The 57,671-nt window shown below is 32.0% G+C and carries 58 protein-coding genes, 7 tRNA genes, 1 riboswitch and 1 other annotated feature (2 of these 67 cut by a window edge); of the genes, 22 read left to right on the top strand and 43 right to left on the bottom strand.

The window, feature by feature from the left end:
* From ACY3JM_RS06765 to ACY3JM_RS06780, 4 genes are all read right to left on the bottom strand, one after another.
* Window positions 1-1,003: the 5' portion of a glycoside hydrolase family 127 protein gene (locus ACY3JM_RS06765; protein ID WP_463081979.1), read on the bottom strand. 854 nt of this gene lie to the left of the window's left edge; 1,003 of the gene's 1,857 nt are visible here — the first part of the coding sequence; it begins with the start codon at window positions 1,001-1,003; its stop codon lies off the left edge, out of view.
* 615 nt (window positions 1,004-1,618) lie between these two features.
* A tRNA-Val gene (locus tag ACY3JM_RS06770) sits at window positions 1,619-1,694 on the bottom strand.
* Window positions 1,695-2,323: 629 nt separating this feature from the next.
* Window positions 2,324-2,398, bottom strand: a tRNA-Ile gene (locus ACY3JM_RS06775).
* Window positions 2,399-2,504: 106 nt separating this feature from the next.
* Window positions 2,505-3,857 (bottom strand): TrpB-like pyridoxal phosphate-dependent enzyme, encoded by a 1,353-nt coding sequence (locus tag ACY3JM_RS06780; RefSeq protein ID WP_463081955.1) that lies wholly within the window; start codon window positions 3,855-3,857, stop codon window positions 2,505-2,507.
* A 43-nt stretch (window positions 3,858-3,900) separates the two neighbouring features.
* Window positions 3,901-4,137, bottom strand: a binding site (T-box leader).
* A gap of 99 nt (window positions 4,138-4,236) precedes the next feature.
* On the opposite strand from ACY3JM_RS06780, the gene cysE reads away from it, so the two are divergent.
* The 6 genes from cysE (at window position 4,237) to ACY3JM_RS06810 (ending at window position 10,522) form a co-directional block, all read left to right on the top strand.
* On the top strand, window positions 4,237-4,935 hold the full coding sequence (gene cysE, locus ACY3JM_RS06785) for a serine O-acetyltransferase (RefSeq protein ID WP_463111806.1): 699 nt from the start codon (window positions 4,237-4,239) through the stop codon (window positions 4,933-4,935).
* Between the two features lie 22 nt (window positions 4,936-4,957).
* A riboswitch (TPP riboswitch) is annotated at window positions 4,958-5,068 on the top strand.
* 90 nt (window positions 5,069-5,158) lie between these two features.
* Window positions 5,159-5,959, top strand: a complete 801-nt coding sequence (locus ACY3JM_RS06790; protein WP_463081954.1) for an energy-coupled thiamine transporter ThiT — start codon at window positions 5,159-5,161, stop codon at window positions 5,957-5,959.
* 11 nt (window positions 5,960-5,970) lie between these two features.
* Window positions 5,971-6,615, top strand: a complete 645-nt coding sequence (locus tag ACY3JM_RS06795; RefSeq protein WP_463081953.1) for a thiamine diphosphokinase — start codon at window positions 5,971-5,973, stop codon at window positions 6,613-6,615.
* A gap of 69 nt (window positions 6,616-6,684) precedes the next feature.
* Entirely contained in the window at window positions 6,685-9,108 is a 2,424-nt protein-coding gene (gene gyrA / locus ACY3JM_RS06800) for a DNA gyrase subunit A (RefSeq protein ID WP_463081952.1), read from the top strand.
* Window positions 9,105-9,521 (top strand): archease, encoded by a 417-nt coding sequence (locus ACY3JM_RS06805; protein WP_463081951.1) that lies wholly within the window; start codon window positions 9,105-9,107, stop codon window positions 9,519-9,521. The genes gyrA and ACY3JM_RS06805 overlap by 4 nt, the downstream gene beginning before the upstream one ends.
* Window positions 9,521-10,522: a DUF933 domain-containing protein gene (locus ACY3JM_RS06810; RefSeq protein ID WP_463081950.1), complete on the top strand. Its 1,002-nt coding sequence runs from the start codon at window positions 9,521-9,523 to the stop codon at window positions 10,520-10,522. Before ACY3JM_RS06805 ends, ACY3JM_RS06810 begins: the two co-directional genes overlap by 1 nt.
* A 6-nt stretch (window positions 10,523-10,528) precedes the next feature.
* On the opposite strand, the gene ACY3JM_RS06815 is transcribed toward ACY3JM_RS06810, so the two are convergent.
* Complete coding sequence (locus tag ACY3JM_RS06815) at window positions 10,529-10,942, bottom strand: RrF2 family transcriptional regulator (protein ID WP_463081949.1); 414 nt, start codon at window positions 10,940-10,942, stop codon at window positions 10,529-10,531.
* A 72-nt stretch (window positions 10,943-11,014) separates the two neighbouring features.
* Complete coding sequence (locus ACY3JM_RS06820) at window positions 11,015-12,013, bottom strand: alpha/beta hydrolase family protein (RefSeq protein ID WP_463111183.1); 999 nt, start codon at window positions 12,011-12,013, stop codon at window positions 11,015-11,017.
* Between the two features lie 94 nt (window positions 12,014-12,107).
* On the opposite strand from ACY3JM_RS06820, the gene ACY3JM_RS06825 reads away from it, so the two are divergent.
* The gene (locus ACY3JM_RS06825) at window positions 12,108-13,358 is read left to right on the top strand and encodes an endonuclease Q family protein (protein WP_463081947.1); all 1,251 of its coding nucleotides are present in this window, start codon (window positions 12,108-12,110) and stop codon (window positions 13,356-13,358) included.
* Here ACY3JM_RS06825 and ACY3JM_RS06830 read toward each other — a convergent pair.
* The 3 genes from ACY3JM_RS06830 to ACY3JM_RS06840 are packed head-to-tail and all read right to left on the bottom strand — an operon-like array spanning window position 13,355 to window position 15,800.
* A complete protein-coding gene (locus ACY3JM_RS06830) occupies window positions 13,355-14,146 on the bottom strand; it encodes a DUF4032 domain-containing protein (RefSeq protein ID WP_463081946.1) in 792 nt (263 codons plus the stop codon). The genes ACY3JM_RS06825 and ACY3JM_RS06830 overlap by 4 nt on opposite strands.
* Window positions 14,147-14,148: 2 nt before the next feature.
* Entirely contained in the window at window positions 14,149-14,733 is a 585-nt protein-coding gene (locus tag ACY3JM_RS06835; protein WP_463081945.1) for a metallophosphoesterase family protein, read from the bottom strand.
* Window positions 14,730-15,800 (bottom strand): bifunctional phosphoglucose/phosphomannose isomerase, encoded by a 1,071-nt coding sequence (locus tag ACY3JM_RS06840; RefSeq protein WP_463081944.1) that lies wholly within the window; start codon window positions 15,798-15,800, stop codon window positions 14,730-14,732. The genes ACY3JM_RS06835 and ACY3JM_RS06840 overlap by 4 nt, the downstream gene beginning before the upstream one ends.
* Before the next feature lie 128 nt (window positions 15,801-15,928).
* On the opposite strand from ACY3JM_RS06840, the gene ACY3JM_RS06845 reads away from it, so the two are divergent.
* From ACY3JM_RS06845 to ACY3JM_RS06855, 3 genes are read left to right on the top strand one after another with little or no spacing between them, the layout of a single operon-like run.
* Entirely contained in the window at window positions 15,929-16,339 is a 411-nt protein-coding gene (locus ACY3JM_RS06845) for an OsmC family protein (protein ID WP_463081943.1), read from the top strand.
* Window positions 16,340-16,363: 24 nt separating this feature from the next.
* Window positions 16,364-17,803 (top strand): glutamate--tRNA ligase, encoded by a 1,440-nt coding sequence (gene gltX, locus ACY3JM_RS06850; RefSeq protein WP_463111184.1) that lies wholly within the window; start codon window positions 16,364-16,366, stop codon window positions 17,801-17,803.
* Window positions 17,804-17,817: 14 nt separating this feature from the next.
* Window positions 17,818-18,432 (top strand): YaaC family protein, encoded by a 615-nt coding sequence (locus tag ACY3JM_RS06855; protein ID WP_463111185.1) that lies wholly within the window; start codon window positions 17,818-17,820, stop codon window positions 18,430-18,432.
* Here ACY3JM_RS06855 and ACY3JM_RS06860 read toward each other — a convergent pair.
* From ACY3JM_RS06860 to rplU, 7 genes are read right to left on the bottom strand one after another with little or no spacing between them, the layout of a single operon-like run.
* Entirely contained in the window at window positions 18,399-19,421 is a 1,023-nt protein-coding gene (locus ACY3JM_RS06860; RefSeq protein WP_463111186.1) for a polyprenyl synthetase family protein, read from the bottom strand. The two genes, ACY3JM_RS06855 and ACY3JM_RS06860, sit on opposite strands and share 34 nt — an antisense overlap.
* Window positions 19,418-20,029 (bottom strand): ThuA domain-containing protein, encoded by a 612-nt coding sequence (locus ACY3JM_RS06865; protein WP_463081939.1) that lies wholly within the window; start codon window positions 20,027-20,029, stop codon window positions 19,418-19,420. Before ACY3JM_RS06865 ends, ACY3JM_RS06860 begins: the two co-directional genes overlap by 4 nt.
* A 3-nt stretch (window positions 20,030-20,032) precedes the next feature.
* Complete coding sequence (locus tag ACY3JM_RS06870; RefSeq protein WP_463081938.1) at window positions 20,033-20,488, bottom strand: VOC family protein; 456 nt, start codon at window positions 20,486-20,488, stop codon at window positions 20,033-20,035.
* Window positions 20,478-21,092: a nicotinate-nucleotide adenylyltransferase gene (gene nadD, locus ACY3JM_RS06875; protein ID WP_463111187.1), complete on the bottom strand. Its 615-nt coding sequence runs from the start codon at window positions 21,090-21,092 to the stop codon at window positions 20,478-20,480. Before nadD ends, ACY3JM_RS06870 begins: the two co-directional genes overlap by 11 nt.
* A gap of 2 nt (window positions 21,093-21,094) precedes the next feature.
* Complete coding sequence (obgE, locus tag ACY3JM_RS06880) at window positions 21,095-22,399, bottom strand: GTPase ObgE (protein WP_463081936.1); 1,305 nt, start codon at window positions 22,397-22,399, stop codon at window positions 21,095-21,097.
* An 8-nt stretch (window positions 22,400-22,407) separates the two neighbouring features.
* Window positions 22,408-22,668: a 50S ribosomal protein L27 gene (gene rpmA / locus ACY3JM_RS06885; RefSeq protein ID WP_148807410.1), complete on the bottom strand. Its 261-nt coding sequence runs from the start codon at window positions 22,666-22,668 to the stop codon at window positions 22,408-22,410.
* Between the two features lie 19 nt (window positions 22,669-22,687).
* Window positions 22,688-23,002: a 50S ribosomal protein L21 gene (rplU, locus tag ACY3JM_RS06890; protein WP_463091346.1), complete on the bottom strand. Its 315-nt coding sequence runs from the start codon at window positions 23,000-23,002 to the stop codon at window positions 22,688-22,690.
* A 194-nt stretch (window positions 23,003-23,196) separates the two neighbouring features.
* Between rplU and ACY3JM_RS06895 the strand changes: the two genes are divergently transcribed.
* Window positions 23,197-24,336: a DUF362 domain-containing protein gene (locus ACY3JM_RS06895; RefSeq protein WP_463081934.1), complete on the top strand. Its 1,140-nt coding sequence runs from the start codon at window positions 23,197-23,199 to the stop codon at window positions 24,334-24,336.
* Here ACY3JM_RS06895 and ACY3JM_RS06900 read toward each other — a convergent pair.
* Complete coding sequence (locus tag ACY3JM_RS06900; protein WP_463111188.1) at window positions 24,328-25,314, bottom strand: Gfo/Idh/MocA family protein; 987 nt, start codon at window positions 25,312-25,314, stop codon at window positions 24,328-24,330. The genes ACY3JM_RS06895 and ACY3JM_RS06900 overlap by 9 nt on opposite strands.
* A 170-nt stretch (window positions 25,315-25,484) precedes the next feature.
* Between ACY3JM_RS06900 and ACY3JM_RS06905 the strand changes: the two genes are divergently transcribed.
* The 11 genes from ACY3JM_RS06905 to ACY3JM_RS06955 all read left to right on the top strand — a co-directional run bounded on the left by ACY3JM_RS06905 (window position 25,485) and on the right by ACY3JM_RS06955 (window position 30,380).
* A tRNA-Lys gene (locus tag ACY3JM_RS06905) sits at window positions 25,485-25,560 on the top strand.
* Between the two features lie 8 nt (window positions 25,561-25,568).
* Window positions 25,569-25,646 (top strand) — tRNA-Glu (locus ACY3JM_RS06910).
* 4 nt (window positions 25,647-25,650) lie between these two features.
* Window positions 25,651-25,726 (top strand) — tRNA-Val (locus ACY3JM_RS06915).
* A gap of 27 nt (window positions 25,727-25,753) precedes the next feature.
* Window positions 25,754-25,832: transfer RNA gene (locus ACY3JM_RS06920), tRNA-Asp, on the top strand.
* Window positions 25,833-25,860: 28 nt separating this feature from the next.
* Window positions 25,861-25,935, top strand: a tRNA-Thr gene (locus tag ACY3JM_RS06925).
* Between the two features lie 18 nt (window positions 25,936-25,953).
* Entirely contained in the window at window positions 25,954-26,367 is a 414-nt protein-coding gene (locus ACY3JM_RS06930; RefSeq protein ID WP_463111189.1) for a SoxR reducing system RseC family protein, read from the top strand.
* Window positions 26,360-26,608: a putative signal transducing protein gene (locus tag ACY3JM_RS06935; RefSeq protein WP_463081931.1), complete on the top strand. Its 249-nt coding sequence runs from the start codon at window positions 26,360-26,362 to the stop codon at window positions 26,606-26,608. Before ACY3JM_RS06930 ends, ACY3JM_RS06935 begins: the two co-directional genes overlap by 8 nt.
* A 57-nt stretch (window positions 26,609-26,665) precedes the next feature.
* Entirely contained in the window at window positions 26,666-27,913 is a 1,248-nt protein-coding gene (locus tag ACY3JM_RS06940) for a glutamate-5-semialdehyde dehydrogenase (RefSeq protein WP_463081930.1), read from the top strand.
* 18 nt (window positions 27,914-27,931) lie between these two features.
* The gene (proC, locus tag ACY3JM_RS06945) at window positions 27,932-28,750 is read left to right on the top strand and encodes a pyrroline-5-carboxylate reductase (RefSeq protein WP_463081929.1); all 819 of its coding nucleotides are present in this window, start codon (window positions 27,932-27,934) and stop codon (window positions 28,748-28,750) included.
* A complete protein-coding gene (locus tag ACY3JM_RS06950) occupies window positions 28,747-29,916 on the top strand; it encodes a S1C family serine protease (RefSeq protein ID WP_463081928.1) in 1,170 nt (389 codons plus the stop codon). Before proC ends, ACY3JM_RS06950 begins: the two co-directional genes overlap by 4 nt.
* Entirely contained in the window at window positions 29,916-30,380 is a 465-nt protein-coding gene (locus ACY3JM_RS06955; RefSeq protein ID WP_463081927.1) for a 23S rRNA (pseudouridine(1915)-N(3))-methyltransferase RlmH, read from the top strand. The genes ACY3JM_RS06950 and ACY3JM_RS06955 overlap by 1 nt, the downstream gene beginning before the upstream one ends.
* Before the next feature lie 2 nt (window positions 30,381-30,382).
* Here ACY3JM_RS06955 and ACY3JM_RS06960 read toward each other — a convergent pair whose 3' ends face one another.
* The 26 genes from ACY3JM_RS06960 to ACY3JM_RS07085 form a co-directional block, all read right to left on the bottom strand.
* Entirely contained in the window at window positions 30,383-31,453 is a 1,071-nt protein-coding gene (locus ACY3JM_RS06960; protein WP_463081926.1) for an LptF/LptG family permease, read from the bottom strand.
* Window positions 31,454-31,456: 3 nt separating this feature from the next.
* Window positions 31,457-33,787 carry an endonuclease MutS2 gene (locus ACY3JM_RS06965; RefSeq protein WP_463081925.1) on the bottom strand — a complete coding sequence of 777 codons (2,331 nt, stop codon included), beginning with the start codon at window positions 33,785-33,787 and terminating at the stop codon, window positions 31,457-31,459.
* Entirely contained in the window at window positions 33,788-36,184 is a 2,397-nt protein-coding gene (gene pheT, locus ACY3JM_RS06970; RefSeq protein ID WP_463081924.1) for a phenylalanine--tRNA ligase subunit beta, read from the bottom strand. It abuts the gene before it with no gap.
* 12 nt (window positions 36,185-36,196) lie between these two features.
* Complete coding sequence (gene pheS, locus ACY3JM_RS06975; protein ID WP_463081923.1) at window positions 36,197-37,216, bottom strand: phenylalanine--tRNA ligase subunit alpha; 1,020 nt, start codon at window positions 37,214-37,216, stop codon at window positions 36,197-36,199.
* Window positions 37,209-38,015, bottom strand: coding sequence for a TrmH family RNA methyltransferase (locus ACY3JM_RS06980; protein WP_463081922.1), 807 nt, complete (start codon window positions 38,013-38,015; stop codon window positions 37,209-37,211). Before ACY3JM_RS06980 ends, pheS begins: the two co-directional genes overlap by 8 nt.
* An 11-nt stretch (window positions 38,016-38,026) precedes the next feature.
* Window positions 38,027-38,368, bottom strand: coding sequence for a 50S ribosomal protein L20 (rplT, locus tag ACY3JM_RS06985; RefSeq protein WP_463111190.1), 342 nt, complete (start codon window positions 38,366-38,368; stop codon window positions 38,027-38,029).
* Window positions 38,369-38,386: 18 nt separating this feature from the next.
* Window positions 38,387-38,587, bottom strand: coding sequence for a 50S ribosomal protein L35 (gene rpmI, locus ACY3JM_RS06990; protein WP_463081920.1), 201 nt, complete (start codon window positions 38,585-38,587; stop codon window positions 38,387-38,389).
* Complete coding sequence (gene infC / locus ACY3JM_RS06995) at window positions 38,580-39,161, bottom strand: translation initiation factor IF-3 (RefSeq protein WP_463111807.1); 582 nt, start codon at window positions 39,159-39,161, stop codon at window positions 38,580-38,582. The genes rpmI and infC overlap by 8 nt, the downstream gene beginning before the upstream one ends.
* Window positions 39,158-40,183: an RNA polymerase sigma factor RpoD gene (rpoD, locus tag ACY3JM_RS07000; RefSeq protein WP_463081919.1), complete on the bottom strand. Its 1,026-nt coding sequence runs from the start codon at window positions 40,181-40,183 to the stop codon at window positions 39,158-39,160. Before rpoD ends, infC begins: the two co-directional genes overlap by 4 nt.
* Before the next feature lie 26 nt (window positions 40,184-40,209).
* Complete coding sequence (gene dnaG / locus ACY3JM_RS07005) at window positions 40,210-41,952, bottom strand: DNA primase (RefSeq protein WP_463111191.1); 1,743 nt, start codon at window positions 41,950-41,952, stop codon at window positions 40,210-40,212.
* Complete coding sequence (locus ACY3JM_RS07010) at window positions 41,953-42,987, bottom strand: deoxyguanosinetriphosphate triphosphohydrolase (RefSeq protein WP_463111192.1); 1,035 nt, start codon at window positions 42,985-42,987, stop codon at window positions 41,953-41,955.
* Window positions 42,988-43,038: 51 nt separating this feature from the next.
* Window positions 43,039-45,708, bottom strand: coding sequence for a pyruvate, phosphate dikinase (gene ppdK, locus ACY3JM_RS07015; RefSeq protein WP_463081916.1), 2,670 nt, complete (start codon window positions 45,706-45,708; stop codon window positions 43,039-43,041).
* 92 nt (window positions 45,709-45,800) lie between these two features.
* Complete coding sequence (glyS, locus tag ACY3JM_RS07020; protein WP_463111193.1) at window positions 45,801-47,864, bottom strand: glycine--tRNA ligase subunit beta; 2,064 nt, start codon at window positions 47,862-47,864, stop codon at window positions 45,801-45,803.
* Between the two features lie 4 nt (window positions 47,865-47,868).
* Complete coding sequence (gene glyQ, locus ACY3JM_RS07025) at window positions 47,869-48,756, bottom strand: glycine--tRNA ligase subunit alpha (protein ID WP_463081914.1); 888 nt, start codon at window positions 48,754-48,756, stop codon at window positions 47,869-47,871.
* Between the two features lie 5 nt (window positions 48,757-48,761).
* Entirely contained in the window at window positions 48,762-49,475 is a 714-nt protein-coding gene (gene recO, locus ACY3JM_RS07030; protein ID WP_463081913.1) for a DNA repair protein RecO, read from the bottom strand.
* Complete coding sequence (gene deoC, locus ACY3JM_RS07035) at window positions 49,459-50,118, bottom strand: deoxyribose-phosphate aldolase (RefSeq protein WP_463111194.1); 660 nt, start codon at window positions 50,116-50,118, stop codon at window positions 49,459-49,461. The genes recO and deoC overlap by 17 nt, the downstream gene beginning before the upstream one ends.
* Window positions 50,119-50,135: 17 nt before the next feature.
* Complete coding sequence (gene era / locus ACY3JM_RS07040; protein ID WP_463111195.1) at window positions 50,136-51,029, bottom strand: GTPase Era; 894 nt, start codon at window positions 51,027-51,029, stop codon at window positions 50,136-50,138.
* A complete protein-coding gene (cdd, locus tag ACY3JM_RS07045) occupies window positions 51,029-51,421 on the bottom strand; it encodes a cytidine deaminase (RefSeq protein WP_463111196.1) in 393 nt (130 codons plus the stop codon). The genes era and cdd overlap by 1 nt, the downstream gene beginning before the upstream one ends.
* Window positions 51,421-53,022 carry a CTP synthase gene (locus ACY3JM_RS07050; RefSeq protein ID WP_463081909.1) on the bottom strand — a complete coding sequence of 534 codons (1,602 nt, stop codon included), beginning with the start codon at window positions 53,020-53,022 and terminating at the stop codon, window positions 51,421-51,423. Before ACY3JM_RS07050 ends, cdd begins: the two co-directional genes overlap by 1 nt.
* Window positions 53,019-54,269, bottom strand: coding sequence for a hemolysin family protein (locus ACY3JM_RS07055; protein ID WP_463111197.1), 1,251 nt, complete (start codon window positions 54,267-54,269; stop codon window positions 53,019-53,021). The genes ACY3JM_RS07050 and ACY3JM_RS07055 overlap by 4 nt, the downstream gene beginning before the upstream one ends.
* Window positions 54,270-54,311: 42 nt before the next feature.
* Window positions 54,312-54,689 carry a diacylglycerol kinase gene (locus ACY3JM_RS07060; RefSeq protein ID WP_463081907.1) on the bottom strand — a complete coding sequence of 126 codons (378 nt, stop codon included), beginning with the start codon at window positions 54,687-54,689 and terminating at the stop codon, window positions 54,312-54,314.
* Window positions 54,677-55,108, bottom strand: a complete 432-nt coding sequence (gene ybeY, locus ACY3JM_RS07065; RefSeq protein WP_463081906.1) for an rRNA maturation RNase YbeY — start codon at window positions 55,106-55,108, stop codon at window positions 54,677-54,679. Before ybeY ends, ACY3JM_RS07060 begins: the two co-directional genes overlap by 13 nt.
* The gene (locus ACY3JM_RS07070; protein WP_463081905.1) at window positions 55,105-56,001 is read right to left on the bottom strand and encodes a PhoH family protein; all 897 of its coding nucleotides are present in this window, start codon (window positions 55,999-56,001) and stop codon (window positions 55,105-55,107) included. Before ACY3JM_RS07070 ends, ybeY begins: the two co-directional genes overlap by 4 nt.
* Before the next feature lie 7 nt (window positions 56,002-56,008).
* Window positions 56,009-56,179, bottom strand: a complete 171-nt coding sequence (rpsU, locus tag ACY3JM_RS07075) for a 30S ribosomal protein S21 (protein WP_148807442.1) — start codon at window positions 56,177-56,179, stop codon at window positions 56,009-56,011.
* Window positions 56,180-56,195: 16 nt separating this feature from the next.
* Window positions 56,196-57,449, bottom strand: a complete 1,254-nt coding sequence (locus ACY3JM_RS07080; protein ID WP_463081904.1) for a MiaB/RimO family radical SAM methylthiotransferase — start codon at window positions 57,447-57,449, stop codon at window positions 56,196-56,198.
* 4 nt (window positions 57,450-57,453) lie between these two features.
* A protein-coding gene (locus tag ACY3JM_RS07085; protein WP_463081903.1) for an RsmE family RNA methyltransferase crosses the window boundary here: on the bottom strand, window positions 57,454-57,671 show its final stretch. The gene runs 523 nt beyond the window's last position; the window shows 218 of its 741 coding nt (coding positions 524-741); its start codon lies off the right edge, out of view; it ends in the stop codon at window positions 57,454-57,456.

Here is a 57,671-nt window from a genome sequence, read left to right on the forward strand (position 1 = left end):
CTCCTTTTGCAAGTAGCATCCTAAAATTCCACATGAAACTTCCTATTGCTGCACATGTCTCTGCATATGCTGTATCATTTGGTAGTTCGTACTCTTCTCCAAAGGCTTCTCCTTCATGTCTTGCTCCTGCACCTCCTGTTATATACATCTTCTTTTCTACAAAATTTTTCCATAATCTTTCTAACGCTTCCATTAGCTCTTTTTCTCCTGTCTCTAAATAGAGATCTGTAGCCCCACAGTTTAGATATAAGGCTCTTACTGCATGCCCCACAATTTCAGTGAGTTCTCTGAATGATTTGTGGTCTATGTGATATGTTTCTCCGCCTATTAGTCCTTTTCCTCTTTCATCTATAAAGAATTTTGCAAGATTTAAGTATCTTTTATCTCCTGTCTCTCTGTATAGTTCTACAAGTGCCATCTCTATCTCGGGATGTCCACATGTGCCTTCTTTTTTGCCTGGCCCAAATACATGGTCTATATGGTCTGCAAATCTTTTTGCAATGTTTAACAAAGTATCTTTTCCCGATGTTCTGTGATGCGCTATTCCTGCTTGTATTAAATGTCCTGCACAATATAGTTCATGCATGTCTTTTAGGTTTGTCCATCTGTCCTTTTTTCTTTCAAAGGTAAAGTAGGTATCTAAATATCCATCTTCATCTTGGGTTTCTGCTACTTCCTCTATGGTTTGATCTAATATCTTTTCTAAATTTTCATCTCTTCCATAAGATGCAAAGGAAAATGATACTGCTTCTTGCCATTTATATACATCTGTATCATTAAAGAAAAAGCCAAAATAGTCCCTTTCTACTTTTCCCACTGCTCTTCTAAAGTTGTACAATCTTTGTGTCTCTTCTAATAGTCTATATTGCTCTGGTAAGGTAACATCGTGTAGTATTATTATTCTTTTCCCCCAAAAACCAGATACCTTTACAGAGGATATAGGTATTGTCTTTAATTTCGCATATGGACTCTTTGTAGTATCAATTACAAAACTTCTATTCATCTTTTCGCCCACCTTATATTATTAATATATTTGGAAAATTTTATTAGTTTTCTCTTTAATTATTTTACGTTTTTCCAAAGTCTTGTCAAAAAGAGGATTAAAAAACTTCAGGTAACCTTTCTATGATCTCACTAAAAGAACTCTTTTTTTCTAAGAAAAGCTTAGCTATTCCATATATATGATTTAAAATCACATGTCCTCATCTATATCTGATATTTTAGTATGAGTTAACTTTGAAACTTTTATTTTTAGATATTTTTTCTATGTTCACAATCGTTACTGCTCTTATAAAAGAAATAATGGGTCTTCTTAATTAAGAACAGCTTTGATTTTATCTAATAAGTCTTTCAATTCAAATTGTTTTACCTATAGAAAAATATGTTTTCGCTTTAATAGTCATTATCTGTATCACTATTTTCTTTATTTATTTCAGGCACATTTTTATCAAATCTTTAAGTTTATTTTTAACTCTTTGTAGAAATTATAATTCCTACACTTCCATTACCCATGAAACCAACAAATACGGTATTTTTTAACTTCTTTCTACTCATTCTAATATATAAAAAATTAAGAATAGAAAATATGGATCAGATTTGGGTCAATATTAATTAAAAATGGTGGGCGGAGCAGGATTTGAACCTACGACCTCCTGCGTGTGAAGCAGGCGCTCTAACCACTGAGCTATCCGCCCAAGCTTGCTAATGATAAAGTAATACAAAAAGAAATTTTTGTCAATAACTATGAAGAGACCTTCGGTAAATTCTAAAATATAGTATTAAAATCCCCAAATGTCCTATCATTTTTCTCATTCTCCCATATATCCCAAATAATATAAGATTATTTATAACATGTAATGAAAGTTTTTTTTAAGATGTCCCACAAAGTCACTCAAATACATACTTTTCTACAACCAAATCCAGTCCCATCAAATATTAACCCTTTCTATCTTACTTCTTTTCTTTGAAAAAATATTTTCCCAACTTTCTTAATTAACTCATGTAAAATCTCCTTTACAACTTTTTGAAACTTATAATGATATATTCATAGATCTCTCTTATGGAAAAATTTATGTAAAGTTTAAAATAGCCAAAGATTAAAAGATAAACATATCGCCATGGGATTAAGGTTTGCCTCCCTTTTTAGAGGTTAAAATTGGGTTTTCCTTTAAAACTCTTTTACTAATTAAAGTATTTTACAAAAAGAATATTTTGATCTTCTTCTTTCCTTTCATCCATTAACTAAAGTCAAATAGGTTAAATTAAAAAATTCATATAGACTTTAAGGAGTTATAAGGATTTATGATGAAAGTTATATAAAAAATGGTGGGCCCGCCAGGATTCGAACCTAGAACCAACCGGTTATGAGCCGGCTGCTCTGCCGTTGAGCTACGGGCCCAACTTTCAACGTAAATTATATTATATTCTTTTACAAATTTCAAGAGCTTAAGTGTGATTTAAAAAGTAGAGGGGAGAAATCTTAAATTCTCCCCTCTTCAAATAGCTTAAATCTTAGGTAGATCCTTAAGTGCTTCTTCAACCTTTTCCTTAGGATAAGAATAATCTTCCAGTCTACCTGTTAAATATTGATCATAGGCAGAAAGATCAAAGAAACCGTGACCACTAAGGTTAAATAATATTACTCTTCTTTCTCCTTTTTCTTTGGCATCCAAAGCCTCATCAATAGCTGCTCTTATAGCATGGCAAGATTCTGGTGCTGGTACAATACCCTCCGTCCTTGCAAAAAGAATTCCTGCTTCAAATACTTTTGTTTGAGGATACGCTACAGCCTCAATATATCCATTATGATAAAGAGCACTTACCAAAGGTGCCATTCCATGATAACGTAAACCTCCTGCATGAATAGAAGGAGGGATAAAATTATGGCCAAGTGTATACATCTTTAAAAGGGGGGTCATTTTAGCCACATCACCAAAATCATATGTATATATACCTTTTGTAAGACTTGGGCAAGATTCGGGTTCTACAGCAATAATTCTAATCTTTTTACCCTTAAATTTTTCTCTTACAAAAGGAAAAGAAAGACCTGCAAAATTACTTCCCCCACCCACACATCCTATAACCACATCAGGAAATTCTTCTGCCATTTCCATCTGCATCAAAGCTTCTTCTCCAATTATGGTCTGATGTAAAAGTACATGGTTAAGTACGCTACCAAGGGAGTATTTTGTATCATCTCTCTTAACTGCATCTTCTACTGCTTCACTAATAGCGATACCTAATGAACCAGGAGAATCTGGATCTTTCTCCAAAATCCTTCTTCCAGCTTCTGTATCTTGACTTGGGCTTGGTACAACCTTTGCACCCCATATTTCCATTAAGGATCTTCTATAAGGTTTCTGATAATAACTTACTTTAACCATATATACCTTACATTCTAACTTAAAGAAATTGCATGCCATAGATAAAGCAGAGCCCCATTGGCCTGCTCCAGTCTCTGTAGATAATCTTTTTACACCTTCCAGTTTATTGTAGAAAGCTTGAGCTACTGCAGTATTTGGTTTATGGCTTCCTGGAGGACTAACCCCTTCATATTTATAATATATATGTGCTGGTGTATCTAAATATTTTTCCAAATTTACAGCTCTATACAAAGGTGTGGGTCTCCAAAGCTTATAAATATTTAACACTTCTTCAGGAATAGGAATATACCTTTCTTGACTCACTTCTTGTTTAATTAACTCCAAGGGGAAAATAGGTGCAAGATCTTCAGGCTTAACAGGCTGTAATGTTGCAGGATGAATTACAGGAGGTAGCGGAAAAGGAAGATCAGGTATAATGTTGTACCAATCCTTAGGAAGCTTTGACTCTTCTAAAATATACTTATACTGACTCATACATTAAAAACCTCCCCTAATAAAAATTAAAGCCTTCTCATCCACAAAGGACGAGAAGGCTTGGTCTCGTGGTACCACCTTAATTGAGGTAGATATCCCCCAACTCTTTGCCCATTTAACGGAGGCTAACCCGTTGGAGACTACTCGAAGATATATTATCTCTTTCGTTCCAAGGCTCCAGGCCCCATTCACTACCTGCAAGATGGCTGGTTTACAGCTAATACCAACCTCTCTGTTATCTTGCTATTTGGTAGTTACTATTTCCCTTCACAGCCTTTCCTATTTTTAGATGATATTATACTATAAATTTTTAATAACAAAAACTCTCAGTGGAAAATTTTTTATTTTTATGTTATTTTATATCAAATTGGTATAATTTATAAAGGATGGGGTGAAAAAAATGCTTAAAATAATTGAAACAATAGTTGCAGACTACAAGGCTGTATTTGAAAAGGATCCTGCTGCAAGAAATTTTTTAGAAGTAATACTTTGTTATCCGGGCTTTCATGCTATATTATTACATAGATTAGCCCATTTTCTTTGGAAATTAAAAATACCAGTTATTCCACGTTTAATTTCCCATCTCAATAGACTTTTAACAGGAATAGAGATCCATCCTGGAGCAAAGATTGGTAAAGGTTTCTTTATTGATCATGGTATGGGGGTAGTGATAGGTGAAACAACAGAAATTGGAGATAATGTACTCATATACCAAGGCGTTACCTTAGGAGGAACAGGTAAAGAAAAGGGTAAAAGACATCCTACGATAGGCAACAATGTGGTTATAGGAGCAGGAGCAAAAGTTCTTGGTCCAATAACTATAGGAGATAATACAAGAATAGGTGCTGGGTCTGTAGTATTAAAGTCTGTACCCCCCAATTGTACAGTTGTGGGAGTACCTGGAAGAGTTATAGTTCAAGAGGGGAGAAAACTAACTCCTAAGGAAATGCTAGAACATGGTAATATCCCAGACCCTGAACTAAGTTTAATTGAAGAACTAAAATCAAGAATTGAGAACATTGAAAATAGAATAGAAAAGCTGGAAAGACTATTAAGAGAAAAACCAGAAAATTTATGATATAATTACAGATTAAAAGAAAAAAGGTTCCCGGGGGAGCCTCTTAATCCGAGGCTGAGATGGTAGCGGAAGCTACCGACCCTTTGAACCTGATCTGGGTAATGCCAGCGTAGGGAAGGGCTAAGGATAAAAAAATATAACATTTAAGGTATATAAAAATTAAGGTTCCCTTCCACTATGCTGGCTAGGGAATCTTAATTTTTAATATAGGAGGTGCTTCATAATGTCTCAAAAGCCTGTAAGGCTTCTTACAGAGGGTGCTCTATCCATAGCTTTATCTCTACTTCTTTGGTATTTGCGAATAGGAGCTATGCCTCAAGGTGGAAGTATAAGTATGCAAATGCTTCCTCTCTTTATCTTTGCTTTAAGATGGGGAACATTACCAGGTATTTTAGTAGGATTAGTATATGGGGTTATACACTCCTTACAAGATATGTATGTTGTTCATTGGGCCCAATATTTATTAGATTATCCCATTGCTTTTGGTTTAATAGGCCTTTCAGGAATAGCAAAAAAGGTTAAGGTCTCAAAAATAATTTCCTTTTTTATAGCTTTACTTTTCTTAGCAGGTTCAATTCTGTTTGTAGTTAATATATCTAATGAACTTCCTCAAGCTCAAAAAACCCTAGAAGAGTTAAAATTAAAACTTCAATCTGCCCAAGGTGAAGAAAAAACTAATATAGAAGAGGATATTAAAGATTTAGAATTTAAATTGAAGTGGTTCCCAATTTCAAGAATAGTTTTAATAGTTGCAGGTATTCTTGGGGCATTACTTTTAATTTATGGTGCTGTCCTCAGAAAGACCCAAGAACCCATAGAACTTGGAGTATTTATTGGTGGTCTTGGAAGATTATTTGCTCATTTCCTGTCAGGCGTGATTTTCTTTTCCCAATATGCTCCACCTGGGACACCTGCATGGATTTACTCCCTAATATATAATCTTTTTGTAGTTGTACCTAGTACTTTTGTATGTTTACCATTAGTACTACTTATATACCCCAGACTAAAAGAAAGTGAGATATAATAAAAGAATCTATGAAAATAGTAATTTTTGCAAATGGAGAAAGCAATTTAGATATAAATGATATAGGAACTATATTCCCTGTCGACAAAATTATTTGTGCTAACGGTGGTACTAAATTGGCATTAAGGTTTGATATAACACCTGACATAATTGTAGGTGATTTAGATTCATTAACAGAAGATATATCTAAAAAGTTTGAGAATAAAAAAATAGAGTGGAAAATTTATCCAAAAGAAAAAGATGAAACTGATTTAGAATTAGCTGTAAGAGAAGCTATAAAATTCAACCCCCAAGAAATATATTTTATTGGACTATTGGGGGGAAGGATTGACCATTTACTTTCTAATCTATTCTTTTTAGAAAAAGTAAAAGATATGGGCATAGAGCCATATGTAATAGATAAAAATTTAAATATATATCTTATGAAAGGGGAAGAAGAAAGAATATTTTGGGGGAACAAGGGAGATACACTCTCCCTCATTCCCCTATCAGATGTGGTTGATGGTATCTCTTTAGAAGGCTTAAAATACCCCTTACAAAATGAACCATTATATAGAAAGCTTACAAGAGGAATAAGTAATGAATTCCTTTTACCGCAAGCAAAAATAAAAACTTCTGAAGGGACACTCTTTGTAATACATCTACACAAAAAATAAGCTCTTATGTTAAAATATATAGTCTTTATTTTTCAATATCATTGAAATTTTTTTAATTCTGAGGAGAAAATGGAAAAAAGCAAAATAATATTAGTTGGCTTAGAAAAAGAGATGGAAAATTCCTACTTGGATTACGCTATGAGCGTAATCGTAGGAAGAGCTTTACCTGATGCAAGGGACGGACTAAAACCTGTACAAAGAAGAATTATATATTCTATGTACGAATCTGGAATGCTACATAATAGACCCTACAAAAAGAGTGCCCATGTAGTAGGTAATGTCTTAGGTAGATATCATCCTCATGGGGATGCTGCAGTCTATGAAGCATTAGTAAGAATGGCTCAGGATTTTTCCTTCAGATACCCATTAATAGATGGACATGGGAATTTTGGTTCCATAGACGGAGACGAACCAGCAGCTATGAGATACACAGAGGTAAGACTTGCTCCTATAGCCTCAGAAATGATTGCAGATATAGAAAAAGATGTGGTAGATTTTGTACCCAACTATGACAATTCACTAAAGGAGCCGGTAGTACTTCCCACTAAAATTCCTCAGCTTCTTATGAATGGTTCTTCTGGAATAGCTGTAGGAATGGCAACTAATATCCCACCTCATAATTTAGGAGAATTAATAGATGCCTTACTATATTTAATAGAAAATCCTCATACAGGGCTTGATGAAATATTAAAGTTTATAGATGGTCCTGATTTTCCAACAGGTGGAATAATTGTGGGAAGAAAAGGAATAAGGGAAAGTTACTTAACAGGTAAAGGTAAAATCATAGTAAGAGGAAAGGTTAAAATAGAGGAAACAAAGAAAGGTGAAAAAAATATTATTATTACCGAAATACCCTATCAGGTTAACAAGGCTAATCTACTAACCCAAATTGCCGAACTTGTACAAGAAAAGAAAATAACTGGAATAAAAGATCTAAGAGATGAGTCGGATAAACATGGAATAAGAGTTGTAATAGAGCTTAGAAAAGAAGCAGAACCCCAAATTGTTATTAATCAGCTTTATAAACATACCCAATTAGAGACCACTTTTGGAGTTATCATGCTCGCTATTTTGGATGGTCAGCCTAAAGTCTTTAATCTTATAGAATTACTTAAGATTTTCTTAGAACATAGAAAAGATGTTGTACTGAGAAGAACTAAGTATGATCTGGAGAAAGCAAAGGCAAGGGCTCATATTTTAGAGGGATTGTTAATAGCATTAGATCACTTAGATGAAGTAATAAGAATTATAAGACAAGCTGAGAATGCTGATTCTGCAAGAGAGGAATTAATGATAAAATTTAAGCTCACACAGGTACAAGCTCAGGCAATTCTTGACATGAGATTACATCAATTAACAAAGCTTGAAAAAGAGAAATTAATAAATGAGATGGAAAGCATAAGAAAAACTATTGAAGAACTACAAAAAATACTTAACGATGAAAAAGAATTATGGAAAGTAATTGCAGGGGAATTAAAAGAGATAAAAAATAAATACTCTGATAAAAGAAGAACAGAAATTCAAGAGGAAGAAAAAAGCGACATAACTATTGAGGATTTAGTACCTGATAATCCTGAAGTTGTATGTCTTACTCGAGAAGGATATATAAAGAGACTTCCATTATCCACGTATCAAATACAGAAAAGAGGTGGAAAGGGTCTTAATACTCTTGCCAATAATATAAATGACATAATAACCTCTTTTGTGGTTACATCTACAAGAAGTACATTATTTTTATTCAGCAACAAAGGAAGGGTCTTTTACATAAAAACCTATGAATTAGATGAAACTTCAAGACAAAGTAAAGGTACTCCTCTTAAGAATTATATAGGCATATCAGAAGGAGAAGAAATAACAGAAATTATATCTTTAAATGAATTTCCTCAAAATCTCTATTTTCTATTTGTAACCTCTCAAGGAATAGTCAAAAAGACTCCTGTGGAAGAATTTCAAAATGTTAGAAAAACCGGCATAAATGCTATAAAATTAGCAGATAATGACCTATTGGTTAACGTATTCTTAACCACTGGAAACGATCAAATTATATTACTTACAAAGAAAGGTAATGCTATAAGATTTGATGAAAAAGATGTTAGACCTATGGGGAGATCTGCTCAAGGAGTGGTAGGAATAAAACTAAGAAAGGACGACTCTGTAATAGGTGGAATAATAGTTAAAAATGATAAAGACATTGTACTTGTTACAGAATATGGCATAGGTAAAAGGATAAAACCTGATGAATTCAATTTGCAAAAAAGAGGTGGAATTGGAATTAGAGCAATAAAAATAACACCTAAAACAGGTAATTTAATAGGAGTAAAAAATGTGTCAGAAAATGATGAAATATTAATTAGCACTCAAAAGGGTCAAATCATAAGATTAGCTGTAAAAAATATACCTATCATGGGTAGAAATACTCAAGGGGTAAAATTGGTAAAATTAAATGATGAAGATAGAGTAGTTAGTATTGATCTGGTGAGTAACGAAGAATGAAAAAATATGAATTAATAGATCATACAGCAGATATAGGAATAATTGCATATGGAAGTACGAAGGAAGAAGCTTTTGAGGTATCAGCAGAAGCAATGTTTGACCTTATGTGTCCGTTAGAAAAAATTGATGAAAAGGAAAGGTTTGACATTGAAGTAGATGCTGAAGATTTAGAATCTCTACTTGTTACATGGTTAAATGAACTCCTTTATGTATTTGACGTTAAAAGACTTATATTCAAAAAATTTAATGTCACCCTTATAGGGAATAATCAACTAATAAGCCACTGTTTTGGTGAGAAATTTGATCCTAGAAAACATGAAATCATAAGAGAAATAAAAGCAGTAACATATAATCTATTAAAGATTGAAAATAAAGATAACCAATGGATAATACAGGTGGTATTTGATATTTAATGGCAAACTTAATAGTTGGAGAATCTCAATCAGGAAAAACAACACTTATAAAAGTCCTTTCAAAAGGAAAGGCACACATTAAATTTTCTGATTATAATATATGTGCAGTACCCAAAGAGGATGAAAGGCTAATAGAACTTTGGAAAATCTTTAAAAGTAAATCTATTAATTTTATAAACTTAGACTTTATGGATCCACCAGGTAATGCTACTTTTACATCCCTAAATCCCCAACTTTATGAAAAAATACAAAAAGCAGAAATAATTCTTTATATGCTGCCTCTTTTTAGAGAAGATAAAGATCTTGATGAGATAAAAAACCAAGAAAATGAATTTATACTAAAAGATCTGGAAACTACAGAAAAACTTTTGAAAAATAGAAAATTAGGTATACCTGAAAAAGCAGTTTTAGATAAAATCCAAAAAAGTTTATTAGATGAGATTCCATTAAGCAATATGGAATTTAGAGAGGATGAACTAAAAATACTTTCTGCTTGGAATCTACTATCTATAAAACCAATTTTTTACATAATAAATATCTCAAATACTCAATTAGAAGATGAAAAACTTCTAAATTCCATAAAGGAGAAATTAAAAGATAAAATCTATTTCTTATTTCCGGCTAAATTAGAAGAAGAACTCTTAGAACTTGATGAAAAAGATGTCACAGAGTATTTGTCCATGTATAACTTATCAAAAAGCATAAGAAACCTATTAATAGATAAAATTTTTGAGTTTAACAATCTTATTTCCTTCTTTACAGTTGGAGAAAAGGATGCTCGAGCTTGGAAGCTAAAAAAAGGAAGCACAGCTTTAAATGCTGCTGGTGTTATTCATACAGATATTGCAAAAGGTTTTATAAGAGCTGAAGTAATAAGATGGGACGAGCTTGTAAAAATCGGTGATTGGAAAAAGGCATATCAAGAAGGAAAAGTAAGAGTAGAAAAGAAAGATTATATAGTAGAAGATGGAGATGTATTATATATAAGATTCCACATATAAAATTAATTAAGTCTTTTCTCCTTTAACAAAATCATAAAGTGTATATTTAGCTAGCGTTTCTCTTAGTTTATTTGTCATCTCAATCCATAAAGGTCTTGTTTTACACTGAGAAACCCTCTTGCACTTATTAGGAAAAACTATACAATCCACTAATGCAGTCCTACCCTCTAAAGCCTCTACCACCTCTAAAATCTTAATTTCCTTTGGATCACCATTTATATAATAACCACCTTCTGCTCCAACCTCAGCCTTAACAAATTTGTTTTGCGAAAGAATTCTCATAATTCTTTCCAAGTATCTTAGAGGAATCTCTTCAGCCTCAGATATTCTCCTTACACTTACAGGATTTCCCTCTTTTTGATTTTTAGCTATGTATATGAGAGCTCTCAAACCATATCTTGACCTTGTTGATAATTTCATAATTATTACACCTCTAAATTCATACTTTTTTAGGACATTTTACATGTTATCCTTTTAAAAGTCAAACATCAATCAGACCAAAACATTCTTCAGCCATTGAAAAGATTTATTCCCCCAAATCTCATGTCCCCCATCAAAAAACTCATAATTTAAATTATCAGATACATTTAAAAAATCATATACTTTTTTAATCTTTGAAAAAGCAAATTTTGTTGCTTCTATAGGAAAAATAGGATCTTTTATACCATGTTCAATAAATAGAAATCTTGGTGCAATAAGTCCTGCAATATCATACATCTCTGCATATTTCAAAATACCATAAATATAATTGCATTCACAATGAGAAATACTTAATACGCTGTCTCTAAAGGTATTTAAATATCCACTAATAACGGTAGCTTTAATACGATCATCTAATGATGATGCAAATAAGGAAGAGGTCCCACCACCTGAAATCCCATAAATGCCTATAGAATCTTTTTTTACCTCAGGGAAACCTTGAAGTAAATCAATACTTCTTATTATATCCCAAACCCTAAGTCCTATAACTGTTTTACCAAGCATTAAAGCCCAGAAAAATAACTCTCTACAAGAAGAAATCTTTTCATTCTTTACTATTTTCCTGTATCCAAAACCCAATTGTTCAATAACAAATGTAATGAAACCCTGTTTTACCAATGAGATTCCAAAATCCTTCATATAACCAGATGGAATTTCTCTCTCATTACCATTCTCATCAAGTCCAACAGCATCATTCATCCCTATTCCATGACCAGGAACAGCAATAACAGCAGGAGCAGGAAGTTCTACCTTTTTGGGAGTAAGAAGATAAGCATAAACTTCTATATCTTCTGCCGAATTGAATATAATAAGTTCTCTCTTATAATCCTCAAAATCCTTAGTATCTAAAACCCTCAAATTGGTATCACATTTTTCTGGAAATCCCCCTAAAAGTTCAATTAACTTTAATCTAAAATTTTTTCTCCAATTTAGCCATTCTTCCTTATTCTTTGCTTTAAATCCATATAATCTTTCGTTTTGATAAAGCTTTTTAAAATATAAAAAGTCCATAAGTATCCTCCTTAATCAAAATAATGTTTATATTGTACACTATTAATTTATCTGATGTTAACAAAAATAAATGATTGTTTTAAAATAACTTAAAATGAATTATAAAGAGATTAATAAATTGAGGTTAATTGCGGATTTTCATATACATTCAAAATATAGCAGGGCTACAAGTAAAGATATGGATCTCCATAGCCTTACAAAATGGGCTAAAATTAAGGGAGTAAATATTTTAGGTACTGGCGATTTTACGCATCCATTATGGTTTAACGAGTTGAAAGGTAAATTAAAAGAAGAAAATTACGGCATATATTCTTACAATGATATTTATTTTATTTTATCCTCAGAGATAAGTCTTATATATAATCAAAATAACAAATTAAGGAGAATTCATCTTCTTATTTTTGCTCCTTCCTTTGAGATAGCATATAAGATTAATCGCATACTTGAAAAATATAGTAATTTAACGTCAGATGGAAGGCCAACATTGGGTGAACCCATACAAAAAGTTATACCTCAACTTTGGGATTTATCTGAAGAGATCCATATAATACCTGCTCATGCTTGGACACCTTGGTACTCTATATTTGGCTCAAAATCAGGTTTTGACTCAATAGAAGAAGCCTTTGGTAATTATTCTAAATACATTTTTGCTATAGAGACTGGATTAAGTAGTGATCCCTCTATGAATTGGAGGTTAAGTAAATTAGATAAGATTTGTTTAATTTCAAATTCAGATGCCCATTCTCCAAATAAAATAGGTAGAGAAGCTAATGTACTTAATTGCAATTTAAATTACAAAGATATCTTTAATGCTATTAAAAATCAAGATAAAGATAAATTTTTATATACTATAGAATTTTTCCCAGAAGAAGGAAAATACCACTTTGATGGTCATAGAAATTGTAATATATCATTACACCCCAAAGAGAGTATTAAGTTAGGGAAAATCTGTCCCATTTGCGGTAAACCACTTACTATAGGTGTTCTACATAGAGTAGAAGAATTAGCTGATAGAGAAGAGGTATATTTACCTATTAAAATACCTTATAAAAATTTAGTACCATTGGAAGAGATTATTGGGCAATCTTTAAATAAAGAACCTTCATCACCTATAGTACAAAGGGAATATTTAAAAACCATATCAAATCTTGGAAATGAGCTAAGCATCTTAATGGATGTATCATTAGAGGATATAATTAGAATTTCTGGAGAAAAAATTGCCAAAGGCATAAACCTTATGAGACAAGGAAAAATAAAAAAAATTCCGGGATATGATGGGGTCTATGGTAAAATAATAATTTTTCCAGAAGAGGCATCTTCAGAAAATCAACTTTCTCTCTTCTAAAAAGGTCTTTTGAAAAGCTCTAAAATTTTATCCTTTAAAGTTATGCCTGGTAGTAAGTTTTTAAAATCTTCAATGGCCTTATCAAATCCGATATCATAACCTCTTTTCTGACTCTCTAACCATTTATGATCTGATATATAAACGTAAAGATCTGCTTCTGTTCTTCCTGGAAAAGCATCCAAAAGTCTTTCTTGTTGGATTTTTTTAACAATTGGTAGATAAATATTTCTATACCAATCTCTTGCCGCTTCTTTAATATTAACCTCTTCCCCCTTTTTTTCGCTCATATAATATTTATGTTCTAAAATTTGATTTAAAAGCTTTCTATACTGCCCTATTTCTGTAAGAATTATCCCTCTTAACCCTGTAATTAATTCAAAATCTGACCTTTCTCTGTGTAATATATTTTCTATACTGTTTTCAGAAGGAATATATTCAATTACATGAGCATCAATCTCTTTCTGACCTAATTTCTTTGCTACAGCCACTCTATGATTTCCATCAACAACATAATATTCATCTTTTATCTTATAAACCTCGATAGGAGGTAAAATTTTTCCTCTCAAAATTGCATTTTCAAGCTCTTGTAATCTACTTTTTGAACTACCTTTTAAAGGTCTAAACTCTTCATCAAAATCTTTATATCTTCCAACACTACCAACAATCTTATCAACCTCAATAGTCTGATAACCTAAGTCTCTCCATCCTGAAATTTCTTCTTCTTTTAAAACTTCATCAAAACTCTTTAAATGTTTTTTATTTTTTAAAAATCTCTTAAAAAACCTCATTTCTATAAATCCAAAAGAATTATTCCAGAACAGTTTATAATTTTTGTATTACCAAGCTCTGCAAACCTTTTAGAGTTATAAACATAATTCATGTGTGTATGCCCGTGAAGAAAATATTGAGGTTGATATTTCTCTATTAATTTTAGAAAAGCTTTAAAACCTTTATGAGCTAAATCATCTCCTTCATGAATTCCAAAAGGTGGAGAGTGAGCTACCACAATGTCCACCCCTTTTCTTAACTTTAAAAACAATCTTCTAATTCTCCACTCCATTTCCTCTTCGGTATATTGAAATTTACCTACACTATATTTTATAGAACCACCAAGTCCCAAAATTTTCCTCCCTTTAAACTCTATCATCCTTCCATCAATACTTTCACAACCTTCTGGAGGCCTCTTTTCATATATCTCATCGTGATTTCCATGTACATAAAATACTGGTACATTTAACATTGTAGCTATATAAGTAAGAAGTTCCGGCATAACATCACCACAGGATATAACCCCCTCTACCCCTTTATATGGAGTTATATCAAATTTTTCATAAAAATTTGGAGATTCAATGTCAGATAGAGCTAATACCTTCAACTTAAGGGCTGTCCTATCCTCATCTTAAGTTCATTAATATATCCTATAGAGAAAGGATCCTTATCTGCTAAATAAGCAAGATATACAGTAGCAAAATCTCCTAAATATGTCATAGAAAAGAACTGAGTAAGAGGAGATTTTCCTTCAGCTTGCCACATGAATATAGGTACTCCTCTTTCAGATATTTTCTCTTTCATGAACTCTACCCTAATCTTCATTTCTCCATCAAGAGAGGTGTACAAGAAAATAAGAGTTAATGGCTTAATAACTTCATCCATAGCTTCCCACGCCATAATTTCATTATGGTTAAGCTCTGGAAAGAAGTGATAAAATGCAGGATATTTTGAATTTTCATTGATTTGACATTTCCATCTATAAGCTGCTACCTTCCATTTTTCCTCTACAGCATAAATAACAGGAATACGCTTAAAGATCATTTTTGCAACTTTTTTGGCTACATTTTCTTCTGTTGGTACTTCTCTCTTGAAGCTTTCTCTTGCCTTTTTAAGATAATTAATAGTCTCCTCTATCTCTGACTTTTTAGAGGATACTGCTCCTATTTTTTCCAAAACTACAAAAGAAGGAATTGTTACATAGCCTATAGCAGCTCTTGGTGCCATGCCTGATGGTATCTCAACCAAAGTAAGATTTTTTTCATTTGCAAATTCTTTTAATTTTCCTCCACTTGTTACTGCTACAACAGAGGCTCCTTTATCATAAGCAGCTTTGGCAGAATTTAAAGTTTCTACAGTATTACCTGAATAACTAACCGCAAATACTAAGGTTTTACTATCCACCCAAGTAGGGAGATCATAATCTCTGTTTACATATATAGGAAATCTTGCTTCTTTAAAAAGGGCACTTTGTAAAACGTCGCCTCCTATAGCAGATCCGCCCATACCAAGCACAAGAACCCTCTCTATATTATAAGACACATTTTTTATAGGAGTAGAATAAGAAACTTCTGCGGCTCTTTCTATTTGTTCTGGCAAATTATAAACTGCTGAATACATGTCCTTGGGGTCTAAGTTTTTAAGAACCTCAATTTGATCCAATTTCTCTACCATCTTTATGCCTCCTTTAATTATTTTGTTTGTGAAATTATTTTAGCTTATAATTAAATCGTTGACAATAATTAAATACTCTGTATACTTTAAAAGTATTTAAAATAATTTAAGAAAGGAGGATGAAAGAAATGGAAACAAAGGTTGTATGGAATGGAGAAATGAAATTTACAGGAACAACTCCTTCTAACTTCAATATCGTCATGGATTCTACACCAGATCATGGAGGAGGAAATGAAGGACCTCGCCCTATGGAGCTTATACTTGTAGCTCTTGGGGGATGTACAGGTATGGATGTAATCTCTATTTTAAATAAAATGAAAGAGAAGGTTGAACATTTTGAAATGAAAATCACAGCAGAAAGAGCCCAAGAGCATCCTAAGGTTTATACCAAAGTACATATTGAATACATTTTCAAAGGGGAAAATTTAAATGAAGCTAACATCAAAAAAGCTATAGATCTTTCTCAAACAAAATACTGCTCTGTATCTGCTATGTTAAGAAACACAGCAGAAGTTACATACTCATATAAAATACTTTAGTGGAAGGGAGAGAACAGGCTAAGTATGGATAATGTAAGAGTAAGAATAGCACCAAGCCCCACTGGATATCTCCATGTAGGGACTGCTCATACTGCTCTTTTTAACTGGCTTTTTGCAAAGCATAACAATGGAAAATTTATATTAAGAATTGAGGATACTGATATACAAAGGTCATCAAAAGAATATGAAGAAAATATTTTAGAAGGATTAACTTGGCTTGGTCTATATTGGGATGAAGGTCCATATTATCAAACTCAAAGATTAGATCTGTACAGAAAATATGCAGAAGAGCTTCTTAAAATAGGTGCAGCATATTATTGTTATTGCACTCCTGAAGAATTAGAACAAAGAAGAAAAGAGGCTTTAGCTCAAAAAAGACCTCCAAAATATGATAGAAAATGCTTATATCTATCAGATGAAGAAATAGCAAAATACGAAAGAGAGGGAAGAAAACCTATTATAAGATTATTAGTTCCAGAAGGTAAAACTGTTTTTAATGACATCATAAGAGGCGAAATAGAATTTGATAATGAGGATATAGGAGATTTTGTGATAATGAAATCAGACGGCATTCCTACCTATAATTTTGCTGTAGTTGTAGATGACTACACAATGGGAATCACTCATGTAATAAGAGGAGAAGATCATATATCAAATACTCCCAAACAGCTTTTTATATATAATGCCCTTAACTGGACTCCACCTGAATTTGCCCATTTACCTTTACTTCTTGGCCCGGATCGATCTAAGCTTTCAAAAAGACATGGTGTTACATCTGTTACAGAATATAAAAAGATGGGATATTTACCAGAAGCTTTAGTTAACTACCTTGCTCTTTTAGGGTGGACCCCAGAAGGAAATAAAGAAATTTATACAATTGAAGAATTAATAGAACTTTTTGATTTAAGAAGGGTCACTAAAAATCCAGGTATTTTTGATATAACAAAACTTGAGTGGATAAATACACAACATATAAGAAGACTTTCTGTGGAAAAATTGGCTGAGCTTACTTTGCCATTCTTAGAAGAGGTAGAATGGTTCAATAGGAACAATTTTGATAAAAATTACTATTTAAAAGTTGTCTCTATTCTACAAGAAAGATTAAAAACCCTATCCCAGATACGAGAATATGGAGATTATTTCTTCTTAGATAAACTTAATTACGACCTTGAAACTGTAAAAAAAGTATGTAAAAGTCCAGATATACATATCTATTTAGAGAAAATTAAAGAAGAATGGTCTAAAATTCCAAATTCAGAATTCAGCGCTCAAAATTTAGAAAACATATTAAGAAATTTAGCTGAAACCCATCAGATTCCAACAAAAAATTTAGTCCATCCTATCCGTGTTGCATTAACAAATAAAACTGTTGGGCCTGGTCTTTACGAACTTGCAGAAATTCTTGGGAAAGAAAGAGTCATAAAAAGATTAGAAGAGTTTATAGAGTGCCTTAAAGAACTTTAAACTCCAAAAGTAATATGTTAAGACGCTCTCCTTATAAAGATATAATAAATTACGAAAATATCCTTTCTAAGGATATAGGAGAAGGAGAGCGTCTTTTTCTGCACTATACCTTAATACAAGCAAAAAGTAATCTGGAAATAGCTGAAAAATCTGACTATTTTGTCTCTCCTCTTCTCTTTTTCTATGGTATAGTAGCATTAGCCAAAATTATAATTTTGAAAAACTCCAAGATTATACCAAGAGAGGTTTTACATGGACTTACAGTAAGAGTAGCTGGAGAAAAATCCATAGATTGGACTAAAAACTATGATCCTAAAAATGAAACAGTTCTCGTTAAGGAAAAAGGTCTTTTTCCTACTTTTTACAAATCTATATCTTCCCATGCTCTTCCCGAGGGTGAAAAATACACCTTAGGAGATCTCTTCCTCTTTCTCGAAAAAAAAACCTCATTAGAACCTTTAGCTGTCCATTATCTTATTCTATTTCTTCTATCTATGCTAGCAAGATATGAACCTCAAAAGTGGGGATGGGCATATGAAAAATCTTCTTTCTCAAGAGAATTGAATACCTATTTAAAAATTGTAGGAAGAGAGATTTATGATCTTTGGAGAGAGAAGATTAATTTATAATAGCTTTCAAAAAGATCCTTAATTAGAGAAATATTATAAAGATCTTTAAAACTCATTAGCTTATTATAACTTTTGTCAAAGTATTTTTCAGCAATATTAAAGGTAGCTTCTTTTACCCTTTTTTTATCTAAAAGCTCAATTATATATAAAATATCCCTCTCAGATAATCTTTCCCTCGTCCATATTTCTTCTAACATCATTCTTTCCTTATCTGAAGCCTCCGAATATAAGTACAATACAGGATAAGTTTTCTTCCGTCGTAAAAGGTCATTAAAGGTGTTCTTTCCTGTTTTATTTGGATCACCCCAAATTCCCATAGCATCATCAGCTATCTGGAAGAACAATCCAAAATCTCTACCAATCTCTTGGAAGATTTTTGCTATATCCTCCTTATAAATTGCTGAATAAGCTCCTAAATAGAAGCTTGTAGAAAAAAGTTTAGCTGTCTTTTTCTCTATCATAATAAGATATTCTTTAAGAGATACTTCTTTCTTTTTTTCAAACAATAAATCCAGATATTGACCTTCTATAAGTTCTCTTATAGTCTCAGTAATAGTTGATAGGGTTTTAGCAAGAAGCTGAGGATTTAAATTAGATAGAACCTGAAATGTCATATCAAATAAAAGATCTCCCACATTTATAGCTTGAGCTTCTCCCCAAATTTTCCATACAGTCCATCTTCCATGTCTTTTCTCATCTCTATCTTGAATATCATCATGAACAAGAGAAAAATTATGAAGAAATTCTAAAGAGGATGCTATATCTAAAACAGAGTCAAGATCACCACCTAAGGATTGATTTATTAATACACAAAAAAGAGGTCTTAATCTTTTTCCACCTTTAAACTCCATAAGAGGCTGAAAGTTTTCATCCACCCAGCCCATATGGTATGCAGTAATAAAATGAACTGGAACCTCTGATGAAAACTTATTCCAATTTTCTTGTAATCTTTTCTCTATTTGAAGAAGATATTTTTGAATTTCGTTCATATCCATTCCATTAATTCTTTAAAAAATTCCAAAAAATGTTTATCTGATAAAGCTTCGTTATGAGCAGGTGTTATACATACCACCTTTCCATTACCATAACAATGATACCATCCTGCTATGGATTCCCCATTTAAGGATTTGGAATAAAGAAAAACATTTGTTCTTCCTTTATCACAATATACAAAATAGTGTTCATCAAGAAGCTCAAAATTTATATTTTTCCCATCCTTAGGCGATTTTCCGAAATATTCTACTTTCCCTCTTTCAGGATGATATTTAAAATAACCTTTTAATATATCTTTTACAAAAAGACTTTCTGGATCATAGGAGGCAAGACCAGAGTGCCAGACTAAAAATTTTCCTCCTTCTAATATATAATTTTGTATATTACTTTCTATATCTTTTCGCATCCAAACTTTGTCTTTATCTTGCCCTATTCTATTTTCCCTTCCCAAAATAATTAGATGATAATTTTTTAAATTAATAGGAAAATCATCTGGAATTATATAATCAATATAGTCCTCTTTATTTTTTACTTTTTCTAAGACTTCTTTCAAATAAACTTCAGGATGATAAAAATCCCCTAATATTGCAAGAATTCTCCTCATTTTCTAAAAATTCTCCAAAAGTTCTATTATAAATTTTATTCTTTCAAATGAATCAAGATAAGTATACATACCACCTGTATAGTAGCCTTGCTGAGCAACTTCTATCCCATTTTTCTTAAAATCCTCTATTATCTTTTTCGTACCCTTTACTAAAAATCCTAAATGATGTACCCCTTCCCCATGAGTATCTAAAAACTCTCTCCAAGTAGAAGGATTTTCATCCGGTTCAATAAGTTCTATCTCTACGTTCTTAAAATTTTTAAAGAAAGCAAGCTTAGCCCTTGCTGGTGTAGGATTTCCTTTATATTGTGTCTTAGCTTTTTCATAGACATCAGTGATAATAATTTCAGGTTTTTCAACCCCAAAAATTTTAGAATATTCCTCTACTGCCTTTTCAATATCTCTCACAATTATACCTATCTGAACCACTACATCAGTACCTAAAATATCATTCACCATTTTCTTTTTCCTCCTTACAATATATTCTATTTTTAATTATATAATTTTCTACAAGATCTGGTACCAAGTATTTAATAGACAACCCTTTTTTTATTCTGTCCCTAATCTCTCTTGCCGAAATTGGGAAATATGGAAATTCCAGAAAAAAGATTCTATCTTCAAATTTTTCAAAAAGCTCCTTAATCTCTTCGAAAAAATAATTTTCTCCTCTACTTCCAATAACTATTTTTGAAAGTCCCAAAATATCATAAGGATCCTTCCAAGTTAGAAAATATTTAAATGCATCTTGTCCCAGTAAAAGATACATCTCCGTATTATAAAAAAGAGAAGATAGATCTTTTAAAGTGTCAATAGTGTAAGAAACACCTTCTCTTTCAAGCTCTATAGGTAATACCTCAAAATAAGGATTATTAAGAATAGCTAACATAACCATCTCATATCTTTGTTTTGAGGTAGCTTCTGGAATTTCTCTATGGGGTGGTATCTTATTAGGTATAAAAAATACCTTATCTAAATGAAATTTTTCTCTTGCATATTCTGCAAACCAGAGATGTCCATAATGAATAGGATCAAAAGTACCTCCTAAAACGCCAATTCTCTTCATAGTTATCCCTTCAATATTAAAGAATTATTTTTTTTATCAAATATAAACATGTAATCTCCTATTTTAACTATATCCCCATCAGACACTCTATATTTATTCAAAAGTTTTATAATTCCTCGTCTTTTAATATAATTAGAAAAATAGGCAAAGGCTTGCGGATTATAAAGATCTAATTTATTAGCTATTTTTTCAGTTTTATCATCTTTAAGTACCCATATATTTTCTTCATTTTTCTCAAGTAATGGTACCTCTAACTCTTTAATTAATTCTTTATTAGAAATCTCTTTATCTAAGTCAATAGCAGGAATATCTTTCTTCTTTTCTTTCACATATTTTTCTAACATTTCTAAAAACTTATCTACATTTATTCCCTCTTTGGCTGAGATAAAGATATAAGGTATACTTAAGCTTTTAAGCCATTCTTTAATTTCTTTCATTCTTTCTTGAGTCTCTGGTAAATCAATTTTATTGATTACAATAATCCTCGGTTTTTCAAGAAGTTTTGGGCTATAAAGACTTAACTCTTTTTGTAATATTTCATATGCTTTTTGTAGAGGATTCTCCAAATCACTTCCATCAAGAACAAAAACCAGAACTGATGTTCTCTCAATATGTCTTAAAAATTCATCTCCCATTCCCTTGTTTTCATGAGCTCCTTCTATGATTCCTGGAATATCTGCTACAGTAAATGTAAAATCTCCTCTATCCACAACACCAAGATTAGGGAATTTTGTTGTGAAAGGATAGGGAGCAATTTCTGGAGTTGCATTAGTTATTTTTGAAAGAAGAGTTGATTTACCCGCATTTGGCAAGCCCACAAGTCCTACATCAGCTAAAAGTTTTAATTCTAAATATAGCCACCTTTCCTCTCCTTTTTCTCCCTTTTCTGCAAAATAAGGGGTCTGTCTTGTAGAGGTTGCAAAATTAGCATTACCTCTACCACCCTTACCACCTTTTGCTACTACTATTCTTTGCCCATGGAATGTCAAATCCCCTAGTAATTCTCCTGTTTCAGCATCAAAAATTAAAGTTCCTACTGGAACTTTAATAATTAAATCCCTTCCATCTTTTCCTTTTTGATTTTTACCTTTTCCGTGCTCTCCTCTCTCAGCATAATAATGACGTTTATAATGGAAATCGAGCAGAGTATCCAAATTCTCATCAGCTTCTATAATTACATCTCCACCCTTACCACCATCACCACCAGCAGGTCCTCCTTTGGGCACATACTTTTCTCTACGAAAAGCAATACATCCGTTACCCCCATCACCTGCTTTAATATATATTTTTGCCCGGTCTATAAACATACCTTGGATTAATTTTGAGAAACAGGGAGAACATTTATATATTTTCTGCCATGTTTTACAGAAAACTTAACAATACCTGGTTTTAATGCATAAAGAGTGAAATCTTTACCCAAACCCACATTTATACCTGGATAAATCTTTGTACCTCTCTGTCTAACTAATATATTTCCAGCATCCACCAACTGCCCCTCAAATCTCTTTACTCCCAAATATTTAGGATTACTATCCCTACCATTTCTACTTGCTCCACCTGATTTTTTGTGAGCCATTTATTTTCACCTCCTATTTTTAAGGTGTTACTATTTCTTGTATTAAGAGTTGTGTAAACGGCTGTCTATGACCATACTTTCTTCTATAATGTTTCTTTCTTTTGAACTTAAATACAATTACTTTTGGATATTTATCCTGCCTAACTACCTTTGCCTTAATCTTAGCACCATTTACGTATGGCTTTCCTACCAAAACGTTATCCTCTTTACTTACCAATAGAACTTTATCCAATACTACCTCTTCACCCACATTTGCTTTTATTTTTTCCACATTAACTAAGCTTCCTACACTTACTTTATATTGTTTCCCTCCTGTTTCTACTATAGCAAACATTCCCTATAACCTCCTTACAAAAGTTGATATTTTAAATGAATTAACATTACAATTTATCACTTTATACAAGTATTTGTCAAGATTTCAAGATTAGAAAATAAAATTTGACAACTTTAGTTATATAATTCTATACTTTAATAAGCTTTTACTTTTATACATATATTTTGCAAATTATGAAAATGGAGGTAAATAATATGAACCAAAAAAGTAAGGTTAGTATAGTGAGAACAACTAATAAAAATATATATAATGCTGTTGGAGATGCGATAGATCTTATTGGCGGAATTGATAAATTTGTAAAGTCAGGTGATGTTGTTCTAATAAAACCAAATGCCTTTATAAGTAAGGAAGAGAAAGGTTTTATTTCAGACCCTGATGTGGTTCTTTCCATAGCAAGGTTATGTAAAGAACAAGGAGCAAAAGAGGTATATATAGGAGAGAGAACACCTAGTGTTTATAAATGGTATCCTCAAGAGAAAATAGATATAGCAAAAGTAGTATGCTTTGATGACACTCATTTTAATTTAAGGGTATTACCTAATGCCAGAGTTATAAAAACAGCTGTTCCCATACCTAAAATTGTAGAAGAATGTGATGTATTTATAAATGTACCTGGTCTGAGATTTCATGCCTTAACTATTATATCAAATGGTATGAAAAACATAATGGGAATTATGCCTAAGGAAACAACTCTTTTGATACACCTTTCTGGATTAGAGGATGCAATTGTAGATCTTAACTATTTTAGAAGAAGTAATCTTGTAATTTCTACTGCAATACATACTATAGTTGGAAATTTCCCAGTTACAGGATATGGAATAGAGAGTAATACATTAATTGCTGGAGATAATGTAGTTGCTGTAGATTCTGTATCAGCATTAATATTAAATGCTGATCCTCACAATATAAGACACCTAACATTAGCAAATGACTTAGGACTTGGACCTATAGATATGGGGAATATAGAACTTGTTGGTGAATCTATAGAATCTTTAGAATGGAGAAAAAATATTGCTTTGCCAATCATAGACTATGAAAATTTTAGGGACAGAATAAATATAATAGATCCATTTAAGGCATGCCAGGGATGTAAAAGGGCAGTAAGCAGTGGTCTCTCAGACATCATTGAAAACTATCCAGATGTTGATCTTTCAGATGTAACTATAGTATTAGGCCCTGTTGAAGATTTGGACAAATTTAAACTGACAGATAAAATCATTCTTTTTGGGAATTGCACTTTTCCATATAGAGATAGAGGACTATATGTACAAGGTTGTCCCCCAAGAGCTAATATGGCAAAGCAAGCAATAAAGGATATTAAAAATTTAAAGTAATATAATTTTATCGCTATCTGCCGATTCTCTTGCCTTAATAGCTACCTCAGTAACATAGAAGGAATCTTCTGGCCTAACCATACATTTTCCCTTCCCCATTATTTCATTGATAAAATCCACAAAGATCCTTTTTCCTGGCATAAGTAGTAACTCTTCACCTTTATACTTCTCGTTTATTAAAAATACTTTGTTAAAAATGATTTCTATTATACCATCCGTACCCACAATTCTTACTCTATCATCATCATGAGTTGGAGCATTAGATGGTCTTAAATAATCAATGCTTAAAGAAGCAAATATTTCGTTTTCCAAAGTAAAAAAACAAAGAGCTGTGACCTCTAAATCCCCATTATCTTTGTTATATTTTCTTGAGTGAGTAGCATATACTTTTTTAAATTTCTTATTGGTAAACCAATAAATCCAATCAATAGCATGAATTCCTACCCATGGAATTGTCCCCCCATAAGATTCCCTGTGTTTATAAAACTCTGGTCTATTCCCTAATTTGTAAGATTTTTGAGTGTTTATTAATCTAATATTACCTATTACACCTTCTTGAATTTTATGCCAAGCTGTTAGAAACCATGATTTGTATCTTATTCCAAACATAGCACATAGATGTTTATTGGATTCATAATAAACTTTCTTCAGATTTTCTAGATCTTCCATGGTAGTAGCTAATGGTTTCTCACTAAAAACATGACAACCATACTTCAATACTTTCATATTTAACCTTGCAATGTATCCAAAATGACAAGCAACTACTGCTATATCAGGCTTAGTTTCTTCTATCATCTTCTCATAATTATCATACACATTTACCTTATAAGGAAGAGCTTTTATCGTTTCTAAAACTTTGCTTATATCCTCACCATATGATCCAGGAGCAACACCAACAATTTTATAATCTGTAATTTCCTTTAATCCTTCCATCACGTAATTTATATGTCCAGAACCACCTATAATGACTATTTTCATTACTTTTTACCTCCTAAATAGATAATTTCTATGATTATTATATCTTAGAAATGATCATTGAAAAATCTCATAATTTTTGATAAAATACAGCTTGGAAAGATCAGAAGATAAATTGTACATTTGAGATGTTGACAAACTATCAATAATATAGTATATAAAAATACCTGTGTGAGCCGCTAGCTCAGTCGGTAGAGCACCTGACTTTTAATCAGGGGGTCACAGGTTCGATTCCTGTGCGGCTCACCAATGAAAGGGCCCTCATCGTCTAGCCCGGCCTAGGACACCGCTCTTTCAAGGCGGTGACGGGGGTTCGAATCCCCCTGAGGGCGCCAAAGTGGGCGGATAGCTCAGTGGTTAGAGCGCCTGCCTTACAAGCAGGAGGTCGTAGGTTCAAGTCCTGCTCCGCCCACCATAAAAAAAATGATATAATATATAATGTGGGGTCGTGGTGTAGCCCGGTTTAACACACCTGCCTGTCACGCAGGAGACCGCGGGTTCGAATCCCGTCGACCCCGCCATTTTTTTATAGTAAATTGAACCTTGAGGGCCGGTGTAGCTCAGAGGCAGAGCAGCCGATTCGTAATCGGCATGTCGCCGGTTCGAATCCGGCCTCCGGCTCCATAAGAAGGTGTTATTTATATGGTTGAATTTGGCAAGGTTGTAGATAAAAAGGGTAATATTTTAAAGATAGAATTAAACCCTACCTCTACGTGTAAGATATGTGGTCTTTGTCATTCGGAAGGTACATATAACTTTTATCTTGATGCCTTAGATAATTGTAACGCAAAAGTTGGCGACACAGTCGTTATTGAGATAGAAAGAAAAAAATATTATAAGGCCTTATTTTTAATATACGGATTACCTTTAATTCTTTTCATTATTGGCGTTATTTTGGGATACTTATTCAATCCCAAAATACATTTTGACCCTCAACTTTTTGGACTAATCTTAGGCTTCTTATTAATGGCTCTTGGTTATATTTTGGTAAGATTTTTAGATCGTAAGTTAAGTAAAAAACAACAATATATTATGGTGGCTAAAAAAGTTGTTTAAAGATTTTAAGCCTCCAAAGGGATATAAATTACTCATAACTGCACCAAACTATATAATTGGTGAATTAGTATATAACTTATTAACCACTTCAGGTTTACATCCTCAAATTTTATCTTCCTCTTTTCCCTACACAGATCCTGTATATATGGGCAGAGGATTACCTGTTTACATAATAGTACCAGAAAACGAGTTTGAAGAGGCTAAAAGAGTTATAGAAGAAGAAAACATAGATAATAATTGACTTAATTTATTAACCTTTTTATAATCAGAAAAATTTTAAGTTCTGGGGTGAGAAAAGATGGAGAATATGGAAAAGAAATTACAAGAAGCTAAAGCTGCAAGTTATAAATTAGCATTACTCAAAACCAAGGCAAAAAATGAAGCATTAAGAAAAATAGCAGAAGGTATAGAAAAAAATATTCCAATAATATTGGAGGAAAATAAAAAAGATCTAAAAAGAGGAGAAGAAAAAGGCTTAAGTAAAGCATTAATGGACAGAATACTTCTCAATGAGAAACGTCTAAAAGACATTGTTCGAAGCATTGAAGATGTAATTAAACTGCCAGATCCAGTTGGAGAAATTATTTCTATGCAAAAAAGGCCTAATGGGATACTAGTAGGACAGATGAGAGTACCTATTGGTGTTTTAGCTTTAATCTACGAAGCACGACCAAATGTAACTGTTGATGGAGCAATTTTAGCAATAAAATCGGGAAATTCTATAGTTCTAAGAGGAAGTTCAGATGCCTTATATTCAAATATTGTTCTTGCTAATATAATGAAGGAAGCATTATCAGAATCAGAAGTACCCCCAGAAAGTATCCAAATTATAGAGACACCAGAACACTCAGCTGTAGAAAAACTTCTTCAAATGAGAGATTATATAGATGTGGTCATACCGAGAGGAAGTGCAAATTTTATTAAATATGTAATGAATATATCTAAGGTACCTGTCATAGAAACTGGCGCAGGAAATAATCATATATATGTAGAAGAAGATGCTGATTTTGATATGGCGAGAAAAATAATAATAAATGCAAAAGTTCAAAGACCATCTGTTTGTAATGCTATTGAAAAGCTTCTTATTCACAAAAATATTGCAGATAAATTCATACCATTAATAGTTGAAGACTTAAGAAAATATAATGTGGAGATTAGAGGTTGTGAAAAAACATGTCAAATTATAAAAGATGCAATTTTAGCTACAGAAGAAGATTGGTACACTGAATATTTAGATCTTATTATTGCAATAAAAGTAGTAAATTCTTTGGAGGAAGCTATAGAACACATAAATAAATACAATACAAAACACTCAGAAGCTATTATAACAAAAGATTATCATAAAGCAATGACTTTCCTGCAAAGAGTTGATGCAGCTGCTGTTTATGTTAATGCATCTACTAGATTCACTGATGGTGGAGAATTTGGGCTCGGTGCAGAGATAGGAATATCTACTCAAAAACTACATGCAAGAGGACCTATGGGATTAAAGGAGCTGACCACCACTAAATATATCATCTTTGGAGAAGGTCAGATAAGAGAATAAAAAGAAAGGAGAAGTAATATGAAACTTGGTATTATTGGTGGAGGAATGATGGGAGAAGCTATTCTCTCGGGTATACTTTCCTCTTCCTTTTTAAAAAAAGAAGATATATTAGTCTCAGAACCTCTTGAAGAGAGAAAAAAATGTTTAACAGAAAAATATGAAATAAGGGTGGTTTCAGATAATGTATATACGGTGAATAATTGTGAATATATTCTTTTAGCTATAAAACCACAAAACTTCAAAGAGGTACTTCAAGAAATTTCTCCACATATAAAATCCCATCATGTAATAATATCAATAGCAGCTGGTATTCCTATTTCCTTAATATCTAAATATATAAAAGAAGCAAGAAGTATTATTAGAGTAATGCCTAATCTTCCCTGTACTGTTAATAAAGGAACAATAGCGATTACATATTCAGAAGCAAAAGAGGAAGATATTAAGTTTACTAAAAGTCTTTTTGAAACAACTGGAAAAGTATGGATTTTGCCTGAAAAATATTTTGATACAGTAACTGCTCTTACGGGAAGTGGTCCAGCTTTTGTTGCTTTAATTTTACAAGGTTTTACATTATCAGGTGTAAAAGGTGGGATACCATATAATATATCAAAAGAGATAGTTATTCAACTTTTCGAGGGAGTATTGGAGTATATTAAGAGTAAAAATCTAACCTTTGAAGATATAATTAGAATGACCTCATCACCTGCTGGCACAACCATCATGGGACTTGAAGTTCTATATAATGAAGGAATTATTGGAATAATTATGAATGCTATAACGTCATCCAAAAATAGAGGCTCTGAAATAACTAATGAGATTAAGGAGGGACTGCTATGAGAAGAGAAAGAGGAATATGGCAGGTTATACTTATTATTTTCATCTTGGGAGCTATAATAGGTGGCTTAATTGGAACTGTTGGAGGTTACTATTTAGTTAGTAATAAAAATAAAACATCATCCACAGAAATATCCAATAATATTCTTCCCACTCAAGAGGTTTATGTACCAAGTGCATTAGGATCTTTTGAAAAAGATGTAGTAGCTATTGTTAAAAAGACAATGCCAGCAGTAGTAAACATAAGTACTATTACTTTAGTTGAAGACTTTTTCTTTGGAGTATATCCTCAGTCAGGAGTAGGTTCAGGCTTCGTCATAGATCCTAAGGGGTACATTCTTACAAACTATCATGTGGTAGAAGGAGCAAGAAAAATAGAAGTTACACTATCGGAAGGTAAAAAATATACAGGTAAGGTAATAGGATATGATAAAAGATCAGATTTAGCAGTAATCAAAATAGATGCTGAAAATCTTCCTTATCTGCCCTTAGGAGATTCTGATAAATTAGAACCAGGTCAATTTGCCATAGCTATAGGAAACCCTTATGGTCTTAATAGGACAGTCACCTTAGGAATAGTTAGTGCTCTTAACAGAACCATTATTGAACCTAATGGAGTAAGACTTGAAAATCTTATTCAAACAGATGCTGCTATTAACCCTGGAAATAGTGGTGGACCACTTATAAATATAAAGGGAGAAGTTATAGGTATAAATACTGCAATAAAAAGTGATGCCCAAGGAATTGGGTTTGCAATACCAATTAACAAAGCTAAACAAATTGCAAACAAATTAATTAAAGAAGGAAAAATTACTTACCCATGGATAGGTATAAGAGGATATGCTATTACTTCTGATATGTTGGATTATATTAAGTTCCCTGTAAATAAAGGAGTAGTTATAGCAGAAGTAGTACCTGGAAGTCCTGCTGATAAAGCTGGCTTAAAAGGAGGAAACAGAGTCATTTATGTTGATGGTACTCAAATAATTGTAGGTGGAGATATCATCACTAAAATTGACGGAAAAAGTGTAGATAGTATGGAAGAACTAAGGTCAGAAATACAAAAAAGAAAAGTAGGAGATGTGGTAGAAATAACATACATAAGAAATGGAAAGGAATATACTGTTAAAATTAAGTTAGAAGCAATGCCAGAAGACATATCCGGATAGTGAAAATTAAGATTTTATTAGTAGGAAAAATAAGAAATGAATTTATCAGGGTAGGAGTCCATGAATATAGAAAAAGGCTCCTACCCTTTTTTAATATAGACATCGAATATCTACAAAATTTCTCCAATTTACCTAAGGAAATTGCTTTATCAAAAGAAGGAGAAATTATAAAAAAAATAATTAAAGATAAAAAATATATTATATCCTTAGATAAAGAAGGCAAAGAATTATCCTCTGAAGAATTTGCTTATAAGCTTTTTGATTCAGACAAAATTTCTCAAAATAATGAAATAATCTTTATTATCGGAGGAATATACGGAATACCAGAAGACATTAAAAAATCCAGTAATCTTATCTTATCACTTTCCAAAATGACCTTCACTCATGAATTTGCATTATTAATCCTATTAGAACAGATATACAGAGGAATAAAAATTTTAAAAAACGAACCTTATCATTATTAAGATTATTTCCTCTTTGTAAGAAGATACATACCTAAGATTAAAAAGATTATATTTCCTAACCATGCTCCTAAAAAGTAAGAAATAATCCCTGCCTTGGCAAGAGATCTTCCTATAGAAAATAATATGTAATACACAAAAATAGAAATAACGCTTAAACCAAAAGAAAGAGATCTACCACCTTTTCCCATCTGAAGGCCTAATCCAAGAGCTAAAATTGCAAAAATTGGACAAGTAAAAGGGAGAGCAATTCTTATATGAAACTCTGTCTTTAGATTTCTTGTATTTAATCCAATTCCTTCAAAAAGTTTTATCTGATTTATAATCTCAAAAATACTCATTTCATCAATAGGCTTTGATGAAGGTGTTAATTGTTCTGGATTTCTAGTCAGATTAACCTTTTGTTCCTTGAATTTTCCTTGAAAAATCATTTCCCCATTATCATTAAGTGCATATATCTCTCCATCTTGAAATCTCCAACCCACGTCTTCATTGAAATATGCCCTTTTAGCAGACATAATTAATTTTATCTTCCCATCTTCTAAAAATTGAATTAATAGTATATCCTCAAATTTTTTATTTTTAGGATCCACTTTTCTGAAAAAGTAGAAATTATGATTTTCATTGAAAAATACATCCTCACGTGCAGGAACTAATACTGTATTATATACCTTGCTTAATAATATTTTTTCTCTTTCATAGGCCTTAGGAGAAAGGATCTCATTAAAATAAAACATAATAATCTGTACAGAAAAAGACAAAATAAGTATAGCAGGCAAAAAATATCTTATAGAAGCTCCTGAAGCTTTCATTGCCATAATTTCTCCATGTTCACTAAATTGGCCTATAACAAAGATAACTGCGAGAAATATAGCCATAGGAAAAGTATAAGTTAAGTATGGGGGAATCTTTGTCAGAAAAATCTGAAAAGCTAAATCTAAAGGTACCGAACGAGCTATAACCAAATCCATAATACTAAAAAGGGGAGAAATAATTAGGATGGTAGAAAAAAGTAAAACTCCCACAATAAACACAGGTATAAAATTTTTGAGAAAATATTGAGAAATTATTTTCAAAGCCTAAACGGGGCTTTCCAATATGGCAATTGTAGCCCCTTCTCCTCCCTCCGCTAGTGAGGCTAAATAAAATTCTTTTACATAGGGTACACTTTTTAAATATTCGTGAACAGCATTTCTTAATTTACCCGTACCTTTCCCATGAATTATTCTTACTCTTCTTAATCCAGCTAAAAAGGCCTTTTCTAAATATTTTTTCAATTCTTCTAATGCCTCATTTACAGTCATCATTCTTATATTAAGCTCAGAAGGAACATTCTCTTTATTATCTCTTTGTATATATACATATTTATTAATAATATGTTCCTCCTTTGATATAACCTGCTCTAATTCATTCCAAGGAATGTTTATTTTTATAATTCCCACTTGTACTGTAACTATTTTTTTCTCTCTATCTATATCCAGTACTATACCTTCTTTTTTTGTATTTTTAATCCTTACTCTATCTCCTTCTTGAGGAATATATTCTATATTAACAAATTCCTCTTGAGAGATAAGCTCCTTTTTAATTAATCTTATATCTTCTTGAAGTTTCTGTGCCTCTTTCATACTAATATTCCCTTTCTGCAATTCCCTAATTATATTTTTTACTTTATTCTCTACCTCCATTAATTCCTCCATTATCTCCTTTTTCTGTTTATCCTTTAACTCTTCCTTTTCTTTTTGTATACTCCTCTTCTCTTCTTCTATTTTTCTTTTCTCCTCCTGTAACTCTTTCCTAATCTTTTCTACTTTTTCTATTTCTTCTTGAAGCTTTCTTCTTCCCCTTTGTAATTCTCCTATAACTTCTTCCAATTCTATTTCTTCTTCACTTAGAAAACCCATTGCTCTATCTAAAATTTTTCTTGGCAAACCAAGTTTTTTAGCAATTAAAAGTGCATTACTCTTACCAGGTATTCCGATGTTTATTTTATATAAAGGTTTAAGAGTATTCTCATCAAATTCAAGAGAAGCATTCTCCATACCTTCATATTTGGAAGCCAAAATCTTAAGCTGAGGAAAGTGAGTTGCTATAACATTTATTGTATCTTTACTATGAAAGTACTCCAATAAAGCCACTGCTAATGCAGCGCCCTCTTGTGGATCTGTACCTGCTCCAAGTTCATCCAGAATTACTAAAACTTTTCTATCTCCAGTTTTCTCCAAATAATCTATAAATGAAATTATGTTAGTCATATGGGAAGAAAAGGTACTAAGATTTTGCTCAATACTTTGTTCATCTCCTATATCTGGAAATACTTGATTGAATATTCCAAGAGCAGTGCCTTCTTTAGCAGGTACAGGAATTCCTGCTTGATTTAAAAGTACAAAAAGACCGATAGTTTTTAATGTTACAGTTTTTCCTCCAGTATTAGGACCTGTAATAACTAAGGTATTAAATTTTCTTCCTACTTCTAAACTTATAGGAACAGCCTTTTCTCCAAGAAACGGATGTCTGCCTTCCCTTATAATTATTACAGGATTCTCATCTATAATGGGTATTGTAGCATTATACCTTTGTGCCCATTTAATTTTCGCATATACAAAATCCAAATAGAAAGCAGTATTTAAGGTTTCTAAAACTTCCTCTTTATGTTCTAAGAATTGTAAAGAAAGCTTTCTTAGTATCTTCTCTATCTCTTTTTTTTCTTCAACCTCTAATAAAGCTAACTGATTATTTAACTCAACGATAGAAAGAGGTTCCACATATACTGTGAGTCCAGAAGTAGATTGGTCATGTACAATTCCAGAAATTTTAGTCTTAAATTCTTGTTTTACAGGAACCACATATCTTCCATGCCTTATAGTAACAATTTGATCTTGTAAATATATACGCCAATCTTTATTTATAATATTATTTAAAGTTTCTTTGATTTTTTGTTGGATTCTCTCCTTCTTTTGTCTTATGGACTTTAACTCAGGAGACGCTGTATCAAGTACTTCAGCATTTTGAATAGCTTTTCTTATCTGTGAATAAAGATCTGATAATACAAATATATTCCTTCCCCATAGATTTGGTGCTAAATTTTTAGCTTTATTCTGATAATCTTTCAATTTTTTAAAAGTCTCTAATGTATTAGCAATTTCCTCAAATTCTTCAGGATATATTATTCCACCTATCTCTGCCTTCTCAATATAACTTCTTAAATCTTTTACTCCAGAAAAGGTAGGATAACCTAAAGAATAGACTGTTTTTAAAGCCTCTTCATTTAATAAATGCCATCTACTAATAATATCTATCTCTGTAATTGGCCTCAAGCTTAAAATTAGCTCTTTTCCACCTGTAGTTTCAGTCTCTTTTTCTATCTCTTTTATAATCTTTTCCCATTCTAATACTTTTAAGGCTTTTTCCATTTATTTCTGTCTTAAATACACTCCTATTTCTGAAAGATTTAACAGTATATTTTTGATAATATCATCTACTTCATTATCAGTAAGGGTATAATCTTCTGAAACAAAAAACATAGAGAAAGTAACACTTTTGTATCCTTCTTCTATCTTCTCCCCTTTATATACATCAATAACATTTAAATTCTTTAATAAATTTCCAGAAACTTTTCTTATAACATTTTCTACGTTTACTACTTGCATATCTTCTGGAATAAGAAGAGCAAGATCTCGCTTAATACCAGGATATATTGGTATAGGTTTATATTTTGTCTTTTCTTTTACAAAATTAAGTTTATCTAAATTTATCTCAGAAAAATACACTCTCTCCCTTAAACTCATTTCTTGAGTAATCCATGGATTTACTTCACCCAGATATCCTATTATTTCTCCATTTAAAGATATTTGGCTTTGTCTTAAAGGATGTAGAAAAGAATAAGTACTATTTAGAAAATCAGGGTTAATACCCCATATCTTTTCAAAAAGAAGTTCTATTATTCCTTTTAAGTCATAAAAATCTACTTTTCTAATCTCATATGGTATATTCCATGTATTTGTATACCATCCCCCAGAAAGCAAAATTGCCAAATGTTTTTCCTCAATATAACCGCTAGTGTTTTTGTAAAATACTTTTCCAATTTCAAATAGAAATACATCTTTATTTTGTCTATTATTATTGATTTGAGCAACCTTCAGAAGAGATGGAAGAAGGGAAGTTCTTAATACAGAGTTTTCCAAACTTAATGGATTTTGTATATTTATATAATTATTGAATGGAGAGATGTCTAATACACCTGAGTTTTTAAGATCTTCGTAGGACATAAAACTAAAATTGATGGTCTCATAAAGTCCTATATCAGATAGAAGTTCTCTTATTTTTCTTTCAACAATCTCTTCTACCAAAGGTGGATCTACAACCATTCCTTTCTGGAGTGGTAAAGATGCTATGCTATTGTATCCATGAAAACGTGCAACCTCTTCAATTAAATCTATTTCCTCCTTAATATCTTGTCTATGAGATGGAATTTCTATCTCTAATATTGGATTATGAGATATAACTTTAAATTCTATTTTTGATAATATTTCTATAATTTCATTTTCTTTTAATTCTGTACCAAGAATCTTATTTACTCTTTGAGGTCTTAAAAATATTTTTGGTAAAGGAGGCAATCCTTGATTCAGATCTATTTTATCTTTTGATATCTCACCTTCAGCAACCAATCTTACCATCTCAGCAGCATAATCTAATATCTCTGCAGTCCTATAAATATCTACACCTCTTTCAAAACGCAAGGAAGCATCAGTTCTTAAACCTAATTTTCTTGCACTTCTTCTAATATTAACAGGCATAAAATTGGCTGCTTCAAGAAGTACATTTTCAGTGTTTTCATTTATTTCTGTTTCTTTTCCTCCCATAATACCACCAATACCTACAGCCCTTTCCGCATCGGCTATAACTAATACATTTTCATCCAATTCTTTTTCTTCCCCATTTATTAATATAATCTTTTCTCCCTGTTTTGCTCTTCTGACAATTAATTTTCCTCCTTTAATAAGATCAAAATCATAAGCATGCAAAGGCTGGCCTGTTTCTAGCATTATATAATTAGTAACATCAACTACATTGTTTATAGATCTAAGTCCAACTCTTTCTATTTTCCATCTTAACCATAAAGGAGAAGGACCTATTTTGACCCCCTTTATAAACTTTAAAGTAAAACGAGGGCAAAGTTCATAATCCCATACCTCACACTCTGCAAACTCTTTTATAGAATAAGTAGAATCTTTCGGTTTCTTATATTCAAAATTTAAAGGAATACCAAAATACCCAGATACTTCTCTTGCAATTCCTATATAACTTAAACAATCTCCTCTATTTGATGGTACTTCTATTTCTATCAAATAGTCTCCATCCCCAAAATATTCACTAAATTTTGATCCAACCTTAAAATCTTGAGGTAGAATCATAATTCCTTCTTTATCATCAGAAAATTCTAATTCATATTCTGAGCAGAGCATTCCTTCAGAAATAATGCCTCCAAAATCTCTCTTTTCTAAAGTTGCACCTAATATTTGGGTATTGGGTAATGCTACAGGCACCTTATCACCAATATTGATATTTTTTGCTCCTGTCACAATACTTAAATTTTTATCCCGTACATCCACATTACACACTAAAAGATGATCATATTTAGAATGTTTATTTATATCTTTTATCTCTCCAATTAATATCTCATTCCAGTTTTTACCTATCTCTTTTTGAATAGTAGCATATAGACCAAGATTTCTTAATGCATTTACCAATTCTTTTACAGGAACATTCTCTTTTAGATAATCCATTAACCATCTATATGAGATCAGCATCTTATACCCCCTTTAAAATTGTTTTAAAAATCTTACATCATTTTCATAAAACAACCTTATATCATCTATTCCATATATTTGCATGGCTATTCTATCTGGTCCCATACCAAAAGCAAATCCTGAGTATATTTCAGGATCAATATTTACCACTCTAAATACTTGAGGATGTACCATTCCACACCCGAGAATTTCTAATACACCAGAATATCCACAAGCCTTACATCCTTCACCCTTACATACTCCACACTCTACATACATTTCTGCACTTGGCTCTGTGAAGGGGAAATAACTTGGTATAAAGTATACTTTTCTATCTTTACCAAACAACCTATGAGCAAAAATAGTAAGAACACCTTTTAATTCTGCAAAAGTTATGTCTGTATCAACAGCCAAACCCTCTATTTGATGAAACATGGGACTATGAGTGGCATCTGGCATATCTCTCCTATAACATTTACCAGGGGCAACAATCCTTAATGGAGGTTTTTTCTTTTCCATAACTCTAACTTGTACAGGTGAAGTTTGGGTTCTCAATAAATGTTCTTTATCAATATAAAAAGAGTCATGGGATTCTCTTACTGGATGATCTTCTGGTATATTTAATGCAGTAAAATTATAATAATCTGTCTCTAATTCCGGTCCATAAACCACTTGAAATCCCATCTCTTTAAAAACAGATAAAATCTCTTCTATAACTTGATTTATGGGGTGAATTTTTCCTACTATTTTTTTTCTTCCAGGAAGTGTAATATCAATCTTCTCTTGATGCAACTTATTTTGCAATGTTTTGTATTTTAATTCTTTTTCCTTTTCTTCATACAATTTTTCTAAAACCTCTTTCCATTCATTAACGAGTCTACCAAGCTTTATTCTTTCTTCCTGAGGTAGTTTACCTAATGATCTTAATAGCTGAGTAAGAAAACCTTGCTTCCCTAATACTTCTCTCTTTATTTCCTCAAGCTCATTTGAATTTTCTGCTCTAATGATTCTTTCCTTTGCCTCTTCAAACTTCTTAATATAATCTTCATTCATTTATAATTCCCCCTTCATATCTTTGTCTTTGAGCTTCAAAAAGAAAAATAGAAGTGGCAATTGAAACATTAAGAGAATCTACTTCTTTTTTTAGAGGAATTCTTAGTAAAATAGGATTCATATCTAAATATTCCTCTTTTTTAACACCCCATGCCTCATTTCCTACAATCAGTAAAAAAGAACCTACAAGATTTTCTCTAAAATAAATTTTTTCTGCCTTAGGATCTGCAATTATCACTTTCCATCCTTTAAATTTTTCCTTAATCTCATCTTTATTTGCAAACCATATGGGTAATCTAAATATGGAACCTGTAGAGGCTCTAATCACCTTATAATTATAAGGATCTACTGTATTTTTACTAAGAATCACAGCTGTAACTCCTGCTCCTTCTGAGACCCTTATAATAGTTCCAAGATTCCCAGGATCTTGCACATTATCCACAAAAAGAACCGTTATATTATTTTTATCTTTTAAAATCTCCCATTTTTCACTAAAAAATAAAGGAAACACCCCCATAATTCCTGGGGGTGTTTCTAGAAGCGATATTTTCTTCATTAATGAATCATCTACAATCCTAATTATACTAAAGGAAACTAATTTTTCTATTTCATCCCTTTTTTCTTCCCAATAACTTTTTGAGACAAAAACTTTCTCAATTAAAACTCCACTTTTTATCGCATCTAAAATCAATCTCCAGCCCTCAACTATGCATTTATTTAGCTTTCTGCGTTTCTCCTTATCATGAAGCTTTAAAATTTCTTTGACCTCTGGATTAGAGATGCTGGAGATATATTTCATCTCATATTTTACTATTTTACCTGATTTACAATCTCCTCAAAAACTTTTGGTTCATTAACACAAAGATCTGCTAAAACTTTTCTATCTAATTTAATGTTTGCTTCTTTCAAAAGTCCCATAAATTTACTATAAGAAAGGCCAAATTTTCTTACAGCTGCATTGATTCTAATAATCCAAAGTCTTCTAAAGTCTCTCTTTTTTCTTCTTCTATCTATATAAGCATCATAAAGAGCTTTAATTACAGATTGGTTAGCTATCTTAAATATTCTGCTTCTTCTTCCTCTAAAACCCTTTGCAAGCTTTAAAACCTTTTTATGTCTTCTTCTTGTAATTGTACCACCTTTAACTCTCATTTCTTCATCTCCCCTATTTTATAGACTATATGGTAGATTTCTTTCTACCTTCCAACGATCAACACTTTTAATTTCTCCAGGAATATCTAATCTTCTCTTCCTGGAAGAACTCTTCTTACTTAAATTATGTCTTTTTCCAGCCTTCTTATGCAAGATTTTGCCAGTAGCAGTTACCTTAAACCTCTTAGCAGCTGAAGATCTTGTTTTCAGCTTACTCATTTTTTACCTCCTCTAATACTACTTTTTTATTTGAAGATTTTTTTGTAGGCACAAGCATTGTAACCATAGTCATTCCAACTTGTTGTCCTTTCTTTTCTGCTGTGCCCAAATCTGCTATGTCTTGCAAAATTCTTTCTAAAAGTTTATCACCCCACTCATTATAAATCAACTGTCTACCTTTAAAAAGTATTATCAGTCTTACCTTATATCCTTTTTCTAGAAATTCCCTTATTTTCTTTAGTTTAACCTGATAATCATGCTCTTCAATATTTGGTCTTATCTTGATCTCCTTTACTTCTGAAGCTATTTTTTGGCTCTTTTTAGCTTCTTTTTCCTTTCTTGTTAATTCATACTTAAACTTACCATAATCCATTATTCTACAGACAGGAGGATTTGCATTAGGTGCAACTTCTACAAGATCTAAATGTCTTTCTCTCGCCAATTTAATAGCTTGATCAATAGGCATTATACCAAGTTGTTTACCATCTTCCCCTACTACTCTTACCTCCTTTGCTCTTATCTTCTCATTGATTCTATAATCTTTCTCTATTGAAATACACCTCCTTAAAATTATTCTTCTAAGTAATCTTTTATTTTTTTACTTCTGCTTGGATGGCGCAATCTTCTCAAGGCCTTGGCTTCTATTTGCCTTATTCTTTCCCTTGTTACATTAAAAAGTTTACCCACTTCCTCTAAAGTTCTTGGTTGATTATCTTCTAACCCAAATCTTAATTTAAGAATCTCCCTTTCCCTCTCAGAAAGCTCATTCAATAATTCCTCTATATCTTTTTTCAAAGATTTTTGAATTGCAATATCAGCAGGACTCATACCTTTGTTTTCCACGAAATCAGCCAATCTATTATCTTCATCCTCACCTACAGGCATCTCCAAGGATAATGGCTCTTGTCCTATCATACTTATCTCTCTTATCTTTTCTACAGGAAGCCTTACCCTTTCTGCAATCTCTTCTTCAGTTGGCTTTCTTCCAAGTTCCTGTGTAAGCTGTCTTGTAACTTTATGTATCTTATTCATTGTCTCTACCATATGTACTGGTATTCTTATAGTCCTTGCTTGATCAGCAATAGCTCTTGTAATTGCTTGTCTTATCCACCAAGTAGCATAGGTAGAAAACTTATATCCTTTTCTCCAATCAAATTTTTCAACAGCTTTAATAAGACCAAGATTCCCTTCTTGTATAAGATCTAAAAAAGATAAACCCCTTCCAATATATCTTTTGGCTACACTTACTACTAACCTTAAGTTAGCCTCAATAAGTTTCTTCTTAGCCTCTTCATCTCCTTCTTCTACTCTTTTGGCAAGTTCTATCTCTTCCTCTGGGGTAAGTAATGGAATCTTTCCGATTTCTTTTAAATACATCTTTACAGGATCATCTAATTCTATCTCTTCTGGAAGCTCTAAATCTTCCTCAATAGTTTCAGGTATACTATCCTCTTTTATATCCACAAATAAATCTTCTGCATCTATCAATTCATGGTCTTCCAAGTATTTTTCTACTTCCTCTATATTATCCTCAGGATAAGGAAATTCCGTCAAAACTTCATCAGGAGTTACTTTTTTAGGCTTTTTCTTAGTCATTTAAAATCATCTCCTCCTTAAAAATTTCACTTCTTTACTTCTAAAAGACTCCTCAAGAAATATATTTCTTCCATAATTTCTTTTTCTTTTTCAAGATCAGTCAATGATTTTGATAACTCCTCTATCAATCTGTTTATCTCCTTTTTTATTCTAAGCTTTTGAAAATGATCCCACAAGTAGGGAATTATATCTTTTTGTTTTATAAACTCTTCACCTGATAAAATTGCCCTCTCTATAAGGATTCTTTTATCTTCTTCCCATTGACTTAAAAATTCTTCTAAACCCTTTTCTTTATCCCAAATCCTCCACTTTTTTAAAACATCCTGATACAACACAAAGGTAAAATCATCAGGACTCATATTCTTTATTTGTGTATGTTCAACACCCAATAAAATCAATCCTAACAAAGCTTCTTCCGTTTTTGATACTCCATAATAACGTGTTATTTGAACCTTAGCTTTATCCTCTGTTATTCTACCAGAAAAAATTCTCTTCTGTATCTCTTTTTGAAGCCCTTCTTCGGGCACTCCTATTCTCTTACTTATTAATGGTAAATATTGCTTTATTTTTTCTTGCTGGACAAGTATATTTTTACTACGAAGAATGGAAGATGTCAATATTTCAATTATTTCTTCTAATTTTTCTTTAAAGGTCATGGGTAAATTTAATACATGATCAACAAGAAAATCTAAAGAAGGTTTACTATCTTTAATAAGATTCAAGAATTCATCTTTTGAATATTTTTGTATAAACTCATCTGGATCTTTTACGTCAGATGGAAGAGATAACCAATATACATCTAAACCTTCCAACTCAAGAATAGATAATGCTCTTTTCCCTGCTTGAAAACCTGCTGGGTCTTGATCATATCCTAATATCACTTTATTAGTATAATTTTTTAAAAGCTTCGCTTGTGAAGAAGTTAACGAAGTACCTAAAGAAGCCACCACATTACCTATACCTTCTTGATGAAGTGAGATAGCATCCATATATCCTTCAACTAAAATTGCCTCCCCATCTCTTTTTATAACTTCCTTTGCTTGAAATAGGGCATATAGATTTTTACCTTTACTAAATATCTCACTCTCTGGAGAGTTTATATATTTAGGGTCTTCGCTAGTTATGGTCCTTGCCCCAAAACCTATTATATGACCTCTAAGATTAAATATTGGAAAAATTATTCTTCCAGCAAAAGGATCCTTCCATTCATCTTTTACGTTATATAAAATTTTAGATTTAATGATATCCTCTTTTTGAAAACCTTTTTTAATAAGATATCTAAGAAGAAGCAAGGAATTTTTAGGAGAAAATCCCAAAAGAAATTTTTCTTGAGTCTCTAGTGAAATACCCCTTTTTTTTAAATATAACCTTCCTTCTGCTCCATATTTACTTGTTAGATAAAGATGATAAAACACACCAGCAGACTTATAAATTTCTAATAAAACATTACCTTCTGCTGTAATAGTCTCTGATTTTTTTGGCAATTCTAAACCTACCTCATGTGCTAATTCTTCTAATGCTTCTCTGAAGGTTATATTTCTGTAATTTATAAGAAAGGAGAAAACATCTCCCGCAGCCCCGCACCCAAAACAATGGTAAAGTCCTTTATCAGGACTCACATAAAAAGATGGCGTTTTTTCCTGGTGAAAAGGACAAAGGCCCACATAATTTTTCCCACTTTTTTTAAGACTCACATATCTTGAAATAACATCTACTATATTAATCCTTTGTTTAACTTCCTCTACAAAATCTTCCATCAAAAAACCCATTTAGAAGAACCTCCATGGCTTTGGGATAAAGATACTTTCATATAACTCTATTGCATATCTATCTGTCATTCCTGCCAAAAAGTCTTTAATTTTTATTACTAAATCATCTTCTGGAAGATTTTGAGGAAGTTTTTTAGGATTTTTCATAAAGTAATCAAAAAGTCCATATAATAAGAGTTTAACCCTTTCATTTTCTGATTTAACATGCGGATTTATATACAAAGTCTCATATAAAAAATTTCTAAGCTCCTCTATAGCATCAAGAATATCATATTCAAATTCAAGATGATCTTTATTTAGGCTATTAAAGACTAAATTCTTTACCATGGTATCTATTCTTTCTTTGTGTGTTTTCCCAAGAATCCTTATAATCTTCTCAGGTATATACTTCTCATCTATCACTCCTGCTCTTAAGGCATCATCAAGGTCATGATTTAAATAAGCTATAACATCTGAAAATCTTACAACTTCCCCTTCTAAAGTCTCGCAAACCTTGTTACTAAAACAAATTCTAAGATCTTTTTGCCCTTTGCTATGCTGTAATATACCCATCCTTACCTCATATGTTAAATTTAACCCCTTGCCACCTTTCTCTATTTTATCAACAACTCTTAAACTTTGTTCAGCATGAGAAAAACCAGAATAACCATAAGACTTTAAAATCTCGTCAAGAACATCCTCTCCCATATGTCCAAAAGGAGTATGGCCCAAATCATGCCCTAAAGCTATAGCCTCGGTGAGATCTTCATTTAAAGAAAGAGCCCTTGAAATAGTTCGAGCTATTTGTGATACTTCAAGGGTATGAGTTAAACGAGTTCTATAATGGTCTCCCTCTGGAGCAAGAAACACTTGAGTTTTATGTTTTAACCTTCGAAAAGCCTTAGAATGGATAATCCTATCTCTATCTCTCTGAAAACATGTCCTTAAAGGACATTCTTCTTCAAAGACAGTTCTACCCTTGCTTTTACTACTCAAAGTAGCATAAGGTGAAAATAAAATTTTTTCTTGTTCTTCTAATCTCTCCCTGATTAACATTCTCTTAGGGGGGAGAAGTTTTTACTCCTCCCCCCTAAATTTATCACCTCTTTAAGCTGTCCTATCTACAAATTCCATTTGCTTTTGATATTTCAATGTAGCTTGTGCAGCAGCAAGTCTTGCAACAGGTACTCTGAAAGGTGAACAACTTACATAATTCAAACCTATTTGATAGCAGAACTCTATAGACTTAGGATCTCCACCATGTTCACCACAGATTCCAACTTTTAAGTCAGGTCTTGTAGATCTTCCTTTTTGAATTGCTATTTTCATTAGTTCTCCTACACCTTGTGTATCTAAGTGTTCAAATGGATCATCCTCAATGTATCCCTTTTCTCTATATCTTCCTAAGAACTTACCTTCAGCATCGTCACGGCTGAAAGCAAAGGTCATCTGAGTAAGGTCATTAGTACCAAAGGAGAAGAACTCAGCAATTTGAGCAAGTTTGTCAGCAATCAATGCAGCTCTTGGAACCTCAATCATAGTCCCAACCTTATATTCAATATTAACTCCACTCTTTTCTAAAACTTCTTTTGCTACTCTATGTATTAAATCTCCAAGAACTTTCATTTCAGACTCTAATGCTACAAGAGGGATCATAATTTCTGGTTTTACAGGAAGTCCTTCTTTAGCTACTGCAACAGCCGCCTCCATAATTGCTCTTACCTGCATTTCAAATATTTCTGGATAAATCATTCCCAATCTACAACCTCTAAATCCCATCATAGGGTTAAACTCATGCAATCTCTTTACTACAGAAAGTAATTTTTCTTTTTCTTCTAATTCTTTTCCTGTAATTCCCTTTGCTTTCATAATTTCAACTTCTACAGTTAAATCCAGTAATGGTGGTAAGAATTCATGTAATGGTGGGTCAATTAATCGGATTGTTACAGGTTTTCCTTGCATAGCCTTGAATAATCCTATAAAATCCTCTCTTTGTACTGGTAATAATTTTTCTAAAGCCTTTCTTCTTTCTTCTTCAGTTTCTGCAAGAATCATCTCTTGTACTAATGGAAGCCTATTTCCTAAGAACATATGCTCTGTTCTTGCAAGACCTATCCCTTCAGCACCATATTCAAATGCTTTTTGGGCATCTTCAGGAGTATCTGCATTAGCTCTTACACCAATCTTCCTAATTTCATCAGCCCAAGAAAGAAGCTCTATTAATTCGTTGCTTAAAGTAGGTGGAATCATTGGAACCTCTCCTAAAATTACTTCACCAGTAGAACCATCTATTGTAATAACATCATCTTTCTTTACTACCACATCACCCACACGAAATTCTTCTTTCTCAAGATCTATCTTTATTGCCTCACATCCTACTACAGCTGGCTTACCCATTCCTCTTGCAACTACAGCTGCGTGGCTTGTCATTCCACCTCTACTTGTTAATACACCTTGAGCTGCTGCAAGACCACCAATATCATCTGGTGTGGTCTCAGGTCTTACAAGGATGACTTTTTCTCCTTCTTTTCCTCTCTTTTCTGCCTCACGAGAAGAGAATACCACTTTTCCAGAAGCTGCACCCGGAGATGCAGGAAGACCCTTTGCAATTACTTTCTTTTCAGCCTTTGGATCTATTTGGGCATGAAGCAACTGATTTATCTGTTCTGGAGAAACCCTTAATATAGCTTCCTCTTTTGTAATTAATCCTTCCTTGACCATATCTACAGCTATTTTAACTGCTGCTGCAGCTGTTCTTTTTGCATTTCTTGTCTGAAGCATGTAAAGTTTTCCTTTCTCAATTGTAAATTCTATGTCTTGAACATCTCTATAATACTTTTCAAGTAGATCTCTAACTTCAAGAAGTTGCTTATAAACTTCAGGCATTTCTTCTGCTAATTTTGAGATTGGTTGAGGAGTTCTTATTCCTGCTACCACGTCTTCACCCTGTGCATTAGTTAAATATTCACCATAGAATTCCTTTTCTCCTGTAGATGGGTTTCTCGTAAAGGCTACTCCTGTACCACTATCATCACCCATGTTTCCAAAAACCATAGTTACAATATTTACTGCTGTACCATAGTCCTCTGGAATATTATGGAGTTTCCTATAAATTATGGCTCTTTCATTATTCCAAGAATCAAAAACTGCTTTTATAGCCATTTCAAGTTGTTGATATGGATCTTGAGGGAAATCTTTACCATTCTCTTTCCTAACAAGCTCTTTATAGGCTTCTACTACTTTCTTAAGAGTTTCGGCTGTAAGTTCACTATCTAATTTAGCTCCTTGCTCTTTCTTATAGTGATCTAAAATTTCCTCAAATTTCTCATGAGGAATACCAAGAACTACATTTCCAAACATCTGTATAAATCTTCTATAAGAATCATAAGCAAATCTTTCATTATTACTCTTTTTTGCTAAACCTTTAACAGTCTCATCATTAAGTCCAAGGTTTAAAATTGTATCCATCATTCCTGGCATTGATACAGGTGCTCCAGATCTTACAGAAACAAGTAGTGGATTCTCAGGATCAGCAAATTTCTTACCTGTCTTTTCCTCCAATTTTTTCATTGCTGCTAAAACTTCTTCCATTAAACCTTCTGGAAGTTTCTTATCGTTTTCGTAATATTCTTTACATACTTCAGTGGTGATAATGAATCCTGGAGGAACTGGGAGACCTGCTTTGGTCATATCTGCTAATCCTGCACCTTTTCCACCAAAAAGAAGACGATTTTTACCATCTGCCTCCTCAAATAGATATACTCTTTTCTTTGACATATGTCATCCTCCTTACTTTTATATTTTTTTAAAGTTATCTTATGAGATTATATCATAAACGTATCAAGACTAATTTTAATGAAAGTTTAAAGTTATGAAAGTTTACTCCAATCACAAAATTCCCATAAAAAGGTTTTAATATTCCAAATTAAAGAAAGCCTATTATTCTTTTCATCTTCATTTGGAGACATCACTAAAACGTTGTCAAAGAATGCTTCTATGTCATTAGCAAAAGTAATTAATAGTTCATGCTTAAAAAGATTCAGATAATCACCTTTTTCTAAATCTTTTTCTAAATCATTTTTTATTTTAACAAAATCCTCATATAACTTTTTCTCATAATTTGAGACAAAAAGTTCTGGCCTGATTTCTTTCAAGGTTAACTCCTTTGGTAAGATCCTATAAAGTCTATTGAAAGCTTTAACCACACTATTAAAATTTGGATCCTTTTTTGTTTCAATAATAAAAGAAATTCTTCTTTTTGTTTTCCATAATGGATCAAAATCCACACTCAAAACACTTTCCACTACCTCAAGAGGATACATATCTAATAAAATATTCCTTAATCTTTGACCTATAAAAATAAAACCTTGATAAAGTCTATCTCTACTCTCACCAAAACCATATACCTTCCAAGCATACTCAAGAAGCTCCTTTATACTAAGCCTAATATCACTTTCTAAAAATATCTTAAGAAGACCTCCTGTAATTCTCCTTAGTCCAATAGGATCCTCAGATCCAGTAGGGAAAAGACCTAAAAAGAAATATCCAGCAAGGCTATCTATTCTATCCGCAATTCCTAAGAGAGATGCTAAATAGTGAGATGGTATCTTTTCATCTAAGGTTCTTGGATAGATATATTCACCAATTATTGTAGGAATAGGTTCTTTTTCTCCTGAAATTTTAGCATAGATGCTTCCCATAATAGCATGTAGTTCAGGATACTCACTAACCATTAAAGTCCCCAAATCTGCTTTATATAAATCAACGCACCGTACCAATATTTTTGTTTCATCTTCGGAAAGAGACAAAATCCTTGAAATTTCATAAACTATTTTCTTTACTCTTTCTACTTTATCTTTAATAGTACCAAGCTTTTCTTGGAAAATAATACCTTCTAATTTTGACGTATAACTTTCCAAAGGATTCTTAATATCTTCATTAAAGTAATATTCTGCATCAGCAAGTCTTGCTTTCAAAACCCTTTCATTACCCTCTATTACAATATCCGCATATTCCTTTGTCCCATTTCTTATTACTATAAACCTGTTAACTAAATTACCATCTTCATTTCTCAATGGAAAATATCTTTGTTTCTTTTCCAATGTCACCTTCAAAACTATATCTGGTAATTTTAAATATCTTTCATCAAAGTGTCCTAATAAAGCAGTAGGATATTCTACTAAAAAATTAACCTCATCTAATAGTTCTGCATCATAATCTAATATGAGAGAATTAGCCTCAGCTATTTCTTTTATTTGTTTTAAAATATTATCCTTTCTTTCTATATGATCAACAATTACAAAATTTTCTCTTAAGATATCTAAGTATTTTGTTGCATCACTAACTTCTATGAAGGATCTTAAATAAAATCTTGGAGGTCTTGTGTATTTTGATGAATTTACCCCTGCCACACTTATAGGTACCAATTCATCTCCATAAAGAGATAGAATCCAGCGTATGGGTCTTCCAAAAGTAAAATTAACATTTCCCCATTTCATCATCTTAGGAAATCTTATACTCTTAAGCATATCTACTACAAAAGACTGGATAATTTCTATTGTAGGTTTTCCTTCTCTTACCCTTTTTAAAAAAACATATCTTCCTTTTGAAGTATCTTTTATAATTAAATCTTTTAAATCTGCCTTATTTTGTTCAGCAAACTTTTTAGCAACATCTGTCCATTCACCATCTTTATATGCTATATGGGCTGCAGGTCCTCTTATCTCTTCTTCTTGAGATTCTTGAAAATCCTTTAATTTTTCCACATATATAACTAACCTTCTTGGTGTTGCCCAAACTTTTAAATCACTGTATCTTAAATAATTTTTTTCAAAATAATCAACAGAAAAATCTTTTATTTGTTTAATTGCTGGTTCTAAAAAACTTGCTGGCATCTCTTCTGTGCCTATTTCAACTAAGAGATCTCTTTCCAAGATTTTATGCCCCCTTTCTCCACGCCTTATTTAGAAGAGGATATCCTAAAGCTTCTCTACTTTTTAAATAGTTTTCAGCAGCTTTTGATGCTAATTTTCTAATCCGTGATATATATTGTGTTCTTTGTACCACACTTATAGCACCTCTTGCATCTAATAAATTAAATGTATGAGAACATTTCAAAACGTAATCATAAGCAGGAAAAGTTAATCCACTTTCTAACAATCTTTCTGCCTCTTTCTCATATTCATTAAATAATAATCTTAATCTCTCAACATCAGCTAATTCAAAATTATATTTACAATGCTCTATTTCCCCCTGCAGGTGTACATCTCCATAAGTTACATTGTCTTGCCATTTTATATCTTTGAAATCATCAACTCCCTGTATATACATAGCAATTCTTTCAAGACCATAGGTTATTTCAGCAGATATAGGAAACAAATCAAATCCCCCACACTGCTGAAAATATGTAAATTGAGTAATCTCCATTCCATCTAACCAAACTTCCCAACCTATCCCCCATGCTCCTAAGGTAGGAGATTCCCAATTATCTTCAACAAACCTTATGTCATGCTTTTCTATATCAATACCTAAATATCTTAAACTTTCAATATAGATTTCTTGAACATCATCTGGAGAAGGCTTAAGGATTACTTGATACTGATAATAATGTTGAAGACGATTTGGATTTTCTCCATACCTACCATCAGTAGGTCTTCTCGAGGGCTCTACATATGCAACATACCAAGGTTCTGGACCTAATACTCTAAAAAAAGTAGCAGGATTCATAGTACCAGCACCAACTTCTATATCATACGGTTGTTGAATTATACACCCTTGTTTATGCCAAAACTCATCAAGTTTATAAATAATCTCTTGAAAAAGCATTTTTTCTATACCTCCTGTTCTATCCTTTTTGTCAAAATAGGCATTAATTTTTTTATTTCTTCAAAGCGTGTAATAATATTAGATCCAATTATATAATTAAAATCATAAGTTAAAATCTCATTATATTTGTTTATAATCTCTAAATCTATTTCTATATCCAAATTATTACAACCTACACAATAAACTTTATAATCTTCGATATTCAATAACAATTTTTCATCGCTATTAAATTTTCTTCCACACTTTTCACAGTTAGTTGGGAGGAAAGGTAAAAGTCCAAGTTTTTGCCAAAGTTTAATTAAGAAGATATCCCCTGAAGTAGTAGCATTATTCTTTTTTATTTCCTTTAAAAAATTATATAATAGATCAAAAACTTCCTTATCTTTTACCCCCTCAGGAAGAAATTTCTCAGCCCTTTTTATATAAGTAGTAGCATATATAAAGGTATCTACATCCTTTTTTATATTAGCAAATCTTTCTATTACCTCCCAATTTATAAGAAGATCTAATTCCTTCCTTTTCACAAAATATCCTTTTCCAAGAGTAATAACCTCAACCTTTCCTCTTAGGCGATTTTTTATTTTTAAAGCACCTGGAGCCTTCACCCAATACTTTCCTTTCTCTTTTCCGTAAAAAAGTAAAACCAAATCTCCATCTCCTATTTTCCTTCTATCTATAATTAACCCTTCTTCATAATAATATCTACTCTCTAAGTTCATTTATTATAGCTATCCCATTAGATGTACCTATTCTATCAGCACCTGATTCTATCATTTGTAGAGCTTGTTCTAAAGTTCTTATACCTCCTGCTGCCTTAACCTTTAACTCTTTTCCTGCAATTTTCTTAAGAAGCAACACATCTTCTAATGTAGCTCCTGAGGGGCCAAAACCTGTAGATGTTTTTACAAAATGAGCTTTTTCTTCTTTTATTATATTTGTAACATAAATTTTCTCTTCATTTGTTAGATAACATGTCTCAATAATAACTTTTACTACTTTTCCTTGTGAAGCCTCTAAAACTTTTCTTATATCTTCCCTAAGTACTTTTTCATTTCTATCTTTTATAGCAGAAATATTAATTACCATATCAAACTCTTCTGCACCTTTTCTTAAAAGATCATCAACCTGAAAAGCTTTTGATGAAGAAGAGTTTAGACCATGAGGAAAGTCTATGACTGTACAAACTTTTATATTAGAGTCTTTTAAAATACTATATGCTAAGGGGACAAAATAAGGTTGAATACATACAGAAGCAAAACTATATTTTAATGCCTCTTTACAAAAATCAGTCACATCCTTTGAAGAGGCATTAGGTCTTAGTAAGGTATGATCTATCATTTTTGCTAAAGTCTTTTTATCCATATAATTTCTCCCTAATATTAAATATATCCAAGCTCTCTCAAAATTTCGGGTTTCTTCCTCCATTTTTCTCTAACTTTCACCCAAAGATCCAAATACACTTGTTTTTTAAAATATTCTTCCAACTCCATTCTTGCAAGAGTACCTATTTTCTTCAACATCTGACCATTTCTTCCAATTAAGATAGCCTTCTGAGTAGGTCTTTCAACTATAATAGTTGAACGAATATAAATAAGTTGTCCATTTTTTCGTTCATCAATTTCATCTACATATACTGCAACCGAATGAGGTACTTCTTGATGAGTAAGATGAATGATCTTTTCTCTTATTATTTCTGAAATCCAGAATTTATCTGTTTGATCAGTTAACATATCTGGAGGATATAAAAATTCACCTTCTGGAGATAATTCCTTTAGTTTTTCTAAAAGTAAATCTTTATTAGTACCATATAGAGCTGATATTTCAATTATATTATTTGGATCTACTCCTAAGGAGATAATCTTATTTTTTCTTTCTTCCAAAATTTTCGTTGATACAGCATCAATCTTATTGAGTAATACTAAACAGGGTTTTTTTTGCCCTTTTACAAAATGAAGAAGGGTTTTATTATCTTCATCAAGTTCTAAGGTTGCATCAATTACATATAATACAATATCAGAGTCTTCAATAGTCTGTTTAATAGTTTTTTGCATATACTCCCCAAGTAAATGTTTTGGAGGAAACCATCCAGGAGTATCTAAAAAAATAAATTGTGCGTCTTCTAAAGTCAAAACTCCTAATATCCTTTGCCTTGTTGTTTGAGGTTTGTCAGCTACTATAGAAACTTTTTCTCCTACTAAAAGATTCAATAGGGTGGATTTACCAGCATTGGGCTTACCTATAATACTTACATAAGCAAGTTTAGTATTGCCCATTATTTTTCCTCCAATTTAAAACTGTGAGGTAATAACTCTTCTACTTTATATCTATAAAATCTTTCTTCTTTAGAATTATACAATAATACTTCCATCTTAGGAGAAAATTCCATCATAACCTGTCTACAAGCCCCACAAGGTGGTACTCCATCTCCATCTTTACCAACAATCACAATTTTCAAAAATTCTTCCTCACCCTCACTAACTGCTTTAAAAATAGCAACCCGTTCAGCACAAATAGTTAGACCATAAGAAGCATTTTCTATGTTTACTCCAGTATATATCTTTCCACTCTTAGTTAACAAAACAGCTCCTACAGGAAAGTTAGAATAAGGAGAATAGGAAAATTTCAAAGCATCTCTTGCAATTTCAAGAAGGTCTTTATCTTCCATTATTTAGCTTTCTCCTTTATTATAGTTTCTATGAACCCTTTAAAAAGGGGATGAGGATTAAGAGGTCTTGATTTGTATTCAGGATGAAATTGGGTAGCCACAAACCATGGATGATCTATAAGCTCAATCATCTCAACCAATCTTCCATCAGGAGAAGTACCCACTACTTTAAGACCGTTTTTCTCAAAAAGATCTCTATATTTATTATTAAATTCGTATCTATGTCTATGTCTTTCATAAACAATCTCTTGCTGATAATACTTATAAGCTAAGGAAGATTTATCAATTACGCAAGGATAAGCTCCAAGTCTCATAGTTCCACCCTTATCTTGAATATTTTTTTGTTCAGACATAAGATCTATTACTGGATCTTTAGTATTTTCATCAAACTCACTACTGTTTGCATCCTTTAACCCAATACTTCTTGCAAATTCTATAACTGCACATTGAAGTCCTAAACATAAACCCAAGAAAGGAATCTTATTTATTCTTGCCCATCTAATTCCTTCTATCATTCCCTCAACACCTCTTGCTCCAAATCCTCCAGGTACCAAAAGCCCTTCAGTACCCTCTAAGATTTCATTTACATTTAGTGAATTTACCTTCTCACTTTCTATCCATCTTATATTTAATTTTACCCCATAAAATCTCGCTGCATGATTAAGGGCTTGTACTACACTTAAATAAGCATCTGGTAATGTTACATACTTACCTAAAATTGTTACATTTATTTCTCTCTGAAGTTTTTTATTTACCATTTCAGACCAATCTCTTAAGTCACTCTCTCTTTTCTCCAACCCCAAAATATTACATACCAAATCTCCTAATCCTTCTTCTTCAAAATAAAGAGGTATAGCATAGATATCATTTACATCCACCCCACTTATTACTGCTTCAGGCTCTACATCTGTAAATAAGGCAATCTTTTCCCTAATACTCTTTGGTAATTTATCCTTTGCTCTACAAAGGATTATATCCGGCTGAATTCCTATACTTCTTAATTCTTTAACACTATGCTGGGTAGGTTTAGTTTTTAATTCTCCTGTAGGAAATAAAGATGGGACAAGAGTAACATGAAGATAAATAACATTATCTTTACCTACATCTTTTCTAAATTGCCTTGCAGCCTCTAAGAAAGGTAAGCCTTCAATATCACCTACTGTACCTCCTATCTCCACAAGAACTACATCAGCTTGGGTTTCGTTTGCTACTAGTTTAATGCTTTCTTTTATTTCTTCTGTAATATGAGGAATTATTTGTACAGTTGAACCCAAGTATTTTCCCTCTCTTTCTTTTTTTATCACTCTTGAATATATCTTGCCTGTCGTAACATTATTTAGAGCAGACAAATTTACATCCAAAAATCTTTCATAATGACCCAAATCAAGATCCGTTTCTGCACCATCCTCAGTTACAAAAACTTCTCCATGTTGATATGGATTCATAGTACCAGCATCCACATTTATATATGGATCGAACTTCAGTGCTGTTACTTTATAACCCCTACTTTTTAAGATACGTCCCAAAGATGCCGTTGTAAGACCTTTTCCTAAGGATGATATAACTCCGCCAGTTATAAAAATGAATTTTGTATCCTTCATTTCTCCTCTTCTCCCTCATCCTTCTTAGTTTTTTTAATAATTTTTACTCTCTCAATTCTTTGTCTTCTTACACTCTCTATTTTAATAACTACATCCCCTAAATCAATCTCTTCACCTTTTGATGGCACTCGCCCTAAAATATCCAAAATGAGCCCCCCTAAGGTATCATATTCTGTTTCTGGCAATCTTATACCCCAAGACTCCTCTAATACATCATTAAGTTCATAAATATTCATCTTAGCATCCACTAATAATGTGTGATCATCTATAAAAGAGAATTTAGTTTCTTCTTTATCATACTCATCTTCTATCTCTCCTACAATCTCCTCTAAAAGGTCCTCTAAGGTTACCAAACCTGCGGTACCACCATACTCATCTACTACTATAGCCATATGTGCCTTTCGCCTTCTCATCTCATTAAAAAGCTCATTAATCTTCATATTCTCAGGTACATATATTACTTCTCTTATAAGATCTTTTAAGCCAATATTTTGATCCTTTTCGGCAAGAGCTTTCAAAATATCTTTAGCATGTACAATACCTATAATATTATCAATACTTCCTTCATATACGGGTAACCTTGAATGACCTTCTTCAATTATTTTTTTCCATGCCTCTTTTAAGGAAGCATCAGAGCTTATACATACCATATCTATTCTTGGCACCATAACTTCATGTACTTCTGTATCTGTAAACTCAAGGACATTATTAATTAATTCCTTTTCTTCTTTTTCTATTATTCCCTCTTTCTCACCTACATTTACCAAGGTTAAAAATTCATCTATAGTAGCAAAGGGTGAAATCTTTTCTTGGCTTCCACCAATTATTTTATAAAAAAGACTACTAAAAGTCAGTACAAAGTTGGTAATAGGAAGCATTATTAAATATATGGGATAATATAAATAGATTACAGATAGAGCATACCTCTCTTTATATCTTAATCCTAAAGATTTAGGGATCACTTCTCCAAAAATTACTATAAAGAAGGTAGAAAGACCTGTAGCAATAGCTATACCAAAATTTTGAGTTATACTTAGAGCTATTCTTGTAGCAATCGAAGAAATCAAGATATTCACAAGATTATTAGCAATAAGAATCGTACCTAAGAGCTTCTGAGAATTTTCCATCAATTTCATCAACCGTTTTGCTCTTTTATCACCATTCTCTGCTAAATGGTGAAGTCGAATCTTAGGTGATGAGAGAAGCGATGTCTCTAAAGCAGAAAGAAAACCAGAAATAAATAACAAAATTAATATCGTAAAATATTCCAGCTTTTCCTCACACCCCTTTTATTGAAGTCTAAAGATTTTTATATATTTTATAAATATTAAAATACCTGAAATAAAAGCCAAAAGCGACAATATAAAAACAGCTGATGCTGACAAGTCCTTAACTATTTTTATCTGAGGAGAATAACTATTATTTATAAAGTCCATAGCCTTTTCTATAGCTGTATTCATATACTCAGCACTTATAACAACTCCAATCCATAATAACACAACAAGTATATCATTTAAGCTAAAATGAAAACAAAGCATAAAGAGAATTAATATACCTGTAATTAATATCTGAATTTTAATGTTTCTTTCGTATTTAATACCAAATACAAGACCATCTATTGCTTTAGTGAAACTTTCCCTAAGACTTCTATTTTTCATTTTTTCCATAGACTTATTAATTTTAAGGTTTCTCTTTCCATTTCTTCAAAATCTTTTTCTTCTTCATGATCATAACCAAGAATATGTAAAGTGCCATGAAGACTTAAAAAAGCTATTTCATCTAATAAATCTTTATTATTTTCTATTGCCTGTTTTGTAGCAGTATCATAAGAGATATATATTTCACCAATAAGTCTACCCTTGGGATCTTTTCCTAAGGAAAATGACAAAACATCTGTGGGTATGTCTTTCCCTCTATATTTACTATTTAGCTCTTTAATCTTATCATCATCAACTATAACAATAGATAAATCATATTTATTAGGTAAAAATCCCTTTTTCTTAAAAACCTCTTTAATAAAGTCTTTTACTTTATCAAGTTCCTTCTTATTAATTTTATTCTTCAAATCAAATACATTTACACTCATTTAATTTTTTTCTCCCATTTTTCATAAGCTTTAATTATCTCTTTCACGATATCATGTCTAACCACATCTTCTTCCGTGAGTTCCACAAAAGCAATACCTTTTATTCCTTGCAAAATATTCCAAGCATGTATAAGACCAGACATTTTATTAGTATCAAGATCTGTTTGAGTAACATCACCTGCAACAACCATTTTACTCCCAAAACCAAATCTTGTTAAAAACATTTTCATCTGCATTGGAGTTGTATTTTGTGCCTCATCTAGAAGAACAAAAGAATCTTTGAAGGTCCGCCCTCTCATATATGCTAATGGAACTATCTCTATCATATTTCTCTCTATATATTTTAAAAGCCTTTCTAGTCCTAAAAGTTCTTCTAAAAAATCATATAACGGCCTAACATATGGATCTACTTTTTGTTGTATATCCCCAGGGAGAAAACCAAGCTTCTCACCTGCTTCAACTACTGGTCTTGTCAATACTATCTTCTTTACTATATTATTCCTCAAAAAAGAAATACCCATAGCTATAGCCAAAAAGCTCTTACCTGTTCCTGCGGGCCCTTTTGCAATAACAATTTCATTTTTTTCTATAGCTTCCACATATTTTTTCTGCCCCGGGGTTAATACTTTTACTATTTTTTTGTCAAAAATTAGAAGTTTACTTCCATCAGTAGGCCCTTTCATAGAAAAACTATTTATCTGGTCCAATAAATACTGCTCAACCCTTTTTATAACTTCAGGAGATCCATTCATTGTAATCCTATCCTCTAATATTTTTATTTCTATGTTTTCTTCTATAACCTCTATTTCTTTTAACTTTTTAGCAATATTTTCCTTATATGCTTGTAATTCTTTTGGTATTATTATCTCTGTTTTAATTATAGTCCTTTCCATATATCACTTACTTTTTCTTCTTTGATTGAGCTTTTTTTCTATTCCTTTTTTCACTAGGTTTTTCATAATATTCATGTCTACGTATATCTGACAATACTCCATCTTCTTGTAACTTTTTCTTAAATCTTTTTAAAGCACTATCCAAGCTTTCATCTTTTCCTACTCTTACTTCTGTCACATTCTTCCCTCCTTTCTTATCTTATTTTTAACTCATCTTTCAATAATTTTGCATAAACTTTACTCTTTTCCTCATCTATATCTTCTAATATTACTTTTACATAATTACCTTCTTCCAAATAGTATGGACCTTCAAACTCCACCTTTATATAATTATCAGTAGTACCCCTGTATATATTACTCTCTTTCTCTTCTATCATAACCTCGATTTCTTTACCTATAAAAGATGATACATATTCTTCCCATAATAAATTACTCAGATCTAACAATTTCCTTTTTCTCTCTTCTATTATCTTAGGAGGAAGAGGGGTAAGCTTTCCAGCAAGAGTAAAAGGGCGAGGAGAAAAAGGAAAAACATGTATTTTCATAAACCTAATTTTTTTAGCAAATTCTAAGGTTTGTTTAAAATGTTCATCGGTTTCCTCAGGATATCCAACTATTATATCTGTAGTAATTGCAATATCAGGCACTTTTTCCCTTAACTTATTGACAAGATCAGAAAAATATTTGGTATCATATTTCCTATTCATCTTTCTAAGGATCTCATCAGATCCACTTTGAAGAGGTATATGCCAATGCCTACAAAGCTTAGGATGAGAAGCAATAGAAATCAATTTATCAGATATATCCATTGGTTCCAAAGAACTTAGTCTTACTTTGTAAAGTCCTTCTATTTCAAATATATCAGTAAGAAGCTTTACTAAAGCATTTTTATCTCCTAAATCATGCCCATATGCACCTAATCTTATTCCTGTTAATACTATCTCTTTATGGCCACGAGCTACCAATTCTTCAACTTCCCTGATTACATAATCCAAACTTTTACTTCTTTCTCTACCACGAAGATAAGGAACTATACAATAACTACAAAATTGATTGCAACCATCTTGTATTTTAAGAATAGCTCTTGCTCTATCCTCAGATACCAAGAATACAGAATCTTCATTACCCCCGAAAAATTCCCACTTTTTTTTATTATCCAACAAAAAATCTACCTTCAATTCTTCTGGTAAAAGTTTAATCCTTTCTGAGTAACAACCAGCAAGTACAATTCTAGTATTTTTATAATGGTTTCTTATGTAATTAATGAGTCTTCTTGCTTTTCTCTCTGCTACATGAGTTACAGCACAACTATTAATAAAGAAAAGATCAGGTTCGTCATTTAAAGATACTACATCCCATCCCTCTTTTATAGCTAAATATTTAAGCTTCTCTGTTTCATACTGATTTACTTTACATCCGAAAGTATAAAAAGCAACTTTTCTACTCAAGGTATTATAGTAAACCTAAGCCTCCTTTCTCATAGAGAAGGAGAGCAGAAGAAACAATAGCAGCAGTGTCCACTTTTAATATTCTTGGTCCCATATTAAAAAATTTTCCCCCAAAATTTCTCATCATCTCTATCTCTTCTTCACTAAAGCTTCCTTCTGGACCTATAAAAAGAAAAACTTTATCTTTAACTCCATTTTCAAACACTTTTTTTAAGTCCTCTT

This window comes from Dictyoglomus sp. SSW (assembly GCF_055181335.1).

Excerpts from the sequence above, each read along its gene's own strand:
- ACY3JM_RS06780 (WP_463081955.1), bottom strand. The coding sequence starts at position 3,857 with ATGAGTCAGTATAAGTATATTTTAGAAGAGTCAAAGCTTCCTAAGGAT.
- ACY3JM_RS06790 (WP_463081954.1), top strand. The coding sequence starts at position 5,159 with ATGTCTCAAAAGCCTGTAAGGCTTCTTACAGAGGGTGCTCTATCCATA.
- ACY3JM_RS06795 (WP_463081953.1), top strand. The coding sequence starts at position 5,971 with ATGAAAATAGTAATTTTTGCAAATGGAGAAAGCAATTTAGATATAAAT.
- gyrA (WP_463081952.1), top strand. The coding sequence starts at position 6,685 with ATGGAAAAAAGCAAAATAATATTAGTTGGCTTAGAAAAAGAGATGGAA.
- ACY3JM_RS06805 (WP_463081951.1), top strand. The coding sequence starts at position 9,105 with ATGAAAAAATATGAATTAATAGATCATACAGCAGATATAGGAATAATT.
- ACY3JM_RS06810 (WP_463081950.1), top strand. The coding sequence starts at position 9,521 with ATGGCAAACTTAATAGTTGGAGAATCTCAATCAGGAAAAACAACACTT.
- ACY3JM_RS06815 (WP_463081949.1), bottom strand. The coding sequence starts at position 10,942 with ATGAAATTATCAACAAGGTCAAGATATGGTTTGAGAGCTCTCATATAC.
- ACY3JM_RS06820 (WP_463111183.1), bottom strand. The coding sequence starts at position 12,013 with ATGGACTTTTTATATTTTAAAAAGCTTTATCAAAACGAAAGATTATAT.
- ACY3JM_RS06825 (WP_463081947.1), top strand. The coding sequence starts at position 12,108 with ATGAATTATAAAGAGATTAATAAATTGAGGTTAATTGCGGATTTTCAT.
- ACY3JM_RS06830 (WP_463081946.1), bottom strand. The coding sequence starts at position 14,146 with ATGAGGTTTTTTAAGAGATTTTTAAAAAATAAAAAACATTTAAAGAGT.
- ACY3JM_RS06840 (WP_463081944.1), bottom strand. The coding sequence starts at position 15,800 with ATGGTAGAGAAATTGGATCAAATTGAGGTTCTTAAAAACTTAGACCCC.
- ACY3JM_RS06845 (WP_463081943.1), top strand. The coding sequence starts at position 15,929 with ATGGAAACAAAGGTTGTATGGAATGGAGAAATGAAATTTACAGGAACA.
- gltX (WP_463111184.1), top strand. The coding sequence starts at position 16,364 with ATGGATAATGTAAGAGTAAGAATAGCACCAAGCCCCACTGGATATCTC.
- ACY3JM_RS06855 (WP_463111185.1), top strand. The coding sequence starts at position 17,818 with ATGTTAAGACGCTCTCCTTATAAAGATATAATAAATTACGAAAATATC.
- ACY3JM_RS06860 (WP_463111186.1), bottom strand. The coding sequence starts at position 19,421 with ATGAACGAAATTCAAAAATATCTTCTTCAAATAGAGAAAAGATTACAA.
- ACY3JM_RS06865 (WP_463081939.1), bottom strand. The coding sequence starts at position 20,029 with ATGAGGAGAATTCTTGCAATATTAGGGGATTTTTATCATCCTGAAGTT.
- ACY3JM_RS06870 (WP_463081938.1), bottom strand. The coding sequence starts at position 20,488 with ATGGTGAATGATATTTTAGGTACTGATGTAGTGGTTCAGATAGGTATA.
- nadD (WP_463111187.1), bottom strand. The coding sequence starts at position 21,092 with ATGAAGAGAATTGGCGTTTTAGGAGGTACTTTTGATCCTATTCATTAT.
- obgE (WP_463081936.1), bottom strand. The coding sequence starts at position 22,399 with ATGTTTATAGACCGGGCAAAAATATATATTAAAGCAGGTGATGGGGGT.
- rpmA (WP_148807410.1), bottom strand. The coding sequence starts at position 22,668 with ATGGCTCACAAAAAATCAGGTGGAGCAAGTAGAAATGGTAGGGATAGT.
- rplU (WP_463091346.1), bottom strand. The coding sequence starts at position 23,002 with ATGTTTGCTATAGTAGAAACAGGAGGGAAACAATATAAAGTAAGTGTA.
- ACY3JM_RS06895 (WP_463081934.1), top strand. The coding sequence starts at position 23,197 with ATGAACCAAAAAAGTAAGGTTAGTATAGTGAGAACAACTAATAAAAAT.
- ACY3JM_RS06900 (WP_463111188.1), bottom strand. The coding sequence starts at position 25,314 with ATGAAAATAGTCATTATAGGTGGTTCTGGACATATAAATTACGTGATG.
- ACY3JM_RS06930 (WP_463111189.1), top strand. The coding sequence starts at position 25,954 with ATGGTTGAATTTGGCAAGGTTGTAGATAAAAAGGGTAATATTTTAAAG.
- ACY3JM_RS06940 (WP_463081930.1), top strand. The coding sequence starts at position 26,666 with ATGGAGAATATGGAAAAGAAATTACAAGAAGCTAAAGCTGCAAGTTAT.
- proC (WP_463081929.1), top strand. The coding sequence starts at position 27,932 with ATGAAACTTGGTATTATTGGTGGAGGAATGATGGGAGAAGCTATTCTC.
- ACY3JM_RS06950 (WP_463081928.1), top strand. The coding sequence starts at position 28,747 with ATGAGAAGAGAAAGAGGAATATGGCAGGTTATACTTATTATTTTCATC.
- ACY3JM_RS06965 (WP_463081925.1), bottom strand. The coding sequence starts at position 33,787 with ATGGAAAAAGCCTTAAAAGTATTAGAATGGGAAAAGATTATAAAAGAG.
- pheT (WP_463081924.1), bottom strand. The coding sequence starts at position 36,184 with ATGCTGATCTCATATAGATGGTTAATGGATTATCTAAAAGAGAATGTT.
- pheS (WP_463081923.1), bottom strand. The coding sequence starts at position 37,216 with ATGAATGAAGATTATATTAAGAAGTTTGAAGAGGCAAAGGAAAGAATC.
- ACY3JM_RS06980 (WP_463081922.1), bottom strand. The coding sequence starts at position 38,015 with ATGAAATATATCTCCAGCATCTCTAATCCAGAGGTCAAAGAAATTTTA.
- rplT (WP_463111190.1), bottom strand. The coding sequence starts at position 38,368 with ATGAGAGTTAAAGGTGGTACAATTACAAGAAGAAGACATAAAAAGGTT.
- rpmI (WP_463081920.1), bottom strand. The coding sequence starts at position 38,587 with ATGAGTAAGCTGAAAACAAGATCTTCAGCTGCTAAGAGGTTTAAGGTA.
- rpoD (WP_463081919.1), bottom strand. The coding sequence starts at position 40,183 with ATGACTAAGAAAAAGCCTAAAAAAGTAACTCCTGATGAAGTTTTGACG.
- dnaG (WP_463111191.1), bottom strand. The coding sequence starts at position 41,952 with ATGGGTTTTTTGATGGAAGATTTTGTAGAGGAAGTTAAACAAAGGATT.
- ACY3JM_RS07010 (WP_463111192.1), bottom strand. The coding sequence starts at position 42,987 with ATGTTAATCAGGGAGAGATTAGAAGAACAAGAAAAAATTTTATTTTCA.
- ppdK (WP_463081916.1), bottom strand. The coding sequence starts at position 45,708 with ATGTCAAAGAAAAGAGTATATCTATTTGAGGAGGCAGATGGTAAAAAT.
- glyQ (WP_463081914.1), bottom strand. The coding sequence starts at position 48,756 with ATGCTTTTTCAAGAGATTATTTATAAACTTGATGAGTTTTGGCATAAA.
- recO (WP_463081913.1), bottom strand. The coding sequence starts at position 49,475 with ATGAACTTAGAGAGTAGATATTATTATGAAGAAGGGTTAATTATAGAT.
- deoC (WP_463111194.1), bottom strand. The coding sequence starts at position 50,118 with ATGGATAAAAAGACTTTAGCAAAAATGATAGATCATACCTTACTAAGA.
- era (WP_463111195.1), bottom strand. The coding sequence starts at position 51,029 with ATGGGCAATACTAAACTTGCTTATGTAAGTATTATAGGTAAGCCCAAT.
- cdd (WP_463111196.1), bottom strand. The coding sequence starts at position 51,421 with ATGGAAGATAAAGACCTTCTTGAAATTGCAAGAGATGCTTTGAAATTT.
- ACY3JM_RS07050 (WP_463081909.1), bottom strand. The coding sequence starts at position 53,022 with ATGAAGGATACAAAATTCATTTTTATAACTGGCGGAGTTATATCATCC.
- ACY3JM_RS07060 (WP_463081907.1), bottom strand. The coding sequence starts at position 54,689 with ATGGAAAAAATGAAAAATAGAAGTCTTAGGGAAAGTTTCACTAAAGCA.
- ybeY (WP_463081906.1), bottom strand. The coding sequence starts at position 55,108 with ATGAGTGTAAATGTATTTGATTTGAAGAATAAAATTAATAAGAAGGAA.
- ACY3JM_RS07070 (WP_463081905.1), bottom strand. The coding sequence starts at position 56,001 with ATGGAAAGGACTATAATTAAAACAGAGATAATAATACCAAAAGAATTA.